53 protein-coding genes and 3 pseudogenes (1 of these 56 only partly in view) are annotated in these 56,673 nt (G+C 70.1%); 26 read left to right on the top strand and 30 right to left on the bottom strand.

Annotated features, from left to right (window positions below; genetic code table 11):
* Positions 1–687, top strand: partial view of an AI-2E family transporter gene (locus FHR82_RS44750; RefSeq protein ID WP_184816795.1) — the 3' portion only. 483 nt of this gene lie to the left of the window's left edge; the window shows 687 of its 1,170 coding nt (coding positions 484–1,170); its start codon lies beyond the left edge, outside the window; its stop codon occupies positions 685–687.
* 187 nt (positions 688–874) lie between these two features.
* On the opposite strand, the gene FHR82_RS45565 is transcribed toward FHR82_RS44750, so the two are convergent.
* The 5 genes from FHR82_RS45565 to FHR82_RS44730 form a co-directional block, all read right to left on the bottom strand.
* Entirely contained in the window at positions 875–1,060 is a 186-nt protein-coding gene (locus FHR82_RS45565) for an RGCVC family protein (protein ID WP_221465104.1), read from the bottom strand.
* Between the two features lie 632 nt (positions 1,061–1,692).
* Entirely contained in the window at positions 1,693–2,421 is a 729-nt protein-coding gene (locus FHR82_RS44745; RefSeq protein WP_184816794.1) for a hypothetical protein, read from the bottom strand.
* Between the two features lie 150 nt (positions 2,422–2,571).
* Positions 2,572–3,570 (bottom strand): RNA polymerase subunit sigma-70, encoded by a 999-nt coding sequence (locus FHR82_RS44740; RefSeq protein ID WP_184816793.1) that lies wholly within the window; start codon positions 3,568–3,570, stop codon positions 2,572–2,574.
* Between the two features lie 129 nt (positions 3,571–3,699).
* Positions 3,700–4,329: an AfsA-related hotdog domain-containing protein gene (locus FHR82_RS44735; protein WP_184816792.1), complete on the bottom strand. Its 630-nt coding sequence runs from the start codon at positions 4,327–4,329 to the stop codon at positions 3,700–3,702.
* A gap of 247 nt (positions 4,330–4,576) precedes the next feature.
* A complete protein-coding gene (locus FHR82_RS44730) occupies positions 4,577–5,650 on the bottom strand; it encodes a serine hydrolase domain-containing protein (protein WP_221465103.1) in 1,074 nt (357 codons plus the stop codon).
* A gap of 98 nt (positions 5,651–5,748) precedes the next feature.
* On the opposite strand from FHR82_RS44730, the gene FHR82_RS44725 reads away from it, so the two are divergent.
* Positions 5,749–6,201, top strand: a complete 453-nt coding sequence (locus FHR82_RS44725) for a helix-turn-helix domain-containing protein (protein ID WP_184816791.1) — start codon at positions 5,749–5,751, stop codon at positions 6,199–6,201.
* On the opposite strand, the gene FHR82_RS44720 is transcribed toward FHR82_RS44725, so the two are convergent.
* From FHR82_RS44720 to FHR82_RS45560, 5 genes and pseudogenes are all read right to left on the bottom strand, one after another.
* Complete coding sequence (locus tag FHR82_RS44720; RefSeq protein WP_184816790.1) at positions 6,193–6,351, bottom strand: hypothetical protein; 159 nt, start codon at positions 6,349–6,351, stop codon at positions 6,193–6,195. The two genes, FHR82_RS44725 and FHR82_RS44720, sit on opposite strands and share 9 nt — an antisense overlap.
* A complete protein-coding gene (locus tag FHR82_RS47185; RefSeq protein ID WP_318784848.1) occupies positions 6,344–6,775 on the bottom strand; it encodes a sensor histidine kinase in 432 nt (143 codons plus the stop codon). Before FHR82_RS47185 ends, FHR82_RS44720 begins: the two co-directional genes overlap by 8 nt.
* Before the next feature lie 12 nt (positions 6,776–6,787).
* A pseudogene (locus FHR82_RS47180) lies at positions 6,788–6,952 on the bottom strand (helix-turn-helix domain-containing protein); the annotation flags it as partial.
* 298 nt (positions 6,953–7,250) lie between these two features.
* Positions 7,251–7,991, bottom strand: a complete 741-nt coding sequence (locus FHR82_RS44710; RefSeq protein ID WP_184816789.1) for a M15 family metallopeptidase — start codon at positions 7,989–7,991, stop codon at positions 7,251–7,253.
* A 303-nt stretch (positions 7,992–8,294) separates the two neighbouring features.
* Positions 8,295–8,510: a hypothetical protein gene (locus tag FHR82_RS45560; protein WP_221465102.1), complete on the bottom strand. Its 216-nt coding sequence runs from the start codon at positions 8,508–8,510 to the stop codon at positions 8,295–8,297.
* Between the two features lie 18 nt (positions 8,511–8,528).
* Between FHR82_RS45560 and FHR82_RS44700 the strand changes: the two genes are divergently transcribed.
* From FHR82_RS44700 to FHR82_RS44690, 3 genes are all read left to right on the top strand, one after another.
* Complete coding sequence (locus tag FHR82_RS44700) at positions 8,529–10,496, top strand: ATP-dependent Clp protease ATP-binding subunit (protein ID WP_184816788.1); 1,968 nt, start codon at positions 8,529–8,531, stop codon at positions 10,494–10,496.
* 66 nt (positions 10,497–10,562) lie between these two features.
* Positions 10,563–11,414: a DUF72 domain-containing protein gene (locus tag FHR82_RS44695; protein ID WP_512698866.1), complete on the top strand. Its 852-nt coding sequence runs from the start codon at positions 10,563–10,565 to the stop codon at positions 11,412–11,414.
* A gap of 313 nt (positions 11,415–11,727) precedes the next feature.
* Complete coding sequence (locus FHR82_RS44690) at positions 11,728–12,354, top strand: hypothetical protein (protein WP_221465101.1); 627 nt, start codon at positions 11,728–11,730, stop codon at positions 12,352–12,354.
* Positions 12,355–12,376: 22 nt separating this feature from the next.
* Here FHR82_RS44690 and FHR82_RS44685 read toward each other — a convergent pair whose 3' ends face one another.
* From FHR82_RS44685 to FHR82_RS44675, 3 genes are read right to left on the bottom strand one after another with little or no spacing between them, the layout of a single operon-like run.
* Entirely contained in the window at positions 12,377–13,759 is a 1,383-nt protein-coding gene (locus FHR82_RS44685; RefSeq protein ID WP_221465100.1) for a condensation domain-containing protein, read from the bottom strand.
* Between the two features lie 39 nt (positions 13,760–13,798).
* Positions 13,799–15,280: an FAD-dependent oxidoreductase gene (locus FHR82_RS44680; protein WP_221465099.1), complete on the bottom strand. Its 1,482-nt coding sequence runs from the start codon at positions 15,278–15,280 to the stop codon at positions 13,799–13,801.
* 15 nt (positions 15,281–15,295) lie between these two features.
* Positions 15,296–16,318, bottom strand: coding sequence for an alcohol dehydrogenase catalytic domain-containing protein (locus FHR82_RS44675; protein ID WP_184816786.1), 1,023 nt, complete (start codon positions 16,316–16,318; stop codon positions 15,296–15,298).
* Between the two features lie 489 nt (positions 16,319–16,807).
* On the opposite strand from FHR82_RS44675, the gene FHR82_RS44670 reads away from it, so the two are divergent.
* The gene (locus tag FHR82_RS44670; RefSeq protein ID WP_184816785.1) at positions 16,808–18,373 is read left to right on the top strand and encodes a carboxylesterase/lipase family protein; all 1,566 of its coding nucleotides are present in this window, start codon (positions 16,808–16,810) and stop codon (positions 18,371–18,373) included.
* Positions 18,374–18,446: 73 nt separating this feature from the next.
* On the opposite strand, the gene FHR82_RS44665 is transcribed toward FHR82_RS44670, so the two are convergent.
* Positions 18,447–19,370: a LysR family transcriptional regulator gene (locus tag FHR82_RS44665; RefSeq protein WP_184816784.1), complete on the bottom strand. Its 924-nt coding sequence runs from the start codon at positions 19,368–19,370 to the stop codon at positions 18,447–18,449.
* 259 nt (positions 19,371–19,629) lie between these two features.
* Between FHR82_RS44665 and FHR82_RS44660 the strand changes: the two genes are divergently transcribed.
* The 5 genes and pseudogenes from FHR82_RS44660 to FHR82_RS44640 all read left to right on the top strand — a co-directional run.
* Positions 19,630–20,454 (top strand): LLM class flavin-dependent oxidoreductase, encoded by an 825-nt coding sequence (locus tag FHR82_RS44660; protein ID WP_184816783.1) that lies wholly within the window; start codon positions 19,630–19,632, stop codon positions 20,452–20,454.
* A complete protein-coding gene (locus FHR82_RS44655) occupies positions 20,447–21,220 on the top strand; it encodes a class I SAM-dependent methyltransferase (protein WP_311771599.1) in 774 nt (257 codons plus the stop codon). Before FHR82_RS44660 ends, FHR82_RS44655 begins: the two co-directional genes overlap by 8 nt.
* 136 nt (positions 21,221–21,356) lie before the next feature.
* Positions 21,357–22,223, top strand: coding sequence for an NmrA/HSCARG family protein (locus FHR82_RS44650; protein ID WP_184816781.1), 867 nt, complete (start codon positions 21,357–21,359; stop codon positions 22,221–22,223).
* A gap of 151 nt (positions 22,224–22,374) precedes the next feature.
* On the top strand, positions 22,375–22,959 hold the full coding sequence (locus FHR82_RS44645; protein ID WP_184816780.1) for a dihydrofolate reductase family protein: 585 nt from the start codon (positions 22,375–22,377) through the stop codon (positions 22,957–22,959).
* 54 nt (positions 22,960–23,013) lie between these two features.
* Positions 23,014–23,115: pseudogene (locus FHR82_RS44640) on the top strand (helix-turn-helix domain-containing protein); the annotation flags it as partial.
* 2 nt (positions 23,116–23,117) lie between these two features.
* Here FHR82_RS44640 and FHR82_RS44635 read toward each other — a convergent pair.
* Positions 23,118–23,361, bottom strand: a pseudogene (locus FHR82_RS44635) (class II glutamine amidotransferase domain-containing protein); the annotation flags it as partial.
* 189 nt (positions 23,362–23,550) lie between these two features.
* Between FHR82_RS44635 and FHR82_RS44630 the strand changes: the two are divergent.
* The 4 genes from FHR82_RS44630 to FHR82_RS44615 are packed head-to-tail and all read left to right on the top strand — an operon-like array spanning position 23,551 to position 27,044.
* Positions 23,551–24,279: an isochorismatase family protein gene (locus FHR82_RS44630; RefSeq protein ID WP_184816779.1), complete on the top strand. Its 729-nt coding sequence runs from the start codon at positions 23,551–23,553 to the stop codon at positions 24,277–24,279.
* Entirely contained in the window at positions 24,276–26,183 is a 1,908-nt protein-coding gene (locus FHR82_RS44625) for an anthranilate synthase family protein (RefSeq protein ID WP_192772852.1), read from the top strand. The genes FHR82_RS44630 and FHR82_RS44625 overlap by 4 nt, the downstream gene beginning before the upstream one ends.
* Positions 26,176–26,457 carry a hypothetical protein gene (locus FHR82_RS44620; protein ID WP_225943859.1) on the top strand — a complete coding sequence of 94 codons (282 nt, stop codon included), beginning with the start codon at positions 26,176–26,178 and terminating at the stop codon, positions 26,455–26,457. The genes FHR82_RS44625 and FHR82_RS44620 overlap by 8 nt, the downstream gene beginning before the upstream one ends.
* Positions 26,454–27,044 (top strand): pyridoxal 5'-phosphate synthase, encoded by a 591-nt coding sequence (locus FHR82_RS44615; protein WP_184816776.1) that lies wholly within the window; start codon positions 26,454–26,456, stop codon positions 27,042–27,044. The genes FHR82_RS44620 and FHR82_RS44615 overlap by 4 nt, the downstream gene beginning before the upstream one ends.
* Here FHR82_RS44615 and FHR82_RS44610 read toward each other — a convergent pair.
* Positions 27,035–27,865, bottom strand: coding sequence for a PhzF family protein (locus tag FHR82_RS44610; RefSeq protein WP_184816775.1), 831 nt, complete (start codon positions 27,863–27,865; stop codon positions 27,035–27,037). The two genes, FHR82_RS44615 and FHR82_RS44610, sit on opposite strands and share 10 nt — an antisense overlap.
* A 125-nt stretch (positions 27,866–27,990) precedes the next feature.
* On the opposite strand from FHR82_RS44610, the gene FHR82_RS44605 reads away from it, so the two are divergent.
* Positions 27,991–28,461 carry a PhzA/PhzB family protein gene (locus FHR82_RS44605; protein WP_184816774.1) on the top strand — a complete coding sequence of 157 codons (471 nt, stop codon included), beginning with the start codon at positions 27,991–27,993 and terminating at the stop codon, positions 28,459–28,461.
* A complete protein-coding gene (locus tag FHR82_RS44600; RefSeq protein WP_184816773.1) occupies positions 28,458–29,456 on the top strand; it encodes a methyltransferase in 999 nt (332 codons plus the stop codon). Before FHR82_RS44605 ends, FHR82_RS44600 begins: the two co-directional genes overlap by 4 nt.
* A 115-nt stretch (positions 29,457–29,571) precedes the next feature.
* Here FHR82_RS44600 and FHR82_RS44595 read toward each other — a convergent pair whose 3' ends face one another.
* Positions 29,572–30,762, bottom strand: a complete 1,191-nt coding sequence (locus FHR82_RS44595) for an LLM class flavin-dependent oxidoreductase (protein WP_311771598.1) — start codon at positions 30,760–30,762, stop codon at positions 29,572–29,574.
* Positions 30,763–31,019: 257 nt separating this feature from the next.
* Here FHR82_RS44595 and FHR82_RS44590 point away from each other — a divergent pair, with 257 nt between their 5' ends.
* Both FHR82_RS44590 and FHR82_RS44585 read left to right on the top strand, forming a co-directional pair.
* Positions 31,020–31,286, top strand: a complete 267-nt coding sequence (locus FHR82_RS44590; RefSeq protein ID WP_184816772.1) for a hypothetical protein — start codon at positions 31,020–31,022, stop codon at positions 31,284–31,286.
* 69 nt (positions 31,287–31,355) lie between these two features.
* On the top strand, positions 31,356–31,898 hold the full coding sequence (locus FHR82_RS44585) for a hypothetical protein (RefSeq protein WP_184816771.1): 543 nt from the start codon (positions 31,356–31,358) through the stop codon (positions 31,896–31,898).
* Positions 31,899–32,024: 126 nt separating this feature from the next.
* On the opposite strand, the gene FHR82_RS44580 is transcribed toward FHR82_RS44585, so the two are convergent.
* From FHR82_RS44580 to FHR82_RS44560, 5 genes are all read right to left on the bottom strand, one after another.
* Positions 32,025–32,894, bottom strand: a complete 870-nt coding sequence (locus FHR82_RS44580; protein WP_184816770.1) for a hypothetical protein — start codon at positions 32,892–32,894, stop codon at positions 32,025–32,027.
* A gap of 284 nt (positions 32,895–33,178) precedes the next feature.
* Positions 33,179–33,550, bottom strand: a complete 372-nt coding sequence (locus FHR82_RS44575) for a VOC family protein (protein ID WP_184816769.1) — start codon at positions 33,548–33,550, stop codon at positions 33,179–33,181.
* Entirely contained in the window at positions 33,547–34,320 is a 774-nt protein-coding gene (locus tag FHR82_RS44570; protein ID WP_184816768.1) for an arsenate reductase/protein-tyrosine-phosphatase family protein, read from the bottom strand. Before FHR82_RS44570 ends, FHR82_RS44575 begins: the two co-directional genes overlap by 4 nt.
* Before the next feature lie 121 nt (positions 34,321–34,441).
* Positions 34,442–35,221, bottom strand: coding sequence for a maleylpyruvate isomerase family mycothiol-dependent enzyme (locus FHR82_RS44565; RefSeq protein WP_184816767.1), 780 nt, complete (start codon positions 35,219–35,221; stop codon positions 34,442–34,444).
* Between the two features lie 634 nt (positions 35,222–35,855).
* Positions 35,856–36,125, bottom strand: coding sequence for a DUF4333 domain-containing protein (locus tag FHR82_RS44560; protein ID WP_184816766.1), 270 nt, complete (start codon positions 36,123–36,125; stop codon positions 35,856–35,858).
* A 241-nt stretch (positions 36,126–36,366) separates the two neighbouring features.
* On the opposite strand from FHR82_RS44560, the gene FHR82_RS44555 reads away from it, so the two are divergent.
* From FHR82_RS44555 to FHR82_RS44545, 3 genes are all read left to right on the top strand, one after another.
* The gene (locus FHR82_RS44555; RefSeq protein ID WP_184816765.1) at positions 36,367–36,699 is read left to right on the top strand and encodes a hypothetical protein; all 333 of its coding nucleotides are present in this window, start codon (positions 36,367–36,369) and stop codon (positions 36,697–36,699) included.
* A 166-nt stretch (positions 36,700–36,865) separates the two neighbouring features.
* Positions 36,866–37,180: a hypothetical protein gene (locus FHR82_RS44550; protein WP_184816764.1), complete on the top strand. Its 315-nt coding sequence runs from the start codon at positions 36,866–36,868 to the stop codon at positions 37,178–37,180.
* Between the two features lie 95 nt (positions 37,181–37,275).
* A complete protein-coding gene (locus FHR82_RS44545; protein WP_184816763.1) occupies positions 37,276–38,598 on the top strand; it encodes an MFS transporter in 1,323 nt (440 codons plus the stop codon).
* 9 nt (positions 38,599–38,607) lie between these two features.
* On the opposite strand, the gene FHR82_RS44540 is transcribed toward FHR82_RS44545, so the two are convergent.
* From FHR82_RS44540 to FHR82_RS44520, 6 genes are all read right to left on the bottom strand, one after another.
* Positions 38,608–39,846, bottom strand: a complete 1,239-nt coding sequence (locus FHR82_RS44540; protein ID WP_225943860.1) for a CHAP domain-containing protein — start codon at positions 39,844–39,846, stop codon at positions 38,608–38,610.
* A gap of 23 nt (positions 39,847–39,869) precedes the next feature.
* A complete protein-coding gene (locus FHR82_RS44535; RefSeq protein WP_184816762.1) occupies positions 39,870–40,172 on the bottom strand; it encodes a hypothetical protein in 303 nt (100 codons plus the stop codon).
* A gap of 392 nt (positions 40,173–40,564) precedes the next feature.
* Positions 40,565–40,750, bottom strand: a complete 186-nt coding sequence (locus FHR82_RS45555) for an RGCVC family protein (protein WP_221465106.1) — start codon at positions 40,748–40,750, stop codon at positions 40,565–40,567.
* A 141-nt stretch (positions 40,751–40,891) separates the two neighbouring features.
* Positions 40,892–41,284 (bottom strand): S26 family signal peptidase, encoded by a 393-nt coding sequence (locus FHR82_RS44530; RefSeq protein ID WP_184816761.1) that lies wholly within the window; start codon positions 41,282–41,284, stop codon positions 40,892–40,894.
* Positions 41,281–42,483: a cytochrome P450 family protein gene (locus tag FHR82_RS44525; RefSeq protein ID WP_184816760.1), complete on the bottom strand. Its 1,203-nt coding sequence runs from the start codon at positions 42,481–42,483 to the stop codon at positions 41,281–41,283. Before FHR82_RS44525 ends, FHR82_RS44530 begins: the two co-directional genes overlap by 4 nt.
* Positions 42,484–42,709: 226 nt before the next feature.
* Positions 42,710–43,516 carry a FadR/GntR family transcriptional regulator gene (locus FHR82_RS44520; RefSeq protein WP_311771597.1) on the bottom strand — a complete coding sequence of 269 codons (807 nt, stop codon included), beginning with the start codon at positions 43,514–43,516 and terminating at the stop codon, positions 42,710–42,712.
* A gap of 659 nt (positions 43,517–44,175) precedes the next feature.
* Between FHR82_RS44520 and FHR82_RS44515 the strand changes: the two genes are divergently transcribed.
* Genes FHR82_RS44515 through FHR82_RS44500 form a run of 4 tightly spaced genes read left to right on the top strand, consistent with a single transcriptional unit; the run spans position 44,176 to position 52,778 of the window.
* Entirely contained in the window at positions 44,176–47,640 is a 3,465-nt protein-coding gene (locus FHR82_RS44515; RefSeq protein WP_184816759.1) for a ThuA domain-containing protein, read from the top strand.
* 35 nt (positions 47,641–47,675) lie between these two features.
* On the top strand, positions 47,676–50,477 hold the full coding sequence (locus FHR82_RS44510) for a PQQ-dependent sugar dehydrogenase (RefSeq protein WP_184816758.1): 2,802 nt from the start codon (positions 47,676–47,678) through the stop codon (positions 50,475–50,477).
* A 25-nt stretch (positions 50,478–50,502) separates the two neighbouring features.
* Positions 50,503–52,200, top strand: a complete 1,698-nt coding sequence (locus FHR82_RS44505; RefSeq protein WP_184816757.1) for a ThuA domain-containing protein — start codon at positions 50,503–50,505, stop codon at positions 52,198–52,200.
* Between the two features lie 17 nt (positions 52,201–52,217).
* On the top strand, positions 52,218–52,778 hold the full coding sequence (locus FHR82_RS44500; protein ID WP_184816756.1) for a DJ-1/PfpI family protein: 561 nt from the start codon (positions 52,218–52,220) through the stop codon (positions 52,776–52,778).
* Positions 52,779–52,964: 186 nt separating this feature from the next.
* Here the strand turns inward: FHR82_RS44500 and FHR82_RS44495 are convergent, their stop codons facing one another.
* Both FHR82_RS44495 and FHR82_RS44490 read right to left on the bottom strand, forming a co-directional pair.
* Positions 52,965–55,820 (bottom strand): glycosyl hydrolase family 95 catalytic domain-containing protein, encoded by a 2,856-nt coding sequence (locus FHR82_RS44495; protein ID WP_184816755.1) that lies wholly within the window; start codon positions 55,818–55,820, stop codon positions 52,965–52,967.
* 37 nt (positions 55,821–55,857) lie between these two features.
* Positions 55,858–56,673: ricin-type beta-trefoil lectin domain protein (locus tag FHR82_RS44490; protein ID WP_184816754.1), on the bottom strand; the 816-nt coding region annotated here is incomplete at its 5' end.

Here is a 56,673-nt window from a genome sequence, read left to right as displayed (position 1 = left end):
CAGGGCGCGATCACCACCGCCACCACGATCGGCGAGGTGCTCACCGGATTCCTGCTGACCGTCTTCGTCCTGATCTTCTTCCTCTACGACGGCCCCGGCATCTGGCGGTTCGTGACCCGCGGCGTGCCCGGCCGGGTGCGGGAGCGCGTCGACGTCGCGGGCAGGCGCGGATTCGCGGCACTGGTCAGCTACGTGCGCGCCACCGCCGCGGTGGCACTCGTGGACGCGGTGGGAATCGGCATCGGGCTGGCGATCGTCGGCGTCCCGCTGGTGATCCCACTGTCCGCGCTGGTGTTCCTCTCGGCGTTCGTGCCCATCATCGGCGCCGTTCTCGCCGGCACGGTCGCGGTCCTCGTCGCGCTGGTCGCCAACAGCGTCCTCGCCGCGCTCGTGGTGCTCGCCGTCGTCATCGGTGTCAACCAGCTCGAGAGCCACATCCTCCAGCCGCTGCTACTCGGCCGCGCCGTGCGACTCCACCCGCTCGCCGTCGTCCTCGCCATCGCCGCCGGCCTGATCACCGCGGGCATCGCGGGCGCGCTCCTCGCCGTACCGCTCCTCGCCGTGCTCAACGCCAGCATCAGGTCACTGCTGCACGAGGAACACACGGAACCAGAGGACATCGACGTCCTGCACGACGACCAACTCCCGGACGGACCGGCGGTCACCAAGGCCTCGTGGTCACCATGACCGTCGAGTCAGCGACCGGCTCGGGCGTCCCGGCGCAACGTCCCAGATGGACAGTGCGGACGAGCGTCCGGCACCATCGGCGGACCACTCAGCGCGCCGGGTTCCGGCCGCTCAAGCCTTTCACGCGCAACACCGGCTGCCTGCCTGGCGCTCACTCAGTCCAGTCGTGGACAGCACCGCGATCCGATCACGTCGCGGTGCTCGACCCCGCGGTGCAGACGCAGCCCCGGTCATGATGTCCCACCGTGGTGGCAGTGCAGAACCGGGCCGCGATCCGGTCGTGCTCGGCCGACGGGTGGCCACATGCGGAGCACGCGACGACCGGTAGTGCGGCGGACGGCGACCTCGTGGTGTTCGAATATGTGTCATTCATCGTTGTGGCGCTCCCCTTCGTCGTATGTGTGACGACAGCCCGCGTTCAGCGCACGACCTGTGCGCTGCCCGCATCCCGGTTGTCGTCGGCCTTCCGTTGAAGGGCACCCGGCCGAGCAGCCGGCACCACGAACAGCGCCGGCTGTTCGGCGGACAGATCCGGCGAGTGGGGCCATCAGGCCCGTGACACGTCCCGCGTCCCTCGTAGTGGGCGCCGTCGGCTTGATCCACAGCGCAGCGACTGCTCGGCCACAATGGCCTTCGAGGTGTTGGTGCGGGCGCGCGGTCCCGACGACCTGTCGGAGCTCCCGTCCCCGGTCCACAGTGGACCAGCCTGGGTGGTCGACGACGATGCTGACTCGATCGCCGGCACGCGAAATGCCATCGACACCACGACAGTACCACGGTAGCGGGTCGGTGTACTGGTCACGCGAACTTGCGGATAAAGCCTGCCCGACCGGGCTTCCTCGTGGGTGAGGCTGATGACGGTCACGCCGACGTCGTTGGCACCACGCCACGCCGTAGAGATCACCCTTTCAGCACTGCACCAACGTTTCCGAGGTAGCCGATCACCGGGGCACCTCGGCGCGAGTGATCGTTCTCGCCGCCGGTTGGCGTGTGCTGGCCGCACGATCAGCGGAGGGGCACGTCGCCGAGCTTCTCGGTGATCCCGCTGCTGATCACCTCGGTGCCACTGAGCGAACCGTTCGGTGTGAACCAACGACGGCCGATCACGGAACCGTCCTCGATGTCGATGACGATGTCCTCACGGAGGGCCTTGCTCCTGCCCATGGTCAAACCGATCGCCATGCCCGTCCTGCCGCCGTCGACGGTGGCGGTCCCGTCAGTGATCTCCACGCCTGGGATGTAGGTCATCGCTCGGTAGAGGGTCGTTCGCAGATCGGCCGGCAACGCGGCGCGGACCAGGAGCTGCGTGGCGTGCTGGAAGTACGCCTTGCTCGGGTTGGCGGTGCCGCTCGCGTATTCCTGTTCGATCAGCGTGAGCAGCGTCCGGGGATCACGTGGCAAGCCGGCCAGGAACCGCGGCGTGAGGTTGTACCACCCCGGCTCTGGCGCTGGCTCCAGCTCGCCGGCCAGGGCGAAGGTGCCGTACTTGGCGCGGTACTCGCGCCGGCTGGCCTTCGGGAGCCCATCCCAACCCGGGTCCTGGCACGTCAACCACTCGATTCGCCCGAGATCACGGCGCAGCAGCCACTCAGCCTCGGGATCCCGTGGGATCCAGAGCTCGTCGGTGTCGTGTTGCCGGTACTCGCAGCGTCCGGTCCGGCTCAGCCACGTCGACTCGGTCCGGACATAGCGGCACTGTCCCGGCGCAAGCTGGATGTCCCTGGCCTGAATCATGTCTACCGCCTTGTCGAGGCTGCGGCCACGGACGCGGCCGGTGAACCTTGGTCACCACCAAGGATGCCAGCATGATCGATCTCGTCGGTCATGCGGCATTCGAACGCGAGGTGCCGTTCCGGAGTAGTCCCACGTGCGTCCGCACCGGGACTACTCCGCGCCGTCCGCGGGCAGGCGCGCCGGCAGCCCGAGCCGCGGGAACTGGTCGGCGTGGAAGGTGACGATCTCGGTGATCGCCCCGCCGGTGACGCGCAGGACGTCGATCGTCAGCGGCAGGTACGCGCCCTCCTGCTTCCGCCAGAGGTAGAAGGCGACGGCGGGCTGCCGGTTCACGGCGGTGCGGACGGCACGCAGGTCCTGCATGCCCTCGAAGCCGTCCTGGACCCAGCTGCGCACGACCGTGTCGCGGCCGACGTACAGGCCCGGCGTGGGCGGCATCGAGGACCGGACGTCGTCCCGCAGCAACGCGGCGAGCCCGTCGATGTCCGTGGCCACGCTGGCGTCGGTGTAGCGGCGCACCAGCTCGCGCGTCCCGGCGTCCTCCTCGCCGCCGGTCCAGTCCTGCCGCTGCGCGGGCAGGTGCTCCCGCATCCCGGCGCGGGCGCGCTGCAGCGCGCTGTTCACGGAGTTGACCGAGTCCCCGAGGAGCTCCGCGACGTCCTTCGCCGGCCAGCCGAGCACGTCCCGCAGGATCAGCACGGCTCGCGGGCGCGGCGCGAGGTGCTGGACCGCGACGAGATACGCCAGCTCGATCGTCTCCCGCGCGACGGCGACGGTCTCCGGCTCGTCCCCCACGCCCGCGGGCAGCTCGTCGAGCAGCCGGTCCGGGTAGGGCTGCAGCCACGCCACCTCGCCGCCGGTCGCGGGCGCCGGGCGGCACTTGGCGAGCAGGTCCAGGCAGGCGTTGGTGGCGATCCGGTACAGCCACGCCCGGAACGTCGACCGCCCCTCGAAGGTCTCCCGCCGCCGCCAGGCACGCAGGAACGTCTCCTGCACGGTGTCCTCGGCGTCCTCGAACGATCCGAGCATCCGGTAGCAGTGCACGTGCAGCTCCCGCCGGTGCCGCTCCGCCAGCCCCGAGAACGTCTGCTCGTCGACCTCGCCCAGACCGCTCACGCCCAGCTCCTCCAGCCGCATGTCCGCACTCATCACGCCATCCTTCCGCCTCGTCGTGTCCCGCCGCAGGTATGACGGGTGCGGACGCGACAACTCATCACCGGGCCGGTCGGCACGGCTGATCCAGTGACGTGTTCCGGGTGGCGAATCACGGCACCGGTGTCACCACCGGTCGACGTGCAGGCTCGACTCGAGTGGCGGGCGCGGCGCGGGCCGGAACGTCGACCCCCGGTAGTACGCGGTCGGCACCAGCGCGGCCTGGTGCACACCGGACGGGATGTCGAGCAGCTCCGCGACCTCGGCCGCGTAGCTCAGGTGCCGGGTGGTCCACACCGTGCCGATCCCCCGGCTCCGCGCGGCGAGCATGTAGCTCCACACCGACGGCAGCAGCGTGGCCCACAGCGACGGCGTGGTGCGTTCGGTGCTCACCCGCAGCGTCAGGTCCGCCTCGCAGACGACCTCCGCGCCCTGTTCGGCCAACAGGGACAGTGAGGTGTCCACTCCGGCCTCCCCCGTCGGGATCCGGGTGGCCTGCAACACGACCGGCCCGTCCAGCTCGCAGAACGAGGGAAAAGTGAGCGACAGCGACAACCGGCGGTTCGGAATGTCCAGGTCCGCGGCTCCGCTCCGGCGGACGAGTTCGAGAAGTCCCCCGATCAGGGCCATTCCGGGAATGTGGTCGAGCGGATGATCGAAGTGGTAGGGATCGTCCGCCCGGACGGCTAATCGCCCGCTCCAAATAGCACTGACCAACTCCACGTCGTCCACCAGTTCGTTGGCAAGTGCCGTCATGGCGCGACCTCCAGCTAGGCGTCCCAAGATCAGGGTCCAATGCTGGCAAGCCACCTACCGACCGTCATCTCCGACGATGCGGGTGTGATCTTTTCCGCGATCGCCGGCCGAAGTCGTGAATCCCTGCGCACCGATCAGGAATTTTGGAATTCCATGAACAGGAATTAATATCCACCACCGACAGTCGTGAAAGGACAGTCCGATTCAAACGGAAACCGTCGCCGACGGGTTCGCTCGCTCCGGTGTTTCAGGCACGTTCCAGGATCTCCTTCGTGAGCTCGAGTTCGACGTCCTCGAGGTTCCAGTCCTCGGCGTAGGCCTGGTTGCTGACCCAGTACGTCATGGCGCCGTCGGGGAGTTCTCTCGCGTAGTTCGCCAGCGACCAGTCGTTGCCGCCGTTGTGCCAGGCGACCTCGCCGTGCGCGGTGTCGAGGATGGCCCAGCCGTACGCGTACCACACGTCCATGCCGGGCATCCGCACCTGCGGGGTGAAGAGCTTCTGCCGTGCGGACGAGGAAAGGACGGTGGCGTCGGTGAGTGCCCGGTGCCAGCGGAACATGTCGCGGGCGGTGGACAGCATGCCGCCGTTGCCGCGGAGGTTCCAGTGTGGGCCGTCCGCTGCCCACGGGTGGTCGTAGGGCCGGCCCTGGCTCGTTCCCGTCTCGTCGTACTCGACGGCGACCTGGTCCGGAGACCAGCGGGGAATGACGTACCCGGTGTCACGCATGCCGGCCGGGAGGAACAGGCGCTGCGACAGGAACTGCTCGTAGCCAACACCCGAGGCCTTCTCGACGACGGCGGCCAGGACGCTGTAGCCCACGTTGGAGTAGTGGAACTCCTCGCCGGGGGTCGACACGAGGCGCGACGCCAGTGCCCCGGCCAGCATGTCCTCCCGGGAGATCGCGTCGTAGTCGTCGCCGAGACCTTCGACCAGGCCGGAGGTGTGGGTGAGCAGGTGGTGCAGAGTGATCCCCCGCTTGTCGGCAGGCACCGGGCCGAGGTGTGTGCCGATCGGGTCGGACACCCGCAGCTTCCCCATCGTCTCCAGCTTGAGGACCGCCGCCGCGGTGAACTGTTTGGTGATCGACATGACGTCGTACACCGTGTCGCAGGTGGCTGCGGTACCCGAGTCGCGGTCGGCCAGGCCGACGCCCTCGCAGTACGTGATGTCGCCACCCCGCCCGGCGAGGACCGTGCCGCCGAACCCGTCCGGCAGAGTGCGCGCCAGGTAGTCGCCGACCGGATCGGACGGTGGCTGCCGCGACGGCGCCGGGGAGCACGCCAGCACTCCCGCCATGACCATGAGCAGGACGCGAACCATGTGACCTCCAGGGTTTATCGAGGGGTCACACACTCACCGAGATGATCTGACGAGATCAACGGGTTCAGGTGTTCGAGTTCGTGCGGAACAGGAGCAACATGACCATCACACCCCCGCCGTCGCCTGCGGCAGCCACCGACGAGACCACGTTCGTCGCCGAGTTGCGCCGGCTCAAGACCTGGTCGGGCCTGAGCTTCCGGCAGCTGGAACGCAACGCGACCGACAGCGGCGACGTACTCCCCTACTCCACCGCCGCCACGATGCTCAACAAGAACCGCCTCCCGCGCGCGGAGGTCGTGGCCGCGTTCGTCAGGGCCTGTGGTGTCGCCGACCTGCGGCCGTGGCTGCTCGCCCGCACCCGGATCGCCGACGGCACGGCGGCGGTTCAGGCCCCCGCTCCCCTCCCCGCCTCACCGCGCGGCCGGCTGTCCGGATGGCGTCGCGCGGTCGTGGCCGCCGCGGCCCTGGTCGTCACGTTCACGGCGGGGACGGCGCTCGACACCGTCGCGGCGAGCGAGGAGGACATCGACGTGGAAGTGGTGTCACCGTGATCCCCGGATGAGACTCACCGCCACCGACCGGTACACCTCGGCGTGCACCAGCAGCGACGGCAGGCACACGACGAACAGGTGCGCGCACGCGATCACCCCAATGGCGAGGTGGAGGCCACGCCGCAGCCTCGTCTCCGGCAGGTCACCCATCCGGCCACTCCAGCCGGACCCGCGTGCCGCGCCCCGGCCGCGCGGTCAACGCCGCCCGCCCACCGACCGCCGCCATCCGATCCACAAGGGACAGTGCGGTGCCGCGCCGGTGCGCTGGCACGGCACCGGGGTCGAACCCCCGGCCGTCGTCCACCACCTCGACCACCACCCGGCCGTCGTCGTACCCGACCAGCACGGTGGCGCCGGCCACCCCGGCGTGCTGGGCCACGTTGCGCAGCGCCTCGCCGACCGACCGGCAGATCGCCGCGGCGGCCACCGCGGCGACCGGCGCCGGCCCGGTGACCGAGAACCGGGTCGCCACCGGACCACGCCGGACCACGTCCGCCAGCAGCGGCACGAGGTCGGCGTCGCCCCGAGGTGCCGGGTCGGGGCGCTGATCGGCCGCGAGTGCCCAGTACCGCACCAGGTCCTCGGCCTCCTGCTTCGTCGCACCGCAGACCCGCGCGAACCGCACCACCACATCGAGGCCCGGCACGACCTCGCCCCGGCAGTTGCGGTGCAGGGTCGACCGGCTGACCCCGACCCGCCGGGCCAGCGCCTCGTAACTCCGGTCGGTGCGCACCTTCAGCATCTGCAGCTGCCGCGCGAGCTGCTCGGTCTGGCCCGTGCGGCCAAGCTACGACGGCACAAGGGATCCCGAGGTCATCCGTTCGACCGACGACCGCATCCGCGATCGGGGCGCTGGCCGTGCACCGGTGGCCGGGGCGGCACGGGCCCGCGGGGAGTGCGACTTCGTCGGACGCAATGGTGTCCGATGTGGACAGGTCAGCATCACGTGCACCAGACCGGTACTTCACCGCTTCGCGGGCCCGCCTGTGCATAGCCCGGGCCGCGAAGCGTGCTGCCGCCGCCCTGAGATGTGTGGCGGGGCGGGTGGATCAGCAGTTCGGTGCGCTCCACGTGCGAACGGGATCGTTCGCCACGTGGGTGTGGTCGTTGTGGCCCGGGTAGCCCGGGCCGAGGATCTCCTCGAAACCGGAGGTCTTGGCCGCGTGGTACATCTGGCACAGCGTCGGGCCGCTGCGGGTGCTGAAGTCGGTGGCCTGGCCGTACATGTGCCTGCTGGTCGGCGAGCCGCCCACCGACGCGTTGCAGGACTCGCTCCGGAAGGAGATGCTGACGACCATCGGCCGGTCGCCCAGCTTGTGGCGCATCGCTTCCAGCTGCCACATCATGCGCAGCGTGTTCCGTTTCGCCGCCTCCGCGGAGACCTTGCCGCCGTTGAAGTTGTTCGCGCCGCAGTTGTCGTCCATCTCGCTGTACGCGAAGTGGATCGGGGTGCAGTCGTTGTCCTGCAACGCGTAGATCTTCTCGAACATCTCGGTCCCCGCGACGCCGTCGCTGTTCAGGCCGTAGGCGTCCTTGAACCGCTCGACCGCGCGGGCGGTGGCCGGGCCGAACCTGCCGTCGAGCACCAGGTTCTCGCCCGACGCGACCCAGCCTGCCACGCGGATCTGCAGCTGGGTGACGTCGCTGCCGCTCATGCCCTCCCTGAGCGTCCGGTTCCAGGTGTAGCAACCGTCGGCCGCGGCTTCTGCCGGGTTGAGCATGTTCACGGTCACCGTGCCCGCGATGGTCACCGCCAGGACGGACAGCAGGTACAACAGTCTTTTGCGCATGTGATGTGCCCTCTCCTCCAGACTGCGGGAGCAGATCGTCGCAGGGGCTCATACCTGCGTCAACGAACTGTTGGGGAATTCCCCACTCGATCAGCACTTGACAAATGAGCCCTGCGCCGGCCTCACGGCCGGGGCCTGGGCGCCGCCGCGGATCAGGTCAGCCGATCGGCTCGGCCACGATGATCTGGTACTGCTCGAAGGCCAGCTTCACGGTGCTGTGCCGGGCATCGACGATGCCGAGCGAGACGTCGGTGAACGGGTCGGTCAGGCGGACCGGCCACGGCCGAGGCCGCGCAGCTCGACCTACTGGGCGGCGTAGAAGGCGTAGTGCAGGGTCGCTCCCTTGGCCACGACGTGCGCTTCTGGCTCCTGATGGCGCGACAGCTCACCTACAGCCAGCACGGCCATCCGCTGGAGCTCACCGACCAGGCCTACCGGGGTGACCGCTACCAGTTCCGCGCCGCCACCACCTGGCAGCAGGTCGTCCGGGCGAGGAGGATTGGCGGTGCCACTGTCCACTGAGCGGAGGGGCGGGCGATGGGTGACGACTTCTTCGGCTTCGGGTCCAACCCGCTGGAGGATCTCGTGGGCCGGTTGTTCTCCGGTCTCGGGCTCCCCGGCTCGCAGACCCGCAGGGCGGAGCGCTTCGGACGCGACCTGACGGCCGCTGCCAGGGACGGCGAGCTGGACCCGGTGGTGGGCCGGGACGACGTGATCGACGAGATCATCGAGGTGCTGTCACGCCGCACCAAGAACAACCCCGTCCTGATCGGAGATCCGGGCGTGGGGAAGACCGCGATCGTCGAAGGCATCGCGGCGCGGATCGCGACCGGTGACGTGCCGCCCACGCTCACCGCCCGTCGCCTGATCTCCGTCGACCTGGCGGCCATGCTGGCCGGCTCGAAGTACCGCGGGGAGTTCGAGGAACGGTTGCAGGGCGTCATCGACGAGGTCACCGCGACCAACCGGATGGTCGTGCTGATGATCGACGAGCTGCACACCGTGGTCGGCGCGGGCAGCGCCGAAGGGGCCGTGATGGACGCGGCGAACATCCTCAAGCCCGCGTTGACCAGTGGGCGGTTGCAGGTCATCGGCGCCACCACGGTCGAGGACTACCAGCGGCACGTCGCGAAGGACGCCGCGCTGGAGCGGCGGTTCCAGCCGGTGGTGGTGGACGAGCCGTCGCCGCAGGAGGCCGTGGCGATGCTCGAAGGCCTGCGCGCGCGGTACGAACGGCACCACGTCGTCCGCATCACCGACGAGGCCGTGGTGGCGGCCGTGGAGCTGTCGGCGCGGTACGTCACCGAGAGGTTCCTGCCGGACAAGGCGATCGACCTGGTGGACCGCGCCGGCGCGCGGGTGCGGCTGCGGCAGAAGTCCCCGGCGCCGGACATCGTCGCGCTCGAGGACCGGGTGCACCGGCTGGCACAGGAGGACGACGAGCGACTCGCCGAGGCGGTCGCGGAGCTGGACGTCGCCAAGGCGGCGCTGGCGAGCGCGCCGGAGGTACGCGCGAACGACGTCGCGGAGGTCGTGTCCCGCAGCACGGGCATCCCGGTCGCACAGCTCACCGAGAGCGAACGGCACCGGTTGCTGCACCTCGAGGAACAGCTCCACCGGCGGATCGTCGGGCAGGACGAGGCGGTCGAGGCCGTGGCCGACGCCGTGCGACGCAGCCGGGCGGGACTCAAGCACCCGCGACGGCCCATCGGGTCGTTCCTGTTCCTCGGCCCCACCGGGGTGGGCAAGACAGAGGTCGCACGGGCGCTCGCCGAGGCGCTGTACGGCTCGCCGGACCGGCTGATCCGGTTCGACATGGGCGAGTTCGCCCAGGAGCACACGGTGACGCGGTTGACCGGGGCCCCACCCGGCTACGTCGGCTACGAGGAGGGCGGCCGGCTCACCGGCGCCGTTCGCCGCACCCCGTACTCGGTGGTGCTGCTGGACGAGGTCGAGAAGGCCCACCCGGAGGTCTTCAACACGCTACTCCAGGTACTGGACGCCGGACGACTCACCGACGCGCACGGGCGCACGGCGGACTTCGCCAACACGGTGATCATCATGACGAGCAACATCGGGGCCGACCAACTGCTGGCCGCAGCGCTGTCCGGTGTCCCGGTCGAGCAGGTGCGCGACCCGTTGCTGGCCGCCGTGGGCCGCCACTTCCGGCCCGAGTTCCTCAACCGGCTCGACGAGATCATCCTGTTCCGCGGGCTGGACGCCGAGCAGTTGCGACGCATCACCGCGCTGCTGCTGGAGGACACCCGCGAACGCCTGCGGGAACAGGACATCACCATCGAGGTGGACGAGCAGGCCCTGTCGTGGCTTGCCGCGTGCGGCTACGTCCCGGAGTACGGCGCCCGCCCGTTGCGCCGCACCATAGCCAGGGAGGTGGACCGCCGCCTTTCCCACGCACTGCTGTCGGGCGAGCTGCGCGGCGGTCGGCACGTCACCGTCGGCATCGAGGACGACGTGCCGGTACTGACCATCACCGATCCGGGCTAGTGCTGTGTCCACACCAACCCAACCCGGGTAGTAGTTTTCACTCAAGAACGACGGGAGTGGGGCGTAGTGGCACGTCTTCACGTCGGCTGCGCGATGTGGACCCACAAGGCGTGGCCAGGGCGGTTCCTGCCGCAGTCGCTGCCGGCCAGGGAGCGACTGCGGGCCTACGCCGACTGGTGCAACGCGGTCGAGGGCAACACCACCTTCTACGCGACGCCCGCCCGGAACACCGTCGCGATGTGGGCGCAGCAGACCGACCCCGGCTTCCGGTTCGTGGTCAAGCTGCCCAAGGTCGTCACGCACGAGCGCCGGTTCGCCGGTGTCGAGGCCGAGATGCGGGCGTTCCTGGACGCGATCGAACCCCTCGGCGAGCGAGCGGTCCTGTGGACCCAGCTGCCCGGCTCGTTCGGCCCTTCGGACGTCGACGCCCTCGGCCGCTTCCTGCGCAGGCTCCCCGCCGACCGCCGACGCGCCGTGGAGGTGCGCCACCCCGGGTTCTTCACCGACGCCCGCTCGACGTCGCTGCTGGAGGGGACGCTCGCCGACGCGGACACCGAGTGGGTCCCGTTCGACACCACGGTCTTCTTCCAGAGCCCGCCGACCAGCGAGGCCGCGCAGGACGCCTGGGCCAAGAAACCGCGGCTGCCGCGGCGGACGCGGGCGCTGACCGACCGGCCGATCGTCCGCTACCTGGGCCGCGACTCGGTCGAGGAGACCGTCACAGGGTGGCAGCCGTGGACCGAGGTGGTCGCGGGCTGGCTGCGCGAGGGCCGGTCGCCGACGGTCTTCGTGCACACCCCCGACAACGACGAGGCGCCTGCGCTCGCCCGCCGGTTCCACGACGACGTGCGAGCGCTGGTGCCCGGCCTCGACGCGCTGCCCGAGCCGGCACCGGTCGAGCCCGCGACCCTGTTCTGAGCGAGGTCACGACCGGGCGGGTTACCTCGTCGAGCGTGATCGTCTCCAGGCAGGTGGGCACCTCGGTCAGGTCCTCGTCGAGGCACGAGTTGTTCACGGCAGGCTGTCGCAGGTGGTGCGGCCCGGGAGCCATCACTCCTGCGGGTGGTGTTCGCAAGGTCGACCGTCGAACTCGATCTTCGGCGCCGGGACCACATGTGGCCGGTGACCTGCGCGACGGAGACCGCTGCCCGGGTGCTCGCGTGCCGTGCCCGGACGGGTGGAGCTGTTGCCGGACCTGATTACCCGTGTTGTCATCCCCTCGCGCCGACCGGTGCACGACGTGTTCCTGGAGGTGCCGAAGCCGCCTGCCGGGCTGGCGACGCGCGAGTTCGTGCTGTGCGTGCAGTCGGACATGGGCACGCTCGACCGCTCGGCGCTCGCCGCGCGGGTGCTCGGTCTGCTGCGGGCGTGGGAGGTCCCACCGGACCGGTTGGCGGTGGTGGAGGGCATTCCCCGGGGCGACCGGATGGTCTACGACCTGCTCGAGCCCGAGTTACGCGGTGCCGAGTTCGTCCCGTTCCGCGACATCTGGCGCCACGGTGTGCCGGTCGCGGCGGGCCAGACCTGGATCTCCACCCGCTTCCACCTGCACCTGCTGGCCTCGGCGGCGGGAGCGAGCGGCGTCGCGATGAGCGTCTCCCAGGACTACTACGCGGTCAAGCACCGCAGCCTGCTCGACCTCGGCAGCAACTGGACGATGCTCGACGCGGCCGGGAACGACGTACCGGACCGCCCGGACAGCGGCGGGTTCACCTCGGCGGCCCTGCGCGCCTGCCAGGACGCGAAACTCGCCGTCGCCGAGAAGATCTACCGGCGTGACCCACCGCAGGCCTCGGCGGTGACCGGTAACCGGGCCGCCCGGTACCGCCGTCTCGCCGGCTGGTTCCGCATCGACTGATCGTCCAGTGTGGACTGGTTCGCTACGAGATCGTCAACGGGGCGTCCGGGTCGGTCACCAGGGTCCTGAGCACCCGGACGAACGTGTCGACCACCGTGTCGATCGTGGCCTCGTCGAAGAGGTTGGTGTTGTACTGCAGGCAACCCAGCATGTCCTGGTTGGCGGTGTCGACGTCGAACGTCCACAGTGCACCGTCGGGCAGGTCGGAACCCAGGTCCTGCGGCAGCACCCGCCTGATCTCGGTCAGCTCGACGTCACCGACGACCTCGGCGTTCATCACCTCGGGGAACTGGAACACCTGGAATCCGTGCACCGAAACGTCATCGGCCAGGAACGGACGGCCGAGACCCGGCGAGTCGGCCATGACCTGGGCGAACGGGATCTGGTTCGAGTACGCCCCCAGGCAGGTGCGCCGGGTCCGCACGAGCACGTCCCGGAAGCTCGCGCACCCGGCCACGTCCGTGCGCAGCGGCATCGGGTTGAAGAAGCCGCCGACCGTCTCCTGGAACCGCGCCTGGCCGCGACCGGACGACACGGTGAAGACCACGACGTCGGTGATGTCCAGCATCCGGTTGAGGAACACGTTGTACACGGCCGTCATGACCATGAACACCGAGCAGCGGGTGTCGCGGGCGAGGTCGAGCACCGCGCCGGTCAGGTCGTCGTCCACCCGCAGGCGGCGCACCGCGGACTTCTTCTCCCCGCTGGCCGACTTCGGCCGGTCCGCCGTGAACGCGGCGAACTCGGCTCCCTGCAACGCTTCCCGCCAGTAGTCCCGCGACCTGGCGATCTTGGCGTCGGCGAACCGCTCCCGTTCCCAGACCACGTACTCCTGGTACTGGCTCACCTCGGGCAGGGCAGGCAGGTCGTGGCCGCGCAGTCGCGCGTAGGTCCGGCTGAGGTCCCGGATGAGCACGTGCATCGACATGCCGTCGACGGCCGTGTGGTGCGCGAACAACGCGAGCACGGCGTCGTTGTCGTCGAACCGGGCCAGGACTGCCTGCAGCAGCGGCAGCTCGTCGCTGCGCAACGGGCCGCACTCCAGCTCGATCAGCAGTTCCTCGGCCACCCGGTGCCGGTCGGCCGGGTCGGTGCCCGGCAGGTCGCGGACCTCGAGCCGCGGCGGACCCGATGGGTGGACGGTCTGGTATCCGTCCGCACCCCGGGTCACGAGCGTGCGCAGGGCCTCGTGCCGCTGGACGACGGAGTCCAGCGCGGACCGCAGGCACTCGACGTCGACGTGGCCGCGGATCCGCCAGCCGTAGGCGAGGTGGTAGAACGGGCCGAACGGGCCGACCTCGTTGCCCTCGTCGAAGACGCTGAGGAACTCCTGGTTGTAGGACAACGGGATGCGGCCGGAGTCCGACTCCGACTGCGCGGGCATCTCGGTGGCGTCGATGGTCATCGCGGGCCTCTCCCTCGGTAGAGCGCCGTCGGCTTGCGGTCAGGCGGCCTTGCGCCACTCGGTGGGTGGCTCCTGCTGCTCCGCCGGCCGGGACTCCGCGGCCTCGGCGCCGCCCCGCACGAGCCGCAGCTTCGGCCGGGGGTGGGCCACCGGTGCCTGTTCTTCGTTGGCCAGCCAGGACTCCCCCGGCTCCGGGCGGTGCCACGCGTGGCGCAGTACCCGGAACGCCAGGTCCGGCCGCATCAGCGAGGGGGGCTTGACCAGGAGCCCGGCGACGCGCATGAGTCCCGTGGTCAGCGCCGGGTCCACGGTCGCGGCGTGCTGAACCCGTGCCGCGTAACCGTTCCCGAACCGGACCTTGGCCGTGCGCTCGCCCTCGACCTCTGGGAACTCGAGGTCGGCGCCGGCCGAGGTCGCCCACGGGACGTCGATCACGCGGGCGATGTCGGCCAGGAACTTGCGGGGCCGCGGCGCCTTCCCGCGCCGCAGGTGCTTGCGCAGGATCTTCGCCTCGATCGCGGAGACGATCATGCCCTGCCCGTAGACCGGGTTGAAGCTGCACGCCGCGTCACCCATCACCAACAGGCCGTCGGGAAAGCGGGTGAGCTTCTCGTAGCGGCGCCGGACGCTGGCCGCGACCCGGAACGCCACCGGGTCGGTGACGGGCTCGGCGTCCCGGATGGCCTCGTAGACATCCGGTACCGGCAGGCTCCTGGCGAAGTCGAGGAACCCCTCGTGGTCGGTGGGCGGGTAGTCGCCGAGGATGCCGGTGAGCGACACGATGCACAGCTCCGGCGAGCTGCGGCCGAAGAACGCGCCGCGCGGGTGGGCAGGCGAGGCGACCGGGTTGATCGCGTGCAGGCCGCCCAGCATCTCCGGACGCAGCCGGTACAGCCGGGTGGTGTAGCCCAGGGCGATCTTGACCCGGTCCTCGGCAGGCCGGTCGTAGCCGAGCTTCTCGAGCCAGACCGGGGTGCGGGACCCGCGCCCGGTGGTGTCGACGACGAGGTCGGCGGTCAGGACCTGCTCCGGGCTGGACGTGTCGGCGTTGGCCTGCACCCTGGCCCCGACGATCCGCTCGCCGCCGGTCGTCGCGACCAGACCGGTGATGTCGTAGCCCTCGAGGTACGTCACGTTCGGCAGCGCGGCGACCCGGGTCCGGATGTGGTTCTCCAGCACGGGCCGCAGGGCCGCCACCGAGGTCACCCCGGTGCTCGCCGGCCGCAGCCGCCGGGCGTTGAAGTACCACCGGATCTCGCCGAGATCGGCGATCGGGGCGCCGGACGCGCGCAACTCGTCCATCAGGCCGGGGAACAGCTCCTCGAAGATGAGCTGCCCCTGCCCGTGCAGGCTGTGGGCGTGGCGGGCGTGCGGGGCGCCGCGCCGCGGCTCGCTGACCCCGACCACCTTGTCGCGGTCGACCACCAGGACCTCGCGGTAGGACTCGGCGAGCACCCGGGCGGCCAGCGTGCCTGCGATGCTCCCGCCCAGCACGACCGCGCGTTCTCCGACGTAAGCCATCGTGATTGCCTCCCCCTAGTACGACACGACCGCCGTGAACCGGACCTCGCCCTTGGCCACCCGGGCCGCGGCGTCGGCCACCTGCTCGGCGGTGAACAGTTCCACCATCGGCCTGACCCGGCCGCTGGCCACGATCTCGAGCGCTTCGGCGAGCTGGCGCGGATCTTCGTGGGTGACCCCGAGAACCTTCTGGTCCAGGGCGAAGAACAGGCCGGACACGTCCGGCGGGAGCGCGAACGGCTCGAGCGGGTCCATGCCGGCCAGCACGATCCGGCCGCCCGGACGCAACCCGCGCATGCTGTCGGCGGCCGCGGCGTTCGAGGACCCGGTCGCGACGATGACGTCGGCACCACCGGCCGCTGCGAGCTCCTCGCCGTTGCCGACCACCAGGCTGGCGCCGAGCTCGCGGGCCAGCTCGCGCTTGTCGTCCGAACGGGTGATCGCCACCGTCTCGAACCCACTGGTCGCGGCGAACTGCACGGCGAAGTGGCCGAGCGCGCCGATGCCCAGGACCGCGACCCGCTCGAACGGGCGTGGGTCGGCCTTGCGGAAAGCGCACCAGGCGGTGTAGCCGGCGCACAACGTGGGTGCGGCGTCGGAGAAACTGAGCCCGTCGGGCAGCGGCACGGTGCCGGAAGCACGGGCGACGAGGTACTCGGCCTGCCCGCCCGGCACGGTGATCCCGGTCATCGCAGGCGCCGCGCAACGGATCGCCGCGAGACCGGACAGCGGCAGGTTCCGCGCACAGTGGTCGCAGTGCCCGCAGGTGCCCTGGATCCACGGCACACCAACACGATCGCCGACGCGGCGGTTGGTCACGCCGGGTCCGACGGCCACGACCTCCCCGGCAGGCTCGTGCCCGAGCACGGCGGGCGAGAACGGCGGGAACGGGATGACCCCACGGGTCACCAGAATGTCGTTGTGGCAGATTCCGGAGGCGCGCACCCGGATCAGAACCTCGCCGGGACCGGGGCTGGGAGTTGGGATATCCGCCAGTTCCCACTCCGCGTTCACCGCTGAAACCACCGCTGCCTTCATGGCCAAATAGTCTCCCGGATCGGAATCCGGGGCACCTTCCGTTGTGCCGCTTCCGGCACGCGAACCAGTCCCCGACGGCGCGCAACCGGTACGCCGACCGGGAATTCCGCCGAGTTCTTCTCATCGTTCGGCGGGCCGCTTTCTGTTGTGACACAAGCGAAGCAAGTAATGCTGGCGCTGTCATTGCCGGATATCTTGACCCTGTTCCACCGGCGTCCAGCGCGGATTGTCGGCGTGTTGATGTTTGTCCGCCGGGGGCATTTCGATCATGTTATGGGCGGGATTTCTCGAGCCTTCTCCTCGGCCGGGCCAGGCAGGCGACGACCGAGGCATGAGGTGCGGCCGGTGGCGCCGGCCGCACCTCCTGAGCGACAACCCACCCAGGCCACGCCCCCGGCACGACCTGGTCACCGAGCAACGGAGCGGATGACGGGCGCCTCGGATCGTCCGTACGGTCGGCATGATCGTGTCTGGCCGAAAGGGACTGTGATGAACTGGCGCAGAGTGCTCGGCATCATGAGCGTGGTCGGGTTGCTGTGCACCGGGCTGGTGCCCGCCGCCGCGGCAGGGCCGAGGGACGTGGTGTGGACCGGCAACGGCCCGCTGCGAGGCACGGTCCACTCGGACTACGTGGAGTACCTGGGCGTCCCGTACGCGGCTCCGCCGGTCGGACACCTGCGCTGGCGCCCCCCGGCGCCGGCCCGCGACTGGCACGGCGTCCTCGACGCCACCGCGCCGCGCAGCCAGTGCGCGCAGCTGGCGTTGTTCGACTCGCCCGAGACGCACGTCGAGGACTGCCTCTACCTCAACGTGAGCACGCCGCGCCGGGTGCGGCCGGGCACGCCGGTCCTGGTGTGGTTCCACGGCGGTTCCTTCCTCGCAGGCAGCGGCGACCTCTACGACGGCAGGCGCCTGGCGGCCGAGGGCGACGTCATCGTGGTGACCGTCAACTTCCGGGTCGGCGCGCTGGGCTACCTCGCGCTGCCCGCGCTGTCCGCGGAGAAGGCAGGCGTCCAGTCCGGGAACTTCGGCCTCCAGGACCAGCAGGCCGCGCTGCGCTGGGTGCAGCGCAACATCGCCAGGTTCGGCGGGAACCCGGCCAACGTCACCATCGGCGGCCAGTCGTCCGGCGCGGTGAGCAACTGCATGCACCTGGTGTCCCCGACCGCGGCCGGCCTGTTCCAGAAGGTGATCGGCGCCAGCGGCAGCTGCACCTGGCAGCTGCCGACCGCGCCGCAGGCCGAGACCGCGGGCACCGCGTTCGCCGCCGGGCTGGGCTGCACCGACCCGGCGACGGCCGCGGACTGCCTGCGCGGCAAGGAGGTCGTCGACCTGCTGCGTGCCTGGCCGGGCGGCACACCGGTCGTCGGCGGCCGGGAGTTCCCGATCCAGCCGGCAGAAGGGCTGCGCACGGACCGGTTCCGGCACGTGCCGATGCTGCTCGGCAACACCCTGGACGAGGAACGGTTCACCGTCAGCCTGGTCTACGACGGCAGCGGGAACCCGGTCACCGCGGCCCAGTACCCGGAGATCATCCGGAGCACCTACGGCGCGGACGCCGACCGGGTCCTGGCGAGGTACCCGGCCGACCGGTACCCGACGCCGGGCATCGCCCTGGCCACCGTGAACTCCGACGCCCTGCCGCCGCTGTCGACCTGCGAGCACCTGAAGCAGTACCGGTCTGCGGCGGCCCGCCCGCTCCCGGTGCCGGTCTACGCGTACCAGTTCGCCGACCGGACCGCGCCGCCGCTGGTGGACATCCCCGGCTTCGACGAGGGCGCCGCACACATCACGGACATGAACTACGTGTTCCCGCAGGTGTTCGGGTCCCCACTGAACCCCGCCCAGCAGGCGCTGGCGCGCACGATGGTGCGCTACTGGGCGAACTTCGTCCGGACCGGCGACCCCAACGGCCGCGGCCTGCCCGACTGGCCACGGTTCCACAACGCCTCGGACGTGCTCTCGCTCGACCTCGGCCGTCGGGGGATCCGCCCGGTGGACGTCTCGGCGGCGAGCAACTGCGCCTTCTGGGCGAGCGTGAACCCCGCCGGATGAGCCCTGCCGGGTGAACGAGCAGCGACGCCGCCCGGACTGGCTTCACCCCTGAAAGCAGTGGTCGAGCCACGGGTTACCGTCGCCGGGCCCCCGCATGTGTCGCACGGTCGGCCGCGATCTCGGCCGCGACCTCGACGGCGACCTCGATGGCCCGCGCCGCGAGTGGGGACTGGGTGCGTCCGGCCCGCCAGTGCAGGTAGATCTCCCGTGCCGGCAGGGCTGGTCGCGGCTCGTGGACGCGGAGCCGGTGGTCGGATGGGACGTCGGCGCCCCGGATCGCGAGCCACGGCAGCACCGCCGATCCCATGCCGGCTCGCACCATGGACAGGAGGGTGTCGTTGATCGCGCTGCGAAACACGATTCGCGGACTGGCGCCGTTGCGTGCGAGCGCCTGCTCCATCAGCGGTTGGTCGCAGGTCAACGGCCAGGCCACCATCGGAGCCTGGTCGAGTTGCTTCAGCCGGACCGGACCGTCGGGGAAGGTGCCTTCGCGGGCCACCACGAGGTACGGATCGTCGAGCAGCTTGACCCGCTCGACGTCGCCTTCGAGCCGGCCGTCGTAGAACAGCAGGTCGAGATCACCGATCTGGGGTTGGTCCGGCTCCTCCTCTGACAACCTGATGTCGCAGGCGGGGTGCTCGTCTCGCAGCCTGCGTACGACGGCGGGCAGGATCACGTTGGACACGCTCTGGAACGTGCCGATGTCGATCCGGCCGTCGCCCGCGTTGAACCGGTCGACCGCATCGGCCAGTCGCTCCGCCTTCGCGAGCAGCTCACGACCCTGCTCCAGGACCACGGCTCCGAGCGGGGTGATCCGCACCGGTTTGGGCCCACCCGGCCGATCGAACACCGGGCCACCGACGGCTCTCTCCAGCGCGGCGATCTGCTGGCTCACCGTCGATTGGCTGTACCCGAGCCGTGCGGCCGCCCGGCCGAAGGAGCCCTCGTCGGCGACAGCGGCCATCGCGGCGAGGTGGCGCAGCTCGACGTCGGGCACGACTCCCAGCGTAACAAGGGTCGATTGCAGTTTACGATCGCATTGATCGGAAACTATCGCTTTTCGCGATGCTCATGTCGGCTTAGCGTGACAGGACCAGTCAGTCCCGAAGACGCGGAAAGAAGGCCGACATGACCGCGCTGACCACTCACGGCGAGCAGCTCCTCGAAACGGACCATCCCGATCGGGTCGCGTCGCGGACGCTCCTCGCCACTCCCGTCACCGCTGTCGAACCAGGCGTCGCGGGACGAGGCCACTGATGAACCGGCTGCGGTCCGCGCTCTGGCTGCCGCTCTTCGACGAGCTCGCCGACCCCAGGGTGGTGGCGCGGCTGGCCGCCGACGCGGAGGCCGCCGGGTGGGACGGCTGCTTCGTGTGGGACCAGTTGCACTGGCGGCCGCCGGTCCGGCAGGTCACCGACGCGTGGATCTCGTTGGCGGCGATGGCCGCCGCGACCGAACGGCTGCGGCTGGGCCCGATGGTGTCGCCGCTTCCCCGTCGCAGGCCGGCCAAGGTCGCTCGGGAGACGGCCACGCTGGATCGGCTCAGCGGCGGCCGGCTCACCCTCGGCGTCGGCATCGGCAGCGACCGGTTCGGCGCCGAGCTGTCCAAGACCGGTGAGCAACTCGACGACAGGCTGCGCGGCCGGATGCTCGACGAGGCCCTGGCGATCCTGGCCGCCGCGTGGTCCGGCGAGCCGGTGCACCACCGCGGCGAGCACTACATCGTCGACGACATGGAGTTCCTGCCCCGGCCGGTTCAGCGGCCCGGTGTGCCGGTGTGGGCCGCCGGCTTCCCCGGCAACGTCAAGCCGATCCGCCGGGCCGCCCGGCTCGACGGCTTCTTCCCGGTCAACCTCGAGCACCCGGACCAGCTCGCCGAGATCGTCGCCACCATCACCGATCTCCGCTCCGGTGTGGCCGGACCGTACGACATCGCCATCGGTCTGCCCTCCGGCACCGACCCCCTGCCGTACGCCGCCGCCGGTGCGACCTGGTGGCTGCGCGAGTTCGAGCCCGGCGTGCCGCTCGACACGGTGCGTGGCGTCCTCCGCGATGGTCCGGCAAGTCCGGGTGGTGACTGAGGTGTTCGACTACGACGCCGAGCTGAGCCGCTACCACGCGCGGCTGCGAGCAGCCGCAGCCGTCCGGACCGCTGATCGCGTGCTCGACATCGGCTGCGGTACCGGGCAGACGACGCGGGAGGCCGCCAGAGCCGCGACAGCGGGCAGCGCACTCGGCGTGGACCTGTCCGGACCGATGGTGGACCGCGCCCGAAGGCTGAGCGAGGGAGAAGGACTCCGCAACGTCACCTTCGAGCGGGCCGATGCCCAGGTCCACCCCTTCGCGCCGGGGGATTTCACGGTGGGGCTCAGCCGGTTCGGCACGATGTTCTTCAGCGACCCGGTCGTGGCGTTCACCAACATCGGACGGGCGTTGCGGCCGGGGGCACGGCTGGTGCAGCTGGTGTGGCAGGCCCACGACCGCCAGGAGTGGTCCGGCGCGGTCCGCCAAGCGCTGACCGGTGGCCGGATGGCGCAGGCCGGGCCCGGCCATGCCGCCTTCTCCCTGGCGGATCCCACCGTCACGGCCGGCACGCTGACCGCCGCCGGCTTCACCGCGGTCGAGATCACCGAGGTACGCGAGCCGGTCTACTACGGGCCTGACGCGGCGAGCGCCCGCGACGCCCTGTTCGAGCTGCGGATGGTCCAGGACGTGGTCGCCGGTCTGGATGCCGAGGAGACGGCTCGTGCTCTCGACCGGCTGCAGGCCATGCTCGACGCCCACGACACCGGCGACGGCGTGTGGTTCGACTCCGCTGCCTGGCTGGTCACCGCGCGCCGGCGCTGACCGCGGGAATCACACGATCCGGTCCGGTGTGCACAGAAGGAACCGCACCACCTGCTCCACAGCGGACCAGATCTGGCAAGCCGGCATCCGGAGGCGCATAGTGCGGTGAGCCGAACCATCCACGAGGAGGGTCGCGATGGACGATCGTCTGATCGTCGTCCTGGGTGCCACGGGACGGCAGGGAGGTGCGGTCGCACGGCACCTGCTCGCGGGAGGCTGGCGGGTGCGCGCGGTGACCAGGACGCCCGGTTCCACCGCCGCACAGGCGCTCGCCGCGGCAGGTGCCGAGGTGGTACGGGCAGACATGGCCGACCCGGCCGGTCTGCGGATCGCGCTCGCCGGTGCCTACGGCGTGTTCAGCGTGCAGAACCCGATGACCAGCGGGCTGACCGGCGAGGTCACGCAGGGCGTGAACGTGGGCACCGCTGCCGAGGAGGCCGGGGCGCGGCATGTCGTCTACGGCTCGGCCGGGGTCGGCAGGCCGGGAACGGGAATCGGCTCGTGGGACTCGAAGCTGGCCGTGCAGGCTCACCTCGAGTCCCTCCGGCTGCCGTTGACCGTCCTGCGGCCCATGGCGTACATGGAGCTGATGAGTGACAGGAGGTTCTACCCCTCGGTGGCCGCGTGGCACGTGATGCCGAAGCTGATGGGCGGTGACCGGCCCGTGCAGTGGCTCCGCCTCGACGACTTCGGCGCGGTCGTGGCGCGGGTGCTGGCCGACCCCGGCCGGTTCGTGGGCGCGGACCTGGCCCTGGCGTCCGATGTGCGCTCCATCGACGAGTGCAGGGCGCTGTGGCGCGAGGTCTTCGGCCGCGATCCGCGCCGCTTCCCGATGCCGGTGCGGCTGTTCGAGAAGTTCGTCGGCACGGACCTCACGACCATGTGGCGGTGGCTGCGCACCAACCCGACCGAGGTGGACACCGCCGTGACGAAGGCTCTCGTGCCCGAAGCACGAACGGTGCGTCAGTGGCTGCTGGAACGACGGGCGACACAGCGGTCCTGACCCGTCGCCGCGGCGGCCACCGCCGGTCGCGGAGTCGGACGAGATCGCGGGCGGTAGCATCACTGACTTCGAACCGTGGCGTCCTTCGCTCCTGGCCACCTCTTCCGGCTCAGGTCCGGGCATCGAAGAGACGGATCTCTGGGGAGTGTGCATGTCCATCTCCGTGCTCGACATGTCGATGTCGCTCGACGGGTTCGTCTCGGGTCCGAACGACGGACCCGGTAATCCCGGCGGCGACGGTTTCGCACCGCTGCACGCCTGGATGTTCACCCCCGAGGACGAGCGCCGCCAGTCCGGGCCGGCCGGCGAGATGAACGCGTACATCCTCGCGGCCGGTGCGGTCGTTGCGGGTCGGCGGACCGCCGAACAGGTCAACCACTGGGACGGCGTTCACCACGGCGACGGGATCCCGGTGTTCATCCCCAGCCACCGCCCGCCGGACCCGTCGGTCGCCGAGTTCCCCTTGATCACGTATGTGGCCGACGGCATCGTCAGCGCGATGGAGCAGGCGAAGGCCGCCGCCGGGGACCGGCACGTGCACGTGATCGGCGGCTACACCGCACAGCGCGCCTTCGAGGCGGGTGTGCTGGACGAGGTGCGGATCCACCTGGTGCCCGTGTTGTTCGGTGGCGGCCGCAGGCTGATCGAGGTGCTGCCGGCACAGGTCGAACTGGAGGTGGTCCAGGTGGTCTCCTCACCGGAAGCCACGCACCTGCACTACCGCGTCCGTCGCTGAAGGGCCTCGCCAACTCCCTTCCGCGCATGCGGTGATGACCGCGCGGCGCAGCTCCGGGTCGGGTGCACCCAACCGACGGTGAGCCAGCAGATCGCCGCGCTGGAGAGAGCCGTCGGTGGCCCGGTGTTCGATCGGCCGGGTGGGCCCAACTCCTAGAGCGGTTTGACGCCGAGCCGGTCGCGGACCAGCACGAGCCGTTGGTCGCGCTCGTCCCACAGGGCGAACGCGAACATGCCGTTCAGCCGCTCCGCGACGCCGTCGCCCCACTCCAGGTAGCCCCGCAGCACCACTTTCCGTGTCGCCGGCGGTGCGGAACCGGTGCCCCTTGGCCAGCAACAGCTCCCGCAGTTCCGCGAAGTTGTAGGCCTCACCGGAGTGGACGAGGGCGACGGCGCCACGGGGGTGTCCGCCGTGTCTCTCCAGACGAGCATTTCAAACGTACTGGTCAGCTCATTTTCCCGACGATCGACAATTGTCGCGGTAAGACCTGAACCACTGATATCGCAATTCTGTAGCAACGCTGGAGATGCACTATTCGTACTGAGCGGGCATCGTGAAAACATCATCTGCCAACCGACCGAGGGGACGTGCATGCCCGAGTTCGCCGTGCAAGTTTCGGAGACCGGACCCGTGCGGATCGGTTCCCCGCGGGTCACCGGGTCCCCCCGCGGTGCGGGTGAGAACGCTGGTGCGGGTGAGAAGGGAATCCCGTCGATCGCGGCCTACCCGCTGCCGAGCTCCGGCGAACTGCCGGACAACGTCGCCGACTGGGTGGTCGAACCCGACCGCGCGGTCCTGTTGATCCACGACATGCAGCGGTACTTCGTGCGGCCGTTCCCGGACGAGATCGCCGTGCCGCTCGTCAGCGCCATCGCGGGCGTCGTCGACCGGTGCCGCGCGCAGGGCGTGCCGGTCTGCTACACCGCCCAGCCAGGCGGGATGACCGAGGACCAGCGCGGCCTGCTCAAGGACTTCTGGGGCCCGGGGATGACCGTCCAACCCGCCGACCGCGAGGTCGTCGAGCCGCTCGCCCCGCGGCCGGGAGACCGGACGTACACGAAGTGGCGATACAGCGCGTTCCACAAGTCCGACCTGCTCGCCGACCTGCGCGCGCTCGGCCGGGACCAGCTGGTCGTCTGCGGGGTGTACGCGCACGTCGGGGTGCTCATGACCGCCGTGGCGGCGTTCACCAACGACATCCAGGCGTTCGTCGTCGCCGACGGCACCGCCGACTTCTCCGCCGAGGACCACCGGCTCGCGCTGGACTACGCGGCGCGTCGCTGCGCCGTCGTGTGCGCGGCCAAGGAGGTTCTCCCGTGATCGAGCGGATCCGCGGCACCGCGCCGCCGCCGTTCGCGATCGTGCACCGCCCGCACGCCACCGGGGACCACGTCGACGTGCTCGTCGGCGAAGTGTCCACACCGGACACACTGGCGGAGATCGCGTTGCCCGACGACGGCCCGCCCGGCCACGACGTGCTCGTCATCGTGCCCTACCGCCAGGTCGTCGAGCGCGGGTTCGCGGCCGTGGACGACGGGGCGCCGCTGATCGCCATGCGCGTCACCGACCAGGCGATCCTGCCGAGGAGCGAGGTGCTCGGGCAGATCCCCGACGAGCCGATCCCGTTGTCCGGCGGCCACTTCGACCTCGACGACGACACCTACGCCGAGATCGTGCGGCGCGTCATCACCGAGGAGATCGCGCAGGGCACCGGCGCGAACTTCGTGCTCAGGCGGTCGTTCGTGGCCGAACTCCCCGGCTACCGGCCGGCCGCCGCGCTGACGTTCTTCCGCAGGCTGTGCGAGCGCGAGCTGGGCGCCTACTGGACGTTCGTCGTGCACACCGGCGATCGCACGTTCGTCGGAGCCACCCCGGAACGGCACGTGAGCCTGCAGGACGGGGTCGCGGTGATGAACCCGATCAGCGGCACGTACCGCTACCCGCCGTCCGGCCCCACCCTCGCCGGGCTGATGGACTTCCTCCACAACACCAAGGAGAACGACGAGCTGCACATGGTCGTCGACGAGGAACTCAAGATGATGGCGCGGGTCTGCGCGGCAGGCGGACGTCTCACCGGCCCGTTCCTCAAGGAGATGAGAAGGCTCGCGCACACCGAGTACCTCATCAAGGGCAAGTCCACAATGGACCCCCGGACGATCCTCCACGAGACGATGTTCGCCCCGACAGTCACCGGCAGCCCGGTCGAGAGCGCCTGCCGGGTGATCAGCCGGTACGAGCCGGATGGCCGCGGCTACTACAGCGGGGTCATCGGGTTGATCGGCCGCGACAACGCGGCTCAGCGCCACCTCGACTCCGCGATCCTCATTCGCACGGCCGACGTCGACGGCCGGGGGCGCATGCGGATCGGGGTCGGCGCCACCCTCGTCCGCCACTCCGACCCCGACTCCGAGGTCGCCGAGACCCACGCGAAGGTCGCCGGGCTGCTCTCCGCGCTCGACGTCGGCGGCCCGGCCCGGTTCGGTGAACGACCCGAGGTGGTCGCCGCGCTCCACCGCCTCAACGCCCCCCTCGCCGGGTTCTGGCTCGCCGACACGCGGCTCGACGCCCCGCCCCCGTCGCTCGCCGGGCGGTCGGTGCTGGTGATCGACGCCGAGGACACGTTCACCGCGATGATCGCCCAGCAGTTGACCACCCTCGGCCTCGACGTGACCGTCCGGCGGTTCGACGAGCGCTACACCGCGCAGGGCCACGACCTCGTCGTCATGGGGCCTGGGCCCGGTGACCCCCGGGACACCGACGACCCGAGGATCGCGCACCTGCACACGGCGATCGACGCGTTGTTGGACCGGCGGGTGCCGTTCCTGGCCGTGTGCCTGAGTCACCAGGTGGTGAGCCTCAAACTCGGGCTGCCGGTCAGCCGCTGCCCGGCACCCAACCAGGGCACCCGGTCCGAGATCGACATGTTCGGCGAGCGCGAGGTCGTCGGGTTCTACAACTCCTTCGCCGCCCGCAGCGGAACCGACGTGTTCCACCACCACCGGGCCGGCCGGGTCGAGGTCAGCCGCGACCCCGGCACCGGCGAAGTGCACGCCCTGCGCGCGCCGCACTTCGCGACCATGCAGTTCCACGCGGAGTCGGTGCTCACCAAGGACGGGCCACGGATCCTCGCCACTCGGATCAAAGAGGTGCTGGACAACCATGCGAGCCACGATCACCTGGTGGGACCTGAGCGATTCGGCCCAGACCATCGACTCATTGCGTGAGCACCTGCGGGACGGGGGCGTCGCAGCGTGGGGCGACGTGCCCGGACTTCGCCTGAAGTTCTGGATCTCCGATCGGGCGGGCAACCGGTGGGGCGCGGTCATGCTGTGGGAGCCGGGCCATCCGGCCGAGCAGCCGTTACCACCGCACCGCGCCCTCGAACTGATCGGCTACCCGCCGACCGAGCGGGTGCGCTTCGACGTCGAGGCCACCGTGGAGGGTCGCTACACCCTGGCGGCGCTGTCCGGTCTCGGCCTGGCACTGGAGGAGACGTGACCGACACCGCAATCCCGCCCATCGAGCCGATCGCGTTGGCACAGCACTGGTTCAAGACCGCCGTCGAGGACGGCGCCAGCGAGCCGGGGGTGCTCTCGCTCGCCACCGTGAGCGCGGCCGGCCGCCCGTCGAACCGGGTCGTGCAGACCATCCGGTTCACCGACCGGGGGCTGGTCTTCGCCAGCTACACCACGAGCCCCAAGGGCCGGGACATCGCGGCGACCGGCTGGGCGTCCGGGGTCCTGTACTGGCGGGAGACGAGACGGCAGGTCATCCTCACCGGCCAGGTCGAGCAGCTCTCCGACGCCGAGAGCGACGAGCTGTGGCACGCCAGGGCACCAGGCCTGCACCCGATGTCGGTGGCCTCCGCCCAGAGCGAGCCGCTCGCCGACGCGGCCGCGTTGCTGGCGCGGGTGCGCGAGCTCGGCGCGGCCGGTGAACCGCTGCCGAGGCCCACCACCTGGGTCGGCTACCACCTCGTGCCGTCCACGGTGGAGTTCTGGGAGGACAGACCGGAGCGGCTGTACTGGCGGATGCGGTACGACCACGACGGGCAGGCGTGGACGCACACACGACTTCAGCCGTAGAACGTCCCGCGCGCGACCACGACCGCCGACCCGGCGACCTCGACCTGGTCCACCCGCTCGCCCTCGCCCCACGCGGTGGCGAGCATCCGCGACGGCCTGCCCATCTCCACGCCCTGCCAGATCTCGATCCGGCTGCCGTACGGGATCAGGCCCCGCCGGGCCAGGTGGACCGCGAGCGGGCCTGCCGCCGAACCGGTCGCCGCGTCCTCGGCCACCCCGTAGGCGGGTGAGAACATCCGCATGCGCCAGGAGTCCCCGGACCGGGCGAAACAGTTGGCGGCCACGTCGAGGTGCTCGGCCAGCGCGCGCTGGTCGGGCCGCACCGCCGACAGCGCGTCCACGTCGGGCAGGCCGACGTAGACGTGCCGAGGTCCGTTGCGGTACACCTCGACCGGCAGCGTCGAGTCCTTGACGCCCAACGCGTCCAGGAGATGCGCTGCGTGCTCGTACGGCTCCCAGGTCGGCACGGGCTGGCTCATCCGTGCCGAAGGGGCCGCCGCGCCTGCGCGGTCGTAGGTGAACGGGATGGTGCCCATCCTGGTCTCCATCAGGAGGGTGTCCCGGTCGCCTGCCAGCACGATCGCGGCGCCCAGGGTGGGGTGACCGGCGAACGGCAGTTCGTTGACCGGCGTGAAGATCCGCACCCGTACGTCTCCGTCGTGCTCGGCGGGCAGCACGAACACCGTCTCGGAGAGGTTCATCTCGCGGGCGAGGCGTTGCATGCGCTCGGCGGTCAGCCCGGCGGCGGCCACGAACACCGCGACCGGGTTGCCGGACAGCGGCTCTTCGGTGAAGACGTCGGCGACGACATATTCGTGCATCTTTCGAAAATAGCGTGCACCCGACCGAGAAGACTTGCGGTGGGATACACCGAGGCTGGACGTTTGACAGATTCCGGTCGGCGACGTTACAAGTGTTGTCGGCCGTAAGACAGATTGGCGGGGTAATGGACGCATTTGATCGAAACGCCGAGTCGCGACGCCACAACCGGGCCGTGGTGGAGGACTACATGAGCCGCCGCGGTGAAGGCCGTCTCACCAGGTACGAGCTGTTCACCGACGACGGCAGCGGCGGGCTGTACACCGGTGACACGATGGCACCGATCATCTCGGTCGGCCGGGAGAAGCTGAAGGCGCACGGGGTTTGGTCACTGCAGATCTTCCCGGACTGGGTCTGGTACAACGTCGAGATCTTCGAAACCCAGGACCCCGATAGATTTTGGGTGGAGTGCGACGGGAAGGGCAAGATCCTGTTTCCCGACTACCCGCCGGGGCACTACGAGAACCACTTCATCCACGCGTTCCGCTTTCGCGACGGCAAGATCTGCGAGCAGCGCGAGTTCATGAACCCCTACCACCAGATGCGTGCCCTCGGCATCGACATCCCGGTCATCAAGCGGGCGGGGATCCCGACGTGAGCGCCGACGGGACGCCCGCGAGCACGGTCATCGAGCTGATCACCGGCGGGTGGCGGGCGCAGGCGGTGCACACGGCGGTCAAGCTGCGCCTGCCCGACCACGTGGCGGACGGCAGGACGACCGACGCCGAACTGGCGGCGGCGTCGGGCGCCAAGGAGGACGGCATCCACCGGCTCATGCGCCTGCTCGTGGCCATGGGCGTGTTCGCGGGCAACGGTGACGGGTACCGCAACACCGACGTGAGCAGGGCGCTGCTGGACCGGCCAGGATCGCAGCGCGACATGTGCCTGCTCTACGGCGAAGACTTCTACACCGCGTGGGGCCACGCGGTGGAGGCGATCAGCACGGTCAGCTCCGGTTTCGAGCTGGCCTACGGCAAGCCGGTGTACGAGTACTTCACCGCCGACCCGGACGCGGCGGAACGCTTCCAGGGCGCGATGCGCGCGGGCAACCTGTTCTTCGACGCGGTGCCGGGCGTGTTCGACTTCGCGGGCAAGCGGGTCGTGGACCTCGGTGGCGGTTCCGGGCAACTGCTCGGCGCGATCCTGGCGGCCACCCCGGACGCCGACGGTGTCCTGCTGGACCTGCCGAACGTCGTGACCGCGGCGAAGCCCCGCCTGTCCGAGTTCGCGAACCGCCTGGAACTGGTCGGTGGCGACATGTTCGAGTCGGTTCCCGAGGGCGGCGACGTCTACCTGCTGTGCCGGGTGCTGGCCGGTCACGCCGATGACGCGGTGGTGGAGCTGTTCACCGACGTCCGGCGCAACCTGACCGCCCCGTCCGCGCGGTTGCTGCTGCTGGACCGTCTGGTGGTCGACGAGAACTCGACCGTGCTGCCTGCCTTGTGGGACCTGCACCTGCTGATGACCACCGGCGGCAGGCACCGTTCGCTCGTGGAGCTGCGCACACTGCTCGACCGCGCCGGCCTCGAGATCGAACAGACGGCCGACCTGCCGGTGGAGACCACGGCACTCGTCGTGCGCGCGAAACGCTGAGAACGCGCCGCTGACCACGACACCGCACCCGGCGTCCGCCGCGGCGGGCGCCGGTGGTCGGCACGGGCCCGGCTGACGGCGACGCCGCCGGCCGGGCCGGTGCTGGCGAGCGCGGTCAGGCGGCCGGGTCCCGGTCGAACTCGGGGATGAGGTCACCGATGAGGCGGATGCTGGTGGTCACCGCGTCGTCGGGGATGCTGCCGATCTGCTGCAGGCACATGAGGCGGTCGATGCCGAGGTCGGCGTAGGCGCGCAGCTTTTCGCGGCAGGTGTCGGGGCTGCCGACGATCAGCGACTGCTGGGCTGCCAGGACGGTGAAGAGCTCGTCGTCGGGCACCTGCACGCCCTCCAGCACCTTGCCGATCAGCAGCTGCGCCTCCGTCGGCGCGTTGTCGGCCTCGCCGCGCAGGAACCGGCCGGTCAGGCCGCCGCCGTCGGGCGCGTCGAGCAGGTCCTGGTGGCGGCGCATGGTGGCGGCGAACTCGGTGGCGGCCTCGAAGAACGTCAGCGCGGTGACCGTGTACCAGGCGGCGGCCGCGGCGGCGCCGTCGCGCATGGCCTGCTCGTCGGTCTCGGCGCAGTGCACGAAGGTGAAGTAGGCGACCTGGTTGTTCACGAACGACCCGACCGGATCGGTGCACGCGGCCGCGGCGGCCCGGTACAGCTGGATCATCCTGCCGACCCGCTCGAGCGGCTCCCACATGGTGGTGCCCAGCACCCCGACCCCGCGGCGCCCGGCGTCCTCGAACGAGGAGGGACTGGCCGCGGCCTGCCACAGCGGTGGATGCGGCCGCTGGAGCGGCTTGGGGACCACCGAGACGTCGTCGATCTGGTAGGTGTCGCTGTGGTAGGAGAACCGGTCCGACGTCCACATCCCGGGCACCATCTCGAACGCCTGCCGGGTCTGCGCGCGGGCCTGCTCCGGTTCGATGCCGAACAGCCGCCACTCGGGGATGGTCGACCGCGTCATCCCCAGCTCGACGCGACCACCGCTGAGGTGGTCGAGCGTGGCGGCGCGCTCCGCGATCCGGATCGGGTGGTTGAACCGGCCGGGGGCGAGCACGGCCGCGTGCCCGAGCCGGATCCTGCTGGTGTGCTGGGAGATCGCCGCGAGCAGCAGCTCCGGCGCCGAGGACAGGCTGAACTCGCCGGCCCCGTGGTGCTCGACCTGCCACCAGCAGCCGTACCCCAGCTCGTCGGCCAGCTTCGCCTGCTCGATGGCCTTCCGGAACCGCTGCTGCTCGTGGCCCGCCGGCCAGGGTCGCGGATTCTGGATCTCGTTGAACAGGTCGATCTTCACCGGCACGCCTCTCGTCGCTGTGGCACCACGACTGGTTTCTCCCGAACCGGCCCTTCCGTTACACGACGTGCCAGACCGGTCACGCCGGGATGCGCCCGCGCACTGGTCCGTGCGTTTGTCATGCCCACCCTTGACCCGCTCAGCGGATGGTGGGGCCCACCCTCGGCGCGATACTCGGAAGGTGGCCGTGGCAGCCGCGTCGGTCCTCGCCGCGCGCATGCTCGGCGCCACACCCCGCCCAGCAGCATTGTGAGGCTCGAACCATGCGGATTCGTCGGATCGTCACTGGTGCCGCCCTGGTGGCCGGACTGTCGGTCGCGTCGGTGGTGGCCGGGAGCACGCCGGCCGCCGCCGATCAGCTCGACTGCTCGTTCTACCTCTTCTTCCAGGGCTACGGCGGCAAGATCGTGGACATCGGCTGCAACTTCGGCGCGCAGGGGAACCAGGTGATCTGTGAGGGCTCGTTGCGCATCGCCGGGGTGCCCGACGACATCGGCCGCGAGGGGTGCCGCAGAGCCGCCCTTCCCTGACGCGGTCCGTTCAGTGGCCCGCGCGGCAGTACCCGGTTTCGGCCGGGCACGGAGCGGGCAGCCGTCGTCATGCGCGTGATCATCCAGCCGTCGTACGGCACGAAGGAGGCGCGGCGGCACTGGGCGGAGACGCTGGACCGGCCGGTGCCGTTCCTGCGGTCGCGGTACGCGGAGGCGCTGAGTGCGGCGGAGCGTGCCGAGCTGGTCGCCGCGCACCCGGACGGGGAGGCCTGCTTCTGGGGTGCCACCGCACAGCACGACAGGAGGATGGACCTGCTCGACGCGGGCGACGTCGTGCTCCTCACGGGGCAGAAGCACGTGCGTGCGGTAGGGACCGTCGGCTGCTGCCTGCGCAACGACGAGCTGGCCCGCCGGCTGTGGAATCCGGACCCCGCCCGCTGCCTGTGGCGCAACGTCTACACGTTCCGTGTCTACCGTCCGGTGGCGATCCCGTACGAGCGGGTGTGGGCGCTGCCGGGATTCACGGTCGGCGACAACTTCATGGGTCTGCGTTTCCTCGACGCGGAGAAGAGCGCGACCATCATCGCCGGGCTGGGCGTCGCGGAACTGCTCGCGCACGGGAGCGCCCACCAGCGACGCGGGCAGTCCTGACTCCGTCACCGCTGCCGGGCGAGCCGGTCGTCCCCGCGGGAGCCACTCCGGCAACCATGGATGCTCCCGGCCCGCGACGACAGCTGCCGGCTCCCGGATGCGGGAGCCGGCAGCGTGCTGGCGGGGTCAGTCCAGGCTGAAGGAGCCGCTCTCGATGGACTCGGTGTACGCACCGCCGATGCCGGCGCCTGCGCTCAGTTCCTCGAAGTAGGACGCCGTGATGTCGTCGTCGTCATCGTGGGAACCGTCCTCGTAGGAACCGTCCTCGTGGGCATCGTCCTCGTAGGCATCGTCGTCCTCGTGGGCACCGTCGTCCTCGTGGACGGCCTCGTACCCGTCGACGCCGTCCTTGACGACGGTGGTGTCCTCGGACGAGTTGCCGATGACGGTGTTGTTGTGGATGCCGTTGACCACATAGGTCACCTGGGTGTCCTCGGACTCGGTGTGGACGACATCGACATCGTCCGCCCAGTACCAGTCCGGCCCTGGCGAGAACCCGTCATCCTTGACGACGGTCGTCTCCTCGGACGAGTTGCCGACCACGCTGTCGTTGTAGATGCCGTTGACCACATAGGTCACCTGGGTGTCCTCGGACTCGGTGTGGACGACATCGACATCGTCCGCCCAGTACCAGTCCGGTCCCGGCGAGAACCCGTCGTCCTTGACGACGGTGGTGTCCTCGGACGAGTTGCCGATGACGGTGTTGTTGTGGATGCCGTTGACCACATGGGTCACCTGGGTGTCCTCGGACTCGGTGTGCACGACATCCCCGCCATGCCACCAGTACCAGTCGGGCCCGTCCGCGAACCTGCCGACGTCGGTCGCGTGCGCGGCGGCCGCGGTCCCGCTCTCCGTCGCGACCGCACCCGGCTGCGCCTGCTCGGTCACCATGGTCTCGCCCGCCACTCCCGCGGACGCGGTCAGCGGCGCGATCACCATGGCGATCGGCACGGCAAGGGCCGCGTAAAACACACGACGGCCAGCCAATTCGGGCATTGCTGTCTCCTTACGAAGTGATCGATGAACGATCTCGGACGTCTTCGCACGTTACTGCCGAATGCCCAGGAAAGAATTGCGTGGAATACGAAGAGGTGCGCACATCCACCCCTTCGCGTTACGCAGTTCCACAGGGTGATCGCCGACATTGCGATCACCGCTCCAGAACGTGAAACACCTCCTCGACCGGGCGAAGGACAAAGTCAGCGAGACAGGCTGCCCGCTCCCCGCCCCGCGAGCATTACCGCACTGCCAGGATCTGGCCGACGCACAGGCGAGGGCCTCTAGGCCGGTTCGAACAGCTCGACGAGGTTGCCTGCCGGGTCGGCGAGCAGGATCTGGCGCCCGCCGGGCCCGGTGACCAGGTCGCTGCGGAAGGAGATGCCCGCGTCGCCCAGCCGGGCGATCTCGGCGTCCAGATCGTCGAGGACGAGGTGGATGCGATTGTGGCCGGCGGCCGCGGCGTCCTCGGGGGTGGCGCGGGCGCCGGAGCTGGCGGGTCCGGACAGCAGGAGGCGCAACGATCCGCGAGTCACGTCCGCGAAGGCGGGTGCGGCGTCGGTGCGGAGGGTGAAGCCGAGGTGGGTGGTGTAGAAGTCGATGGCCGATTGCACGTCGTCGACGAGGTAGCGGACGCTGGCGTACTGGTCAGTCACGGCTGGATCTCCTCGTGGTGGTCGGTGGCGAGGACCGGCAGCAGGTGCCGGACGCGGGTGTCGATCTCCTCGGCGGTGTCCTCGAAGCGGCGATGGGTGGCTTGAGACGTGCCCGTGCCGTTGGCCGGGTCGGGGATGCTCCAGTGGGCGCGCCGCGGGTGGTGGTCGAACTCGGGGCAGGCTTCGCGGGCTCTGTCGCACAGGGTGATCACGTGGTCGAAGCGGCGCCGGGTCACGGTGTCGAGGTGCCGGGGGCGCCGGCCGGCGATGTCGATGTCGAACGCCTCGCGCAGTATCTGTGCGGTGGTGGCGTGGAGCTGGGGTTTGGGGCGGGTGCCGGCGCTGACGGCGTGCACCCAGCCGTCGGCGCGGTGCTGGAGCAGGGCCTCGGCGATGGGCGAGCGGGCGCTGTTGCCGGTGCACACGAACAGCACGGCGACCTGCTTCCCCACGACCGTGGGGGTCGTACCTGATGGTCGCAGGGCCGGGTGGAGGGCGGCGCCGGTGGCGGCCAGCGCGTTCGCGCAGTGGCCGAGATCCAGGTGGTAGTAGCTGTCGCGGCCGTCGAAGCTGCTGCGGGTGGTGGTGACCAGCCCGCCGTCGCGCAGGAGCCGCAGGTGGTAGGAGACCAGGTTCTGCGGTTGGCCGACCAGCGCCACCAGCTCGCGGACCCGGTAGTCGCTGCCTGCGAGCTCGGTGAGCAGCCGCCAGCGGAGCGGATGCGCGGCCAGCCGGACGAACGACGGTGGTGCTTGACCCGAGTCCAGCATGCCCCACAGCATACATCAAACTGGATTGATGGACTGTCCTTGAGGTGCGCGGATGTCATCGCAGACCGGCCGAGCAGCCGGCCACGCGAATCACCGTCGACGAGTGGCCGTCCAGATGTGGTCAGCCGTCGGTGACCCAGTCCATGTGTCCGATCCAGTGGTCGAACAGGGCCCGATCCCCGAGCACTTCCACGCCGGGAGCCGCTGCCAGCGAGCGGCGCCTGCTGAGCACGAGCAGCAGCTCGACGGCCGGGCCGCGTACCGCGACGTCCGCCTTCGTGTGCGTGCGTTCCAGGACGACCCTGTCCGGCTCCCGGCGTGCCACCCACTCCCCGGGCGCGTCGGTCGCGTGGAAATGCAGGGTCTGGCCCGCGCCGCGCATCGCATCGGCGAAGTCCGGCCTGTTCTCCCAGTAGCCGCGGGAGGTCATCGTGTCCAGCCAGTCCTCGATGGCCTCGACGGCGAACTCCGGCGCCAGCTCGTACCGCATGCCGAGCGCCACGGCCGCGTCCGCGCGATGCACGCAAGCCTCGCCGAACATCCGGCGTGACCAGAACAGCACGCCAGCGGCACCGCCGGACGGATCCCACACCGGCGTGTCATCGGCGACCGATTCGAACGCCTGCTTCACCTCGGCAGCGCCCTCGGTCAGCCAGGCGCGCCACTGGGCCGGATCGGCCGGACCAGGAACGTAGCCTGCGAACGCCCTGCTCGGCTCGGTCATCCGCTCACCCACGAGCATCGCCGCCATGCGCTGCCCCGCACCGACGTGGTCGACGAGGTCAGCCAGTGTCCACTTCGGACACGTCGGCACCGGGGCAGACGCATCCCTGCCGTGCACCCAATCGGCCAACGTGCTCGTCTGCTCGACGACAACGTCCAAATACGCGGACGTGTCCATCGCCGCACCTCCTAGCGGGTTGTGGACGACTTCCCTTGCCGGTGATGCTAGTGCTGTGTCCGCTTGCGGTGGCCGGGTGAGTTCGTGGTTTGCCCTCGCCGAACGGGTGTCTTCGTCGGACGGGTTTGCCTCCGGCGGCTCCTCGCCGGAGGGGCAGGTCTCCGGGATGGCTACCGGGGGGTTGGCATCTTCGGAGGCTTGACATGGGTCGGTCTGCCTGCCATCCCGTTGTGCCGTGAAAGGCGCTTTCAGGGCATGGTCAACGCCCTCAACGCGCCTTTCACAACACCGGCGATGTCCCGAACGCGCCTTTCACGGCATACCCATCCACCCGGCGGACCGGGATGCTGTCCGCACCTCTCGGACAACTGGCGCTGACTCTGCCGGCCACGGGAGCTCGAAGGTAGGAAATAATGCGCGATTCCGGCGCCTCGGCGACATCGCACCGAGTTCGGGTAATTCACTCGTCATTTATGGTGCCGAAGAGAACTTCTGGCAGAATGATATCGGAGCGATTGTCTTCCGTCGCGCCGTCAGCTGGCCGGCTCTTCGTCGACCTTGACGTCGTACTCCGCCTTGCCGTTGTGGTACGAACCGACGGTCGCGGTCAGTCCATACCGGACGGATCCCGCGCTCAGCTCGCAGCGGACCGACTCCCCTCCTTCGCTTTCACCGAGCCGGGGCACTCGACCGAGTCCGGACGCTGCCCCACAGCCTTCTCCAGCGCGTCGCTGATGCCCTGTTCGAGGTTCTCCTTCGAGATCGTGGGGTCTTCCGCAGGCGCCACGCTCACCGAGCAACCCGTGAGGGTCACCACGGCGCACGCGGCACCGGTCAGCACAGTTCGAACAGCGAGCAACATCCGCACAATCTCTCCCTCGTGTCGCCGCGTCGGCTGAATCACGCCCCGCGGCACCTGAACTCCACAGTGGACATACGCACGGGACATACGCACGGGACATACGCACGCGGCCGCAGTGTCGCAGCGAGTCACAGATCTATCACACGACCACCGCGCCCGTACGGGACGGTGCACAGTGGAGTACGGGTGCACTACGGGCAGCGCAGTGCAAGGAGCAACCCATACGATGCCCATGGCGCAGGTCGCGTCCTGACCAGTCACGCCCTGATCGACCGGAGAACACATGACCGTCCCGAATGGGCAACTCCCCGTTCAGGAACGCGCCAGGGCGCACGCGGAGCAGGTCCTCGGACCACAGACCGCCAAGCGGCTCGCGCCGTTCCGCGACGGTGTCCTCTACGTCAAGGCAGGTGGAGGGGCACGGTTCCTGGCCTGGCTGGTGGACGTCGTCGTGCTGGTGCTCGGCATGGGAGTCGGCGTCGTCATCGTGGGCGGCAAGGCAGCATGGGCGATGCTGGTGAGACTCCTGATGCCCCTGCTGGTCATCGGCACGATCATCGGCACCCTCGCGGCAGGTGGCGGCGGTGCCACCCCCGCCCGTGCGAGGAGGCGCTGACCGCCACCGCGACGTGCGGGGACATCGACGAGAGGCTTTGATGGGCAGAAGGTGGGCGCGCCTGCGGCGTCGGCTCGTGCGAAGGATGTCCGGGGCAGGGCCCGTCGGCGGCACACTCGCCGCGCTGCTCAGCTTGGGGCGAGCGAGGAACTGGGACTGTGAGGACGTGTTCAGGGAGACGGCGCTCGCCGTCGACGGTGTGGCGTCCGCGGAGTGGGACTGCAACTTCCAGTTCGGTGGCGGCTGGATACGTAGCGACGTCGTGCTCGAGGCGACCACCGAGGACGAGGCCGTCGCGGTCATGGAGGACCTCCTGCGGGCCTTCGCCGCGTCGCCCGACCTCGAGGACGGCTGGAGCACTCCGATGGAGTACGTCACCGAGGACGGGTCGATCATCGTCTCCGTAGGGAACCTGGACGGGTTCAACGGCGTGCCGAACGTCGGCGAGGTGCGCGAGCACTACGCCATCACACCCGGCTGAGGTGGGTGAGATGACACGGCTGCCACCTTCAGCGGTGCCCGACACCGCACTCGGTTGATCACACTGATGTCGACCGTCAGAACGGAGAGGTTCCGATGTCCGACTCAGTCCGCCACACCGCCCCCGCACCCAGCTCTGCCAGGACCAGGGAGGAGCGCCGGGTGCTGGCGAGCACCCTCGCCGGCACCACCATCGAGTGGTACGACTTCTTCATCTACGCCCAGGCCGCGAGCCTGGTCTTCGCCCCGCTGTTCTTCGCGCCGCTGGGCGAGGAGTCCGCCGGGCTCTCCGAACTCGTCTCGCTGGCCACCATCGGCATCAGCTTCCTGTTCCGCCCGCTCGGCGCGATCATGGCCGGCCGGTTCGGTGACCGGCTCGGCCGCAAGAAGATGCTGGTCCTCACGCTGCTGCTGATGGGCGGGGCGACCACACTGATCGGCCTGCTGCCGACCTACGCGGGCATCGGCATCGCGGCGCCCATCCTGCTGATCGTGCTGCGCATCGTGCAAGGCTTCTCGGCAGGCGGCGAGTGGGGCGGCGCGGCGCTGATGGCGGTCGAACACGCCCCGACGCACAAGCGCGGCCTGTTCGGCGCCTACCCGCAGATCGGCGTCCCGATCGGCCTGATCCTGGCCACCGGCGTGCTCTGGCTGATCACCTCGCTCACCACCGAGGACCAGTTCCTCTCCTGGGGCTGGCGCATCCCGTTCCTGTTCTCCGTCGTCCTGATCATCGGCGGTTACATCATCCGGCGCATCGTCGAGGAAAGCCCGGTCTTCCAGGAGATGCTGACACGCAGGGCGCACTCCTCGGCCCCGCTACGGGACCTCTTCCGCTCCCACACCCGGGGCGTCGTGCTCACCGCGCTGATCTTCGTGGCGAACAACGCCGCCGGCTACCTGCTCATCGCCTACTTCATCGGCTACGGCACGTCTCTCGGCCTGTCCCGCCCCAGCGTCCTGGCCGCCACGGTCGCGGGCGCCGTCGGCTGGCTCGTCTTCACCCTCTGGGCCGGCGGGCTGTCCGACCGCATCGGGCGCGTGCGCACCTTCCAGATCGGCTACGCGGCGCTGTTCGTGTGGATGATCCCCATGTTCCTGCTCATGCAGACCGCCGACGTGCTGCAGTTCGCACTGGCGATCGTCGTGCTGTCCTTCGGCCTCGGCCTGTCCTACGGACCGATGTCGGCCCTGTACGCCGAGATGTTCCCACCCCAGGTCCGCTACTCCGGCGTCTCCATCGGCTACGCGCTGGGCGCCATCCTCGGCGGCGCGTTCGCACCGACGATCGCACAGGCGCTGGTGCGGTCGACCGGCACGGCCGTCTCGGTCGGGGTCTACATCATGGCGCTGTCGGTGGTCTCGATCATCGCGGTGTCCCTGGTCCGCGAACCGCGCGGAGTGGACCTGCACACCTGACGACCTCGCTCACCGCGGGTGCACGCCGCCGTAGAACTCGCCACCGGACAGACTGTGGGTGACCCGCTGGACCCGGTCACTGGAGTTGCCCTCGATCAGCGTGACCTGGTCGCCGTCGACCGATTCCACGATCCCGATGTGGGTGCTGGTGCTCGTGGACTCCGGGCCGCTGCCGAACAGCAGCACGTCACCGGGGCGTGCCTGGCCGAGGTTGCCGGCGTCGTAGGCCAGGCCACGCTCCTGGCCCCAGGTGTAGACGTCGCCGGTGAACGGCAGAGACGGGATGTCGACACCGGACTCGCGCCACACCCACGTGGCGAACGACGAGCACCACGCCGCGGCCGGGCCGTACTTGTTCTCGTCGCCGGGACCTTCCTCGTAGCCGAGCTCGCCCTGGGCGACGTCGAGGATCTTGCCCTCCGTCTCGCCGTTCGGGTGCTCCCCACCTGGCGCCTCCCCTGGCGGGGCTTGCTCGCCGGGCGCTTCGCCACCGGGCGGACCACCGCCAGGCGTTCCGCCAGGGGTCTCGCCCTGGGTGTCGCCACCGCCAGGACCACCACCCGGCGCCGTACCCCCTGGCGACTCGCCGCCCGGCGTCTCACCTGGTTCCCCGTTGCCGGGCCCGAGCTGTTCCGGCACGACCGGGACCCACTCCAGTGGCTCGCCGCCGTTCGGCGCGAACGTGCCGGTGTCCGGGTCGGGCAGCGTGGAGAACCTGGGGTTGATGCCGTCCAGGAGTCCGGACACCGCGGACGCGGCACTCGTCACCGCCGAGTTCGCGAGGTCGATCTGTTCCACGACCTGCGGGCGGTACCGCTCGACCGCCTCGTCGACCTGCTTCTCGAGTTCGCCTTCCTCTGCGGGGCAGCCCATCGCCTGCACCTCGGTGACGAGGTTGGCGAACACCCCTTCCAGCGCGTCCCGCGCACCCTGCACCGCACCGCCCGCGTTGAGCAGATCGGAAGCCGCGCTGGTCAGCGCGTCGGCGACGGACATCCCGGCAGCGGTGAACCTGCCCATGTAGTCGACGAAGCTGTCGGCGGACGCGCCGTCCCACGCGCCGTCGACGTCGCCGATCACAGACTTGACCTTGTACGTCGCCACCGCGGTCCTGCCGCCTGCCTCGGTGAACCTGGTGCCGAGGTCGTCGAACACCCCGCCGTCCACCGTCTGGTAGACCGGGTCGGCCAGGGCCGCCAGTTGCGGCGCGCTGCCGGGCAGCGCGCCGACGTCGTCCTTGTGCGTCATGGTGCCTCCACCTCATGCCAGTCTCATGCCGGGGTCAGGCACCGGACGTTGTGCTGATCGGTCCCGCGGACGCTGTCGATCACGGCCTCGACCGCGACGCCCACCTGGGTGAGCCGCTCGCCGGCCTTGTCGATCTCGACGCCGACGGCTTCGGAGAACGCGTTCACCGCGTCGGCAAGACCCGCGGCCCCGTCGAGGTCACCGAACGAGCCTGCGCTGACCCCGGCGGGAAGACCGTCCGCGGCGGCGGCCATCGGCCCGGCCTGGCCGGACAACTCGGTGCGGCACTGTTCGAGAGCTTCGAAGTTGACGGTGAAATCGCCCATGCCCATCTCCACTTGTCGTGACCGCGGTACGCCGAACACGGTTTCGACCGTGGCATGCACCCCGCCGCCAGGCCAGGACTGCGCACCGGCCATCTATGTCCTGTGGAAAAGCGGTGGTCAGCGCGCTGTCGTCGGGGCAGCCGGTCAGGCGTTGCCCCGGTGTGGCGTGTCCTCGCCGGACGGGCGGCCTACCGGACGGGCCTCCTCGCCGGAGGGGCAGGTCTCCGGGATGGCCTCGCGGGGTGGCAACGGGGTTGGTTTGGCAAAGGTCGGTCTGCCTGCGATCTGAGTGTCGCGCCGTCGGCTGGCTCGGTCGCCAACGCGGTGAGACCGAGCAACAACGTCACCGGGGTGCCGGCCGACCCGTGGCTCCGGTCAGCGGCTCCTCCCGGTCAGCCTGCCGCTCCCCCGTCGCCGTTGGTCGCGTCCGGGGCGCAGACGCATCCTCGGCTGGCGCGGCTGACCGATGTCGCGGCGCAGTAGCGGGCCGCGATGTCGTCGTGCGTTCGCCAGTCGTGGCCACACGCGGCACACCGCCGCGCTCCCGAAGTCTCCCCGTGCGCGGGGCTTGGCGCCATCACGGCACTCACCTGTCCGTTCTCCGTGTCGTCGAGCGATGACCTCTCTGCTCTGCCACGCAGGAGAGTGCGGTCGACGGAGTTCGGCAAGGGGGCGTCACCGCAGGGTAGCCCACCTTCGACCCGGGCGGTCGCGCCGTGTCAGGGGGCGGCTCGGAGTCTGCGTACGACCACCGCGAGGACGCCGGCCCGTTCGACGTAGCCGTAGGTGCTCGAGTCCTCGCTGCGGAGGTTGTCCCCGCGCACCACCACGTGACCGGCGGGCACGAACCGCTGCCGGTCCCTGACCCAGTCCGGGGTCGGGTCGCCGGGCAGGGCGACCAGGCGCTTCACGCGGTAGGGCGGCGCGTCCCGCACGTTGGTCGGCGGGGTGAAGACGATCGCGCGACCGCGGCGCAGCAGCGGGAACCGGGCCGCGAGCAGCACGTCGCCGTCGGTGTAGGTCGGTCGCATGCTGTTGCCGCGCACCGTGACCACGACGAGGAGTCTGCGTGCGACGGCGGCCACGAGCACCGCCGCCACCAGTGTCCTCATCGGACGGCGAGCTGGCTGAGACCGGCGCGGGCGCGGGACGCCTCGACGATCACGCCGTCGCGCACGCGCAGCAGTGCCGGGAAGCCTTCCTGACCGAAGGCAGCGGACACGGTGGACTCCCACGGCACCACGGCGACCTCGGCGACCGAGGAGAGCCGGGTGGCCAGGTCCGTGGTCGGCTCCGCCGCACCGCTGTCGACGAGTGCGACGAACCGTTCGGCGGGCGGGTCGTCGAGCAGGTCCGCGACGACCGCGGTGCACGGCGAGCAACCCGCCGCGAAGAAGCCGACCAGGACGTCGCCCGTAGCGAGGTCCTCGGTGTCCAGCCTGCTGCCGTCGAGGCGTTCGAGGGAGAACGGTCCGACGGGGGTACCGGCCGTCGGAAGACCGTCGTCGTGCGGGACGACGGTCCGGTTCTGCAGGTCGCGGACGCGGCGGATGAGCGCGAACGTGAGCAGCAGGTGGCCCACGGTCGCCACCGCGAGCAGGACCACGGCCACGATCAGCACGATCATGGGTTTTCCCTTCTGTGTACGGCTTTCGCCGGGTCGGAGAACAGGTAGGCGAGCTCGTCCCAGTGGACGGCGACCAGCCCGCAGACAGCACCCGCGGCCACCGCGACGAACGCGGCGGCGTCGAGCTGCGGGTGCCTGCCCGCCGCGAGTCCACACGAGCCCCACATCCGTGGTCCACACCCGGAACGTGTCGTAATCCTCGGCAGGCACGCCGAGCAGCTCGCACATGACCGCCAGCGGCAACGGGTTCCCGAAATCCTCGACGAACTCACAAACGTCTGCCGAAGCAAGGCGATCGGTCAGCTCTTCCGCCTTCGCCCGGATGAATGGGCGCAACCCGTCGATCATTCGCGGCGTGAATGCCTTGTTCACCAGACCGCGCAGCCGCCGGTGGTCCTCCCCGTCGTGGTTGACGATCATGGGGACGAACCAGTCGTAGATGGGGCCCGCGGTGACGCCGCTCATCTCCAGATATCGCTTGCCGTTGTGGTCAAGGCGCGGATCCCGCAGAAGATCACGCGCCTCGGCGTACCGCAGCACGAGAATGCCGATCGGGCTGTCCGCGTACCAACTGCGTTCCTGCGCCTCGACCACCTCCGGCGCGTCGTAGCGGAATTCTTGATCGACGATGTTGAGGAACGGAATATCACGCGAGATCGACGTGCCGTCCACCACGGTTCCCATTTGTTGCCTCCCGTCGGAGCATCCCACTCCACCATGCCGCACCCCGTTGAGCACAGGAAGGCGCTAATCGGCCGATTTCCGGGCACAATTCCGCGATCTTTCCGGTTGACATGATTCCGGTAATTCACGCGCGAACGACGGCAGCGACAGCCGTTGGGGCCCGGGCAGGCTCACGCCGGCGGAACTCGGCGCCCTGGCGGCTGGCGAGCGCGGCAGTGCCGCGAGGTCAGCCGAACAGGCGGCGCTGGATCTCGTGCCGGTAGTCCTCGAGGGTGTTGTCGAGGTGGACGGCGGTGGCCCGGGCGGCGACGTCGGGGTCACCGTCTCGGATGGCCTGGAGGATCGCCGCGTGTTCCTCGACGGCTTCCGGTGCGTGACCGCCGACGGTGCCGTGCATGCCGATGATGTTGGACTGGCGTTGCAGGCGGCGGGCCTCGCGCACCGCCGCGACCAGGAACTGGTTGTGCGAGGCGGCCGCGATCGCGAGGTGGAACTCGTCGTCGCCGCGGTCGAAGAGGGACGCCTCCCCGGTCACATGGCCCTGCCTGCAGGTCTCGGCCGCCGTCTCGATCGCCCGCAGCTCCGCCGGCGTCGCACGGGTCGCCGCGAGCCGGCTCGCGGCCGTCTCCTGCGCCCGGCGGAACTCGAACAGCATGTAGACGTGGTCGAGATCGGTCGGCAGGAAGAACCCACCCCACCGCGCCGATCCCAGCATTCCCTCGTCGTCGGCGACATAGAGGCCGCGGCCCTTCTGGGCCCGTACCCGCCCGATCGCCGACAGGATCTTCACCGCCTCGCGCACCATGCTCCGGCTGGTGCCCAACCGGGCGGCCAACTCGTTCTCGGTGGGCATCCGGTCACCGGGCCGCAACCCCGACTCGGCGATCAACAGCAGGATCCGCTCGGCCACCAGCTCGTACCCCGGCCGGTACGCGTCCGCCGCCGGCGCGGCCTGCTGGTCCCGAGCAGGCTCATCGGTCATGGTCGGGAGGGACGTGCCGTGCTCGACCTCGTCTCCTTCGTCATGGGTCACACCGGAAGGGTACGACCGGATCCGCCGTCTCGTCGCAAGATCCGGTATCGAAAGGAGAACGAGCACCGATAAGTATGATCCATTCGCACTCAGTCTTGACTGTTCTGCGGCGGACTAGGCTAAAGTGTGATTCTGGCGGCCTTCTCGACCCGAACATAAGCCGGATACATGTCAGCACGCTGACCGGCGACGTTCGACTACCAGGAACGGATCCCCAGCACCGCCCGGCGCGACGACAGCCGGCCAGGTCGCGGTAACCCCCGCCTGCCCCACGTCCACGACGACTGCTTCTGCTCGGGCCGTTCTGGGAGCGCTCCCAACGGCCCGAGCAGCACGTCCCGAGGAGCGGAACAATGTTGTTCTCATCCCATCGGCCGCGAGGCCGCGCGCTCTGTGCACGAGCCGCCCGCCTGGCGGTGGCACTGGCCATGGTGCCCGCGGCCACGACCACATCACCGCGGCCGGGCCGAACGCCGAGGTGTTCGGCGCCACGATATCCCGCTGGCCAACTCCGGCCAGGAGGCGGCCGTGCGCACCTTCAACGCCCCAGGCCACCGGCAACGGTACGAAGCTCGTCCTGTGGACCTGCAACGGCCAGGCTAACCAGCGGTGGACCCTGAACTAGCGACCGACGCCTCTCCCCTGCCCAGGAGGCCAACATGAGACACACAACCACCAAGCTGCTGATCGCGTTCGTCAGCGCGTTGCTCGTGCTGGCCATGAACGCCCCCGCCGCGCCCGCGGGCCCGGCAGCGGGCGAGAAGGTGCTGCTGTTCACCAAGACCGCCGGGTTCCGGCACGACTCCATCCCGGCCGGGGTGGCGATGTTCCAGCAGATGGCGGCCGACAACGCGTGGCAGCTCACCCACACCGAGGACTCGGCCGTCTTCACCGACGCCACCCTGGCCACCTACGACGTGGTCATCATGTTCCAGACCTCCGGAATGGTCTGGACCACGGCGGCGCAACGCGCGGCGATGCAGACCTACCTGCGGAACGGGGGCGGCATCGTCGCCATCCACAACGCGACGGACATGAACATCGAGAGCGAGTTCCCGTGGTGGGACCAGATGCTCGGCATGACCATGACCCAGCACTCCGCCATCGTCGCGGGCACGGCCAAGGTCGCCGACCAGGCGCACCCGTCCGGGCAGGGGCTGCCGCAGCGCTGGAACCGCACCGAGGAGTGGTACAACTTCAACCGCAGTGCCCGCGGTGACGTGCACGTGCTGGTGACCGCGGACGAGACCACGTACAACCCCGGCTCGTCCGCGATGGGCGCCGATCACCCGATCTCCTGGTGCCGCAACGTCGAAGGCGGCCGTCTGTGGGCGACGGCCATGGGGCACCAGGCTTCCGCGTACTCCGAACCGCTGTTCCGCAGCCACGTGCTCGGCGGCGTGCGGACCGCGGCCGGCACGCTCCCCGCTGACTGCGGGCCCACCGTGTGGGCGAGCTACGACAAGGTCGAGCTGGACAGCAACACGGTCGCGCCGGGCACGTTGGACGTGGCGCAGGACGGCCGGGTCTTCTACACCCAGTACGGCGGCCAGCTGAAGATCTACAAGCCGAGCACCCGGACCACGGTCACCGCGGGCACGCTCAACGTCTACACCGGCGGCGAGGACGGTCTCGCAGGCGTGGCGCTCGACCCCGGCTTCGCCACCAACAGGTGGGTGTACCTGTACTACTCGCCCGCGGGCTCGCAGGAGATCAACCGCGTGTCGCGGTTCACGGTCAACGGTGACACGCTCGACCTGGCCAGCGAGCGGATACTGCTGTCCTTCCCGGCCGCACGACAGTCCGAGCCGGGGCACACCGGCGGGTACCTCACGTTCGGCCCCGGCGGAAACCTCTACATCGGTGTCGGTGACGACACCAACCCGCACGAGTCCAGCGGGTACACCCCCATCGACGAGCGGTCGGGACGCAGCCTGTTCGACGCGCAGAAGACCGCGGCCAACACCAACGACCTGCGCGGCAAGATCCTGCGCATCCACCCGGAGTCCGGCGGCACGTACACGATCCCGTCCGGCAACATGTTCGCCCCCGGCACCGCGCAGACCCGGCCGGAGATCTACGCGATGGGCTTCCGCAACCCGTTCCGGTTCACCGTGGACACCGACGGCACCATCTACCTGGCCGACTACGGCCCGGACGCCGGGTCCGACAACGCGAACCGCGGCCCGGGTGGGCTGGTCGAGTGGAACGTGATCACGTCCCCTGGTTACTACGGCTGGCCGTACTGCGTGGCGAACAACATCCCGTTCACCGACTACAACTTCGCGAACAACACCTCCGGCGCCAAGTTCAACTGCGCCGCGCCGGTCAACAGCTCCCCCAACAACACCGGGCTCACCACCCTGCCCGCGGCCCGGCCGGCCACCGTCTGGTACGGCAACGGCAGCAACGGCAACGCCTTCCCGGAGATGGGTGGCGGCGGCGAGGCCCCCATGGCCTTCCCCGTGTACCACTACGACCCGGCGAACCCGTCGCCCACGAAGTTCCCGCAGTACTTCGACAAGACGCCGTTCTTCGGCGAGTGGGCACGCAACACCATGCACGAGTTCCGCCTCGACTCGTCCAGGAACCTGTTGAAGATAAACAGGTTCCTGGCCAACCTCACGTTCAGGTCCCCGATGGACGCCAAGTTCGGGCCGGACGGCTCGCTGTACCTCCTCGAATGGGGCAGCGGGTTCGGCAGGGACAACCCCGACTCCGCGCTCTACCGGATCGACTACATCTCCGGCGACCGCGCACCGCTCGCCAGGGCGACCGCCGCCCCGTCCTCCGGCGGGTCGCCACTGACCGTGAGCTTCTCGAGCGCCGGGTCGGCCGATCCGGAGGGCGGCCCGCTGACCTACCGGTGGACCTTCGGCGACGGCGGCAGCTCCACCTCGGCCAACCCGTCGCACACCTACACCGCGCGCGGGCTGTTCAACGCGCAGCTCACCGTCACCGATCCGAACGGACGGACCGGCGTGGCCAACGTGCCGGTGACGGTGGGCAACACCGCACCCACCGTCCGGCTCACGACGCCCCCGCACGGCGGCATGTTCGACTTCGGCGACGAGATCCCGTACTCGGTGAGCGTCACCGACCCCGAGGACGGCACGATCGACTGCGCCAGGGTGATCACGACCGCGGCGCTGGGGCACGACGAGCACGCGCACCCGCTCGACCCGCAGCCGGGCTGCTCCGGCGTGCTCGCCACCCACAGCGACGGCGGGCACAGTCCCGGTTCCAACCTGTTCTACGTCGCCGACGCGGTCTACACCGACAACGGGGCGGCCGGCGTGCCCGCGCTCACCGGCAGGACCCAGGTCGTGCTGCAGCCCAAGCACAAGCAGGCCGAGCACTTCACCGGTTCGTCCGGGATCCGGGTCGTGGCCCAGGCAGGCGCGGAGGGTGGCCAGCGCATCGGGGACATCGGGAACAACGACTGGATCTCGTTCACCCCGATGAACCTGACCGGCATCAACCAGGTCTCGTTCCGGGTGTCCTCGCCCGGACCGGGTGGCACGATCGAACTCCGGTCGGGGTCGCCGACCGGCGCCCTGGTGGCCACCGCGACCGTGGGCAGCACGGGCGGGTGGGACAACTACGTGAGCCTGGCGCCGGTCGCGGTGACGCGGCCGGCCGGCACGGTGGAGCTGTTCGTGGTGTTCAAGTCCACCTCGGCCACCACCTACGACCTGGACTCGATCACGTTCGTCGGTCCCGGTGTCGGTACCCCGGGCGCGGTCACGAGCGGGCCGATCGTGGGTTCGAGCGGCAAGTGCGTCGACGTCAACGGCGCCAGCACCGCCGACGGCGCCAAGATCCAGCTCTGGACCTGCAACAGCGGCACCAACCAGCAGTGGACCCGCGACGGCGGCACCCTGCGCGCCCTCGGCAAGTGCATGACCGTGGCAGGCGGCGGCACCGCCGACGGCGCTCTCGTCCAGTCGTCGGCCTGCAACGGCGGCGCCGCGCAGAACTGGACCCCGCAGGCCGGCGGCTCGCTGGTCAACCCCGGCTCCGGCAAGTGCCTCGACGCCAACGGCGCCGGCTCCGCCGACGGCACCCAGCTCATCATCTGGACCTGCCACGGCGGCGCCAACCAGCGCTGGACCCTGCCCTGACGCACCACCTCCCCGCACGATCTACCGGAGTCCTCATGAGAATGTTCGCAGCGGCCGTGCTGGTCGCGGCCACCCTCGTGTTACCGGTGCTCACCGCACCCGTGCCCGCGTCGGCGCACGCGGTGAACCCCGCCGACTTCCAGCAGGTCGAGCTGGCCAGAGGCGTCGCGGAGATGGGCGAGCCCATGTCGCTGGCCGTGCTGCCGGACCGCTCGGTGCTGCACACCGCCCGCAACGGTGTGCTGCGGCGTACCACCGCGGGCGGGGTCACCAGTGTGATCGGCACCCTGCCCGTCTACACGCACGACGAGGAGGGCCTGCAGGGTGTCGGGGTGGACCCGGGCTTCGCCGGCAACCGGTTCATCTACCTGTACTACGCGCCGCCACTGTCCACACCGGGCGGTGACGCCCCGGACACCGGAACGGACTTCTCCGTGTGGAACGGGGTGAACCGGCTGTCCCGGTTCACCCTCAACGCCGACTTCACGCTGAACACCGCCAGCCAGGTGACCGTGCTGGACGTGGCGACCAGCCGGGGCATGTGCTGTCACGTCGGCGGGGACATCGACTTCGACGCGGCGGGCAACCTCTACCTGTCCACCGGGGACGACTCGAACCCGTTCGCGTCCGACGGGTACACCCCCATCGACGAGCGCACCAACCGCAACCCCGCCTACGACGCCCAGCGCAGCTCGGCCAACACCAACGACCTGCGCGGCAAGGTGCTGCGCATCAAGGTGAACGCCAACGGCACGTACTCGATCCCTGCGGGCAACCTGTTCCCCGCAGGCACGGCGGGCACGCGGCCCGAGATCTACGCGATGGGCTTCCGCAACCCGTTCCGGTTCGGCGTCGACAAGGCCACCGGCGCGATCTACCTCGGCGACTACGGCCCGGACGCGGGCACGGCGAGCAACACCCGTGGGCCCGGCGGGCAGGTGGAGTTCAACCGGATCACGTCGGCGGGCAACTACGGCTGGCCCTACTGCACCGGGAGGAACTCCACCGGCGAGACCTATGTGGACTACACGTTCCCGTCCGGGCCGTCCGGCAACCGGTTCAACTGCGCGGCGCCGGTCAACAACTCGCCCCGCAACACGGGCCTCACCACACTGCCCGCGGCACGCGCGGCGTGGATCAACTACGACAACTGCTCGTTCGCGGCGTTCGGGTGCGGGTCCGAGTCGCCCATGGGCGGCGTGGTGTACCGCTACGACGCGGCGAACCCGTCGACGGTCAAGTTCCCGCAGGCGTTGGACGGGCACGTCTTCGTGTCCGAGTTCGGTCGGCGCTGGCTCAAGACCGTCGACGTCGACGCCGACGGGTCGGCCGGGCAGGTCAACGACTTCCCGTGGCGCGGCACCCAGGTCATGGACACCGCGTTCGGCCCGGACGGCGCGCTGTACGTGCTGGACTACGGCACCGGGTGGGGCAGCGGCAACGCCGAGTCCGCGCTGTACCGCATCGAGTACAACCCGGCGGGCAACCAGGCCCCCGTCGCGCGGGCCGGCGCCGACCGCACGTCCGGGACCGCGCCGCTGACGGTCGCCTTCTCCTCGGCGGGCTCCTCGGACCCGGAGGGCGGCGCGCTCACCCACCAGTGGAACTTCGGTGACGGGACCACGTCCTCGTCGGCCAACCCGAGCCACACCTACACCGGCAACGGGCAACGCACCGCCACCCTCACGGTCACCGATCCCGGCGGCCGCACCGCCAGCGCGAGCGTGACGATCACGATCGGCAACACGGCACCGACGGTCACCCTGACCACGCCGGCCGACGGCGCACTCTTCAGCTTCGGCGACGCCGTGCCGTACACGATCACCGTGTCCGACCCGGAGGACGGTGCGGTCGACTGCACCAGAGTGAAGCTGTCCTACATCCTCGGCCACGACGACCACGGCCACACGATCACCTCACGCACCGGGTGCTCCGGAACGCTGCAGGTCCCGGTCGACGGCGAGCACGACACCGCGGCGAACCTGTTCGCGGTGTTCGACGCCGAGTACACCGACCTCGGGTCGGGCGGTCTGCCCGCGCTGACCACGCACACGCAGCACACCCTGCAGCTGCGCCACCGCCAGGCCGAGCACCACACGGCCCAGTCGGGCACGAGCCTGTTCGACAAGGCGGCGGCCGAGGGCGGCAGGACCGTCGGCGACATCCACAACGGCGACTGGATCGCGTTCCGGCCCTACGCCCTCGGCGCGGAGACCAGGTTCACCGCCCGGGTGTCCTCCGCCGGCTCCGGCGGCACGCTGTCGGTGCGGGCCGGGTCACCGACCGGGCCCGTGCTCGGCTCGGTCGCCGTGCCGGTGACCGGCGGGTGGGACACCTTCACCGAGGTGTCCACCACCCTGGCAGGCGTGCCGGCCGGTACCACCACGCTGTACCTGACGTTCTCGGGCGGCAGCGGCTTCCTGTTCGACCTCGACGCCTTCACGTTCGGCGCGTCGACGGGCGGCGGCACCACGAGGATCACCGGTCTCGGCGGCAAGTGCGTCGACGTCAACGGGGGCAGCGCCGCCGACGGCGCCAAGGTCCAGCTGTGGACCTGCAACGGCGGCACCAACCAGCAGTGGACGGTCAGTGGGAGCACACTGCGAGCGCTGGGCAAGTGCATGACCACCGCGGGCGGGGGCACCGCCGACGGGACCCAGGTGCAGCTGTGGGCCTGTAACTCCTCCGCCGCACAGAACTGGTCCGTGCAGGCCGACGGCACCATCGGCAACGGCGGCAGGTGCCTGGACGCGAACGGCGCCAGCTCCGCCGACGGCACACAGCTGATCATCTGGACCTGCAACGGCGGCACCAACCAGAAGTGGACGTTGTCCTGATCCCGTTCTCGCACGGAGGCAAGACATGAAGCACTCGTTCACCCGACGCGTGCTCGGCGTGACCGCCGCCGCGCTCGCCGTCCTCGCATTCGGTTCGAGTCCACCGGCCGTCGCGGCCGACGCACCGTACGACGTCCTGGTCTTCTCCAGGACAACAGGCTTCCGGCACGACGCGATCCCCGCGGGCATCGGGCTGATCCGGGAACTGGGCTCGGCCAACAGCTTCACGGTGACCGCGACCGAGGACTCGGCCCGGTTCACGACGGCCAACCTGGCCCAGTACGAGACGGTGGTGTTCCTCAACACCACCGGGGACGTGCTGAACTCGAGCCAGCAGAGCGCGTTCGAGTCCTACATCCGCGGCGGAGGCGGGTACGTCGGCATCCACTCGGCCGCCGACACCGAGTACGACTGGCCGTTCTACGGCGAGCTGGTCGGCGCGTACTTCGCCTCGCACCCGGCCATCCAGCAGGCCACCGTCCGGGTGGAGAACCGGGCGCACCAGGCCACCCAGCACCTCAGCCCCGCCTGGGTCCGCACCGACGAGTGGTACAACTTCCGGACCAACGTCCGATCGACCGCCCGTGTGCTCGCCACTCTGGACGAGTCGACGTACTCCGGCGGTTCGATGGGCGCCGACCACCCGCACACCTGGTGCAAGACCGTCCAGAACGGACGGTCCTTCTACACCGGCAGCGGACACACCCAGGCCAGCTACGCCGAGGCGAACTTCCGTGCGCTGGTGCTCGGCGGTATCCGGTACACGGCGGGCCGGACCAAGGCGGACTGCCGGCCGGAGAACGGCCACACCACCCTCTACAACGGCTCCACCAGTGGCTGGTCACAGTCCGGGCCGGGCGGGTTCGCCAACAGCGACGGCACGCTGACCTCGTCCGGTGGGATGGGCATGCTCTGGTACAGCACCAAGGAGTTCCGCGCGTACTCGCTCAAGCTGGACTGGCGGGTTGCCGGTGACGACAACTCGGGTGTGGTCATCGGCTTCCCACCCGGGTCCGATCCGAACGCGGCGCTCAACCAGGGCCACGAGATCCAGATCGACGCCACGGACTCGCCGGACCGGACCACCGGCTCGATCTACGGCTTCAAGGCGCCGGACACCGCCGCCCGCGACGCGGCGCTCAACCCGCCCGGCGAGTGGAACACCTTCGAGGTGCTGGTGGAGGGCGAACGCGTCCAGGTGTTCCTGAACGGAGTGAAGATCAACGACTTCACCAACACCGACCCGGCCCGCTCGCTGGTCTCCGGGCACATCGGTGTGCAGAACCACGGCACCGGCGACGACGTGTCCTTCCGCCACATCCGGATCAAGGAGCTGGGCGGCACCACCCCCACCACCGGTCCCATCGTGGGCGCGGGCGGCAAGTGCGTCGACGTCAGCGGCGCGGGCTCGGCCGACGGCACGAAGATCCAGCTCTGGTCCTGCCACGGCGGCACCAACCAGCAGTGGACCCGTGAGGGCGGCACCTGGCGCACCATGGGCAAGTGCATGACGGCCGCGGGCACCACCGACGGCGCCCCCGTCCAGCTGTCGACCTGCAACGGCGGTGCCGCACAGAACTGGACCACCGGAGCGGGCGGCGCACTCGTGCACCCGCAGTCGAACAAGTGCCTCGACGCCAACGGCGGCAGCACCGCCGACGGCACCCAACTCATCATCTGGTCCTGCCACGGCGGCACCAACCAACGCTGGACGCTGCCCTGACACGCAAGGAGCGAGCAATGACGCGAGTGCTGATCCTGACCGGCGACGCCGCTGAGGAACTCGACGCGATGTACCCGGTGTTCCGGCTGCGCGAGGGCGGTCACGAGGCGGTCGTGGCGGCGCCCACGACCCGCCCGGTGAAGCTCGTGGTCCACGACTTCGAGCCGGGCTGGGACGCCTACACCGAGAAACCAGGGCACCAACTGCCCGTGGACCTGGCCTTCGCCGACGTGCACCCCGAGGACTACGGCGCACTGGTGATCCCTGGTGGACGAGCACCCGAGTACATCCGCACCGACCCCGACGTCGCACGCATCGTGCGGCACTTCTTCGAACGCGGGCTCCCGGTCGGCACGATCTGCCACGGCCCACAAGTGCCTGCCGCGCTGGGACTTCTTCGTGGCCGCACCACGGCCGCGTTCCCGCCGCTGAAGAACGACGTGGAGCTGGCGGGCGCCGTCTTCGTCGACGCGCCCGACGTCGTGGACGGCACGATGGTGTCCTGCCGGGGCTGGCCCGACCTGCCCGAATGGTCCCGCGCCTTCATGCAGGTGCTGGAGAAGAACGAGTCCCGATGATTCGTTCCAGGCGCTGGGGAGCGACGAAGATCGCGCTGTTGCTCGCCAGCCGCATCAGGCCGTAGTAGGACCAGTTCGCCCCGTCGGAGCCACCCGAGCCGGCGTCGTTCGCGGTGCCGCCCCGCCAGTGGTAGCCGAAGATCAGCCGGTAAGGGTGGTTCCGGTTCTGCCCGAGCCGAGGTGGCACTACGTGCGTTGGAGCAGGAACCGCTGGTTGGCCGCGGTGCCGGGGGTCCACTGGGAGATGCGCGCACCGTCGGCGGTGGACGCGTTCCACACGTCCATGGCCAGACCGCTCTGCCGGTTGACCATGCTGATCACACCGCCGCCCTGGTCGGTCACCCGCCACTGCTGGCTCGACGCGTTGGCGTCCGGCTGCTGGGTGATGTCCGCGCCGCTGTTCGCGTTCGCGACCTGCAGGACCAGACCGCTGTGCCGCGCCCGGAGCCGGTAGTAACCGCCGCCGGAGTCCAGGAAGTCGAACTGCTGGTTCTGCCCGCCGGTGGCCGGCCACTGGTGCAGGAGGGCGCCCGCGGCGGTGGACACGCCGCTGATGTCGGCGAGCTTCCCGCTGTGCTGGGCGACCAGCCGGTAGTACACGCCGGTCTCCACCACCGGCCCCGGCCCCTGACCGGTGGCGCGGTAGGTGTGGCCCGCCTGGCCGGTGAACTCGACCACGTCCGCCTCGGGCTTCGCCGGCTGCACCACCTCACCGCTCGTGGTGTCGCGCAGCTCGAAGGTGCCGGTGAACACGCGGCTGCGGATCCGCACGGTGCCCGCGCGGTCGGGAACCACGGACAGCCCGGTGTTCCGGCCGCCGCTCCAGGTCGCGCCGACCGTGTACCCGCCGCGGCCGCGGAGGCCGGCGACACTCCCGGCAGGCCACGCCGACGGCAGCGCGGGCAGCACGTGGAGCTCGCCGTTGTGGCTGTGCAGCAGCATCTCCGCCACGCCGGACGTCGCCCCGAAGTTGCCGTCGATCTGGAACGGCGGGTGCAGGTCGAACATGTTGGGCGCCAGCCGGTCCGGCGTCACGAGGGAGCGGATCAGGTCGTGGGCCCTGCTCCCCTCCTCCATCCGCGCCCAGTAGTTGATCTTCCAGGCGAGTGACCAGCCGGTGCCCGCGTCCCCGCGCAGCTCCAGGGTGCGGCGGGCGGCCGTGTACAGCTGGGGCGTGCCACGTTTCGTGATCTGGTTGCTGGGATGCAGGCCGTACAGGTGCGAGATGTGCCGGTGCCCCGGTTCGGTCTCCACCCAGTCGTACAGCCACTCCTGGATGTTGCCGCGCGAGCCGACCTTCATCGGGGCCAGCCGCTGCCGGGCCGCCCGGACCTGGTCCCGGAAACCCGCGTCCACACCGAGCACCTCACTGGCACCGGCGCAGCCGTCGAACAGGTCACGCAGGATCTGTGAGTCCATCGTCGGGCCCGCGCACACGCTCGCGTTGGCGTGGTGGGGCAGCTCCGGCGAGTTGGACGGGTTGGTGACCAGGTAACCGAGACTGGGCTCGGTGACCAGGGTGTCGAGGAAGAACTGTGCGGCGCCCTTCATCGCCGCGTAGTTCCGCCGGAGGAACTCGACGTCCCCGGTGAACCGGTAGTGCTCCCAGATCATGGTGGCGAGCCACGCGCCGCCGGTCTGCCACATGCCCCACAGCGCGCCGTCGACGACCGACGACCCCCGCCACGCGTCGGTGTTGTGGTGGGTGACCCAGCCCCGGGCGCCGTACTGCACGCTCGCGGTGCGGGCACCGGTCACGGTGAGGTCGCCGATCATCCGGAACACCGGCTCGAAGCACTCGGCCAGGTTGGTCGTGCCGGCAGGCCAGTAGTTCATCGGCAGGTTGGCGTTGATGGTGTACTTCGAATCCCATGCCGGGGCCATCTGGTCGTTCCAGACGCCCTGCAGGTTCGCGGGCTGGGTACCGGGCCGCGAGGACGAGATCAGCAGGTACCGGCCGTACTGGAACAGCAGCGCGGAGAACTGCGGGTCATTGACGTCGTTGTGCTGGGCGATCCGCACGTCGGTCGGCTGGTCGGCGGCGGCCGTGCGACCGAGGTCGATGGCGACCCGCCCGAACAACGCCTGGTAGTCGGCGACGTGCCGGGCGCGCAGCGTGTCGTACGCGACGCCCTGGGCGGCGTTCAGCCGGGTGCGGGCGATGCCCTGGTGGTCACCGTTCACGGTCCGGTAGTCGACGTAGCTGGTGCCGATCGAGACCAGCAGGGTGACGCTGGTGGCGCCCGACACCCGCAGCGTGCCGCCGGAGCTGGTCATGGTCCCGCCCTGCGCCACGGCTCTCGCCAGTGCGAGGAACCGGACCGAGCCCGCGATGCCCCGCATGTCACCGGAGACGCCGTCGAGCGCGATCGTCGTGCTGTCCGGGCTCGACGGCGTCGCGCGCTGCGGGGTGGTGAACGCGGCGGTGAAGGAGACCGACCCCGGCGTCTGCGCCGTGAGGCGCACGGCGATCACCTGGTCCGGTGCGCTCGCGAACGCCTCCCGCCGGTACCGCACGCCGTTCGCGACATAGGTCACGACCGTCGTGGCGGTGGTGAGGTCCAGCCACCGTTCGTAGCCCGACACCCCACCCGGCGCGGGAAGGGTGAGCCGCAGGTCCCCGACGGGCTGGTAGGCCAGCTGAGCGGCGGGGATGCCGAGCATCGTCTGGTTGATCAGGTCCTGCGCCTGCGTCCACTGGTTCGCGAACACCTGCTGCCTGATCTGTGCCAGTGCCGCGGCGCCCCGCGGGTTGCTGTAGTCGTGCGGGCCACCTGCCCAGACCGTGTCCTCGTTGAGCTGCAGGCGTTCGGTGTCGGTGTTGCCGAACACCATGGCGGCGAGCCTGCCGTTGCCGACCGGCAACGCGCGGAGCCAGTCCGACCCGGCCGGCTCGTCGTACCACAGCGCCAGGTCGCCTGCCGCCCGTACCTCCGGGGGCGCGGCCGAGTCGGCACGGGCGGTCGCCGTCCAGCCTGCCTGGGCCAGCACGGCGCCCGCCGCGCCGAGCTTCATCACCTGCCGTCGCGTCAGGTCCGGCATCTCGCGCCCCCGTCGATCCCGGTGCGGTGTGCCCGGCTCACTGGAGGGCCCACTGCTGGTTGGCGCCGCCGGAGCAGGCCCACAGCTGCGTCAGTGCACCGTTGGCCGTCGCGTTGTCGCTGACGTCGAGGCAGAGTCCCGACTGGGCGCTGGTGATCGTGCCGTTCGCGTTCAGGTTCCACTTCTGGTTGGTGCCACCGTGACAGGTCCAGATGATCGCAGCCGTGCCGTTGGCGGCCCCGTTGCCCGACGCGTCGAGGCATCGCCGGGAGTCGCCGGAGTAGACGGTCAGCTCACCGGAGGAGGTGTGGGTCCACTGCTGGTTGGCGCCGCCGGAGCAGTCCCAGATCTGCAACCGGGTCCCGGTCGCGGTGCTCTGGTTCGGCACGTCGAGGCACTTGTTCGCCCCCACGGCCCGCAACGCGCCGCCGTCCCCGCCACCACCGCCGCCGGTGTTGAGCACGTCGAGGACGGCCTGGTAGGCCTGCTTCTTCTGGTAGTTGGAGTCGAACAGCAGCGGGGTGTCGTTGGGCCGCCACGTGTACCGGTCGGTGACGCCCCACACGGTGATGCCGTTGCACCTGGCGATCGCCATGCACGCCTGGGTGACCTGCCGGTACACGTTGGCCTGCCCGGAACCGGAGCCGCCCACGTCCAGCTCGGTGATCTGCACGTCCACACCGAGGTCCGCGAAGCGCTGCAGGTTCGCCTGGTAGCTGCTGAGGTTCGAGTTCCAGCTGAGGTGGCTCTGGAAGCCCACGCAGTCGATCGGCACACCGCGGTTCTTGAAGTCGGCGACCATGTTGTAGATGCCGGTGCTCTTCGCGTTGATGCCGTCGGTGTTGTAGTCGTT

It is taken from the genome of Actinophytocola algeriensis (assembly GCF_014203735.1).
Taxonomy (GTDB): Bacteria; Actinomycetota; Actinomycetes; order Mycobacteriales; family Pseudonocardiaceae; genus Actinophytocola; species Actinophytocola algeriensis.
The sequence above is the reverse complement of the archived record's forward strand: the minus strand, read 5'-3'. Positions and strand labels throughout refer to the sequence as shown.

Bases quoted from the DNA above. Each gene is read 5' to 3' on its own strand.
- FHR82_RS45565 (WP_221465104.1), bottom strand. From the start codon at position 1,060: ATGAATGACACATATTCGAACACCACGAGGTCGCCGTCCGCCGCACTA.
- FHR82_RS44745 (WP_184816794.1), bottom strand. From the start codon at position 2,421: ATGATTCAGGCCAGGGACATCCAGCTTGCGCCGGGACAGTGCCGCTAT.
- FHR82_RS44740 (WP_184816793.1), bottom strand. From the start codon at position 3,570: ATGAGTGCGGACATGCGGCTGGAGGAGCTGGGCGTGAGCGGTCTGGGC.
- FHR82_RS44735 (WP_184816792.1), bottom strand. From the start codon at position 4,329: ATGACGGCACTTGCCAACGAACTGGTGGACGACGTGGAGTTGGTCAGT.
- FHR82_RS44730 (WP_221465103.1), bottom strand. From the start codon at position 5,650: ATGGTTCGCGTCCTGCTCATGGTCATGGCGGGAGTGCTGGCGTGCTCC.
- FHR82_RS44725 (WP_184816791.1), top strand. From the start codon at position 5,749: ATGACCATCACACCCCCGCCGTCGCCTGCGGCAGCCACCGACGAGACC.
- FHR82_RS44720 (WP_184816790.1), bottom strand. From the start codon at position 6,351: ATGGGTGACCTGCCGGAGACGAGGCTGCGGCGTGGCCTCCACCTCGCC.
- FHR82_RS44710 (WP_184816789.1), bottom strand. From the start codon at position 7,991: ATGCGCAAAAGACTGTTGTACCTGCTGTCCGTCCTGGCGGTGACCATC.
- FHR82_RS44700 (WP_184816788.1), top strand. From the start codon at position 8,529: ATGGGTGACGACTTCTTCGGCTTCGGGTCCAACCCGCTGGAGGATCTC.
- FHR82_RS44685 (WP_221465100.1), bottom strand. From the start codon at position 13,759: ATGACCATCGACGCCACCGAGATGCCCGCGCAGTCGGAGTCGGACTCC.
- FHR82_RS44680 (WP_221465099.1), bottom strand. From the start codon at position 15,280: ATGGCTTACGTCGGAGAACGCGCGGTCGTGCTGGGCGGGAGCATCGCA.
- FHR82_RS44675 (WP_184816786.1), bottom strand. From the start codon at position 16,318: ATGAAGGCAGCGGTGGTTTCAGCGGTGAACGCGGAGTGGGAACTGGCG.
- FHR82_RS44670 (WP_184816785.1), top strand. From the start codon at position 16,808: ATGAACTGGCGCAGAGTGCTCGGCATCATGAGCGTGGTCGGGTTGCTG.
- FHR82_RS44660 (WP_184816783.1), top strand. From the start codon at position 19,630: ATGAACCGGCTGCGGTCCGCGCTCTGGCTGCCGCTCTTCGACGAGCTC.
- FHR82_RS44650 (WP_184816781.1), top strand. From the start codon at position 21,357: ATGGACGATCGTCTGATCGTCGTCCTGGGTGCCACGGGACGGCAGGGA.
- FHR82_RS44645 (WP_184816780.1), top strand. From the start codon at position 22,375: ATGTCCATCTCCGTGCTCGACATGTCGATGTCGCTCGACGGGTTCGTC.
- FHR82_RS44630 (WP_184816779.1), top strand. From the start codon at position 23,551: ATGCCCGAGTTCGCCGTGCAAGTTTCGGAGACCGGACCCGTGCGGATC.
- FHR82_RS44610 (WP_184816775.1), bottom strand. From the start codon at position 27,865: ATGCACGAATATGTCGTCGCCGACGTCTTCACCGAAGAGCCGCTGTCC.
- FHR82_RS44605 (WP_184816774.1), top strand. From the start codon at position 27,991: ATGGACGCATTTGATCGAAACGCCGAGTCGCGACGCCACAACCGGGCC.
- FHR82_RS44590 (WP_184816772.1), top strand. From the start codon at position 31,020: ATGCGGATTCGTCGGATCGTCACTGGTGCCGCCCTGGTGGCCGGACTG.
- FHR82_RS44585 (WP_184816771.1), top strand. From the start codon at position 31,356: ATGCGCGTGATCATCCAGCCGTCGTACGGCACGAAGGAGGCGCGGCGG.
- FHR82_RS44580 (WP_184816770.1), bottom strand. From the start codon at position 32,894: ATGCCCGAATTGGCTGGCCGTCGTGTGTTTTACGCGGCCCTTGCCGTG.
- FHR82_RS44570 (WP_184816768.1), bottom strand. From the start codon at position 34,320: ATGCTGGACTCGGGTCAAGCACCACCGTCGTTCGTCCGGCTGGCCGCG.
- FHR82_RS44565 (WP_184816767.1), bottom strand. From the start codon at position 35,221: ATGGACACGTCCGCGTATTTGGACGTTGTCGTCGAGCAGACGAGCACG.
- FHR82_RS44555 (WP_184816765.1), top strand. From the start codon at position 36,367: ATGACCGTCCCGAATGGGCAACTCCCCGTTCAGGAACGCGCCAGGGCG.
- FHR82_RS44545 (WP_184816763.1), top strand. From the start codon at position 37,276: ATGTCCGACTCAGTCCGCCACACCGCCCCCGCACCCAGCTCTGCCAGG.
- FHR82_RS44540 (WP_225943860.1), bottom strand. From the start codon at position 39,846: ATGACGCACAAGGACGACGTCGGCGCGCTGCCCGGCAGCGCGCCGCAA.
- FHR82_RS44535 (WP_184816762.1), bottom strand. From the start codon at position 40,172: ATGGGCGATTTCACCGTCAACTTCGAAGCTCTCGAACAGTGCCGCACC.
- FHR82_RS45555 (WP_221465106.1), bottom strand. From the start codon at position 40,750: ATGGCGCCAAGCCCCGCGCACGGGGAGACTTCGGGAGCGCGGCGGTGT.
- FHR82_RS44530 (WP_184816761.1), bottom strand. From the start codon at position 41,284: ATGAGGACACTGGTGGCGGCGGTGCTCGTGGCCGCCGTCGCACGCAGA.
- FHR82_RS44525 (WP_184816760.1), bottom strand. From the start codon at position 42,483: ATGGGAACCGTGGTGGACGGCACGTCGATCTCGCGTGATATTCCGTTC.
- FHR82_RS44515 (WP_184816759.1), top strand. From the start codon at position 44,176: ATGAGACACACAACCACCAAGCTGCTGATCGCGTTCGTCAGCGCGTTG.
- FHR82_RS44510 (WP_184816758.1), top strand. From the start codon at position 47,676: ATGAGAATGTTCGCAGCGGCCGTGCTGGTCGCGGCCACCCTCGTGTTA.
- FHR82_RS44505 (WP_184816757.1), top strand. From the start codon at position 50,503: ATGAAGCACTCGTTCACCCGACGCGTGCTCGGCGTGACCGCCGCCGCG.
- FHR82_RS44500 (WP_184816756.1), top strand. From the start codon at position 52,218: ATGACGCGAGTGCTGATCCTGACCGGCGACGCCGCTGAGGAACTCGAC.
- FHR82_RS44495 (WP_184816755.1), bottom strand. From the start codon at position 55,820: ATGCCGGACCTGACGCGACGGCAGGTGATGAAGCTCGGCGCGGCGGGC.